Genomic DNA, 57671 nt, shown 5'->3' with positions numbered 1-57671 from the left:
GGATCTGATCGTCCGCCGCCTCCGGGCCGTACGCGTCGAACCGCACCGGATCGGCCAGGCGGATCTTCCACTTGGTGGGCGCCGGAACGAGGCCCAGCGGCCCGAGCGCGGGGAAGGTCGGCGTGATGGGCAGGTACGGGATGCCGAGCGCGCGTGTGAGGTGCTCGACCCGATAGAACAGCGGGTTCGTCTCCTCGGCCCCCACGATGGCGCACGGGACGAGCGGCGTGCGCGTGCGCAGGCAGAGCCGGATGAAGCCGCCGCGACCGAACCGCTGGAGCTGGTACCGGTCCTTGTAGAGCTTCCCGCTGCCCTTGACGCCCTCCGGGAAGACCGCGATGAGCCGCTCGCCCGCGAGCAGCCGCTCCGCGTTCTCCTGGCAGGCCCGCACGGCCCCGAGCCGGTTCATGATCGTGCCGGCGAACGGCAGGTAGTACACGAAATCGTCGGCCAGCCAGCGGAGCTCCCGCCGTGCCGGGTGCTCCCGCCGCACCGCGGCCCGCAGCATGAGCCCGTCGTAGGGGATGGGCCCGCCCGAATGGTTGGACACCACGAGGCACCGCCCCTCGGCGGGGATACGCTCGATGCCTTCGATATCTATCCTGAAATAAACCCTGTGCAGGAAGTCGAAGAGCGACCTGTACCGGGCCTCGTACTTGGGATCGAAGCCGAACTCGTCGACCTCCTCCGAGCGGCGGCGCAGGCCGGCGCGGCCCCACTGCCGCAGGTAGAAGTCGGTCGACAGGACGTCGCGCGCCGTCCCGGGCTCGGACAGCGGCGGCTCGCTGGCGAAGCCGGCCGACGCGGCGGGCGCTCCGCCCAGGCGCGGGCTCCGCTCGGTCTCGGGCACGCCTCCCACCGCGCCGCTCGCGTCGGGCGATGGCCCCCCGGCGAGCATCCGCTTGAGCCGCGCCTCGAGCTCCCTGATCTGGCGCTGGAGCTCCTCGGCCGTCACCGGCACGACCGGGGCGTGCACCTCGGACGACTGCGTCTTCCGCGCGTCCGAGGGCTCCGTCGGGCCGATCGGCGCCAGGTACCGGGCCTCGTCGTCCTCGACGTCGACGCTCGGCACGACCTGCCTGGGCCCCGTCCGATCGGGGCGCCCGCGCGTCGACGGCGGCGATCCATTCCCTGCCCCTGCTTCCTCGAGCTCTCGATCGTGCTCCGTGCCCATCGCTCACCCCCCGAACCGCATCACGCGGGCGTCTCTTGCAGCAGGCGCACGTCCCGCAGCCGCTGCGCGCTCGTGTAATCGAGCAACGCCTCGCGCGTCGTGTAGACCGGCCGGAACCCCATCACCTGCGCCGCCTTCTCGCCGTCCGCCACGCAGAGATAGCGCAGGTACCGCAGGAAGCTGGGCGGGGCGATCGCCGCGTGCGCAGCCCAGAGCGCCGAGGCGAGCGGCCCGGCGGCGCTGTGCAGCACCGGGACCGCCGTCCGGCCCGCGAGGCGCACGATCGTGGAGAGCGGCAGCACGCCGTCGCCCACGATGTTGAAGGTCCCGGGGAAATCGCTGTCGATGGCCAGCTTGAAGGCGGCGATCGCGTCGACCTCGTGGATGAACTGCCACAGCGGATCGAAGCCGAGCATCGTCATGACCAGGCGCCGCGCCAGGAACCGGGTGACGTAGTTCTGGACGGTCGGGCCCAGGATCGGCGCGGTCCGCAAGATGGTGACGGTCGTGCCCTTGGTCTTCGCGCCGAAGGCGTTGAGCTCCCGCTCGGCGGCCATCTTGTCCGCGAAGAAGCGCTCGTCCGGATCCGCCCGGAGCGGGTGCTTCTCCGTGAGGAAATTGGGGTTGGTCGGGTGCGCGCCGTAGAGGATCGTCTGGCTCCAGAGGATCAGCTTGCGCAGGCTCGCCTGGCGCGCCCCGTGGAGCAGGTGCATCGTGCCGACCGACTCGAGCTCGTGGGCCCAGGCGGTCGCCGGGGTGGGCGACGACAGGAAGCAGAGGTGGACGAGCGTGTCCACCTGCTCGGCCGCAAGCACCTCGGCGACGCGCTCCTCGGACGCGGGCTCCGTCAGGTCGACCGTGTGCATGCGCAGCTTGGAGCCGCCCGTGTCCGGCCGCTTGATGTCGATGGCCACCACGCGCGCGATGCGCGGGTCCTCCTCGAGGATCCCGATCAGGTTGCGCCCGAGGAAGGACGCGGCGCCGGTGAGCGCGATGACCCGGCCCCTCGGGCCGGACGACGCGCGCCGGCTGGTCGGCGACGCCTCCGCCGCTGCGGACGCCGGGGGCTCGCTCGCGCCGGCCGTGGCCGTGCCCGCGGCGGAGCCAGGCGCGGCGTGATCTGCGCCGGCGGCGGAGCTCCGCTCGGCGGCGTCGTGGGCCGCGGCTTCAGGGTGTTCGGAGGTGGGAGCCATGCGCCGGGCGCGACACTACCTGGTCGGCCGGCGCGCGCAAGCGAAGCGCGACCCCGGCCGGGCCTCGCCGCGGCGCTGTCACAACGCCCGGCGCAGGACCGGATACGGCTCGAACGCGTGCACCTCGGCGAATCCGTTCCGCGTGAACGCGGAGACCGGGCCGGTCCACAGCTCCTCGTCGCTCACCGGCTCCTTCGGCCGGCGCGGCAGGGCCTCGAGGGCGCGCGCGCCCCAGGAGGGCGCGAGCTCCACCGCGCCCGCGACGAGCGCGGTCGCGACGCCTCGCCGCCGGTGGCCCGGGTGCACGACGGCGCAGCCGATCAGGAAGACGCCGGCGCGATCGCCCGCGAAGCACGGCAGCCCGCGGTACAGGCGTCGCTCGTACGCCTTCGCCACGGCCGCCGCGGGCGCGACCTTGAGCCACCCGACGACGTGCGGCGCCTCCGGCGCGAGCGCCACGACGCCGCGCGCCTCGTCGCTGCCCGAGGCGAGCGCCTCGGCGAACTCCCGGCGGTTCTCGCCCTGGCCGTCCGAGCACCGCGCGAGCCACTCGTTGTTGGTGCCGCCGAAGTGGTAGTACCGGCAGTAGCAGGGCGTGCCGGCGGCCTCGAAGAGCGCCTCGAGCCCCGGGAGGTGCTCGGGGCCGGCCGCCGCCACGGTGATCGCGGAGCTCATCGGCGCGCTCCGCTCGTCACGCGTTCGACACGCGCGCGCGCAGCCCGCGCACCGGCGAGATCTGCTCCCACGCGTAGGCCGCCTGGCAGAGCCGCGCCTCCTCCAGCGCAGGGCCGATGAGCTGCAGGCCGACAGGCAGCGGAGGCCCGCCGTCCTGCGCCTGCGCTGTCGCGCACGGGACGCTGATCGCGGGTAGCCCGGCCATGCTGGCGGGCAGCGTGTAGACGTCGGCCAGGTACATCGACAGCGGATCGTCCACCCGCTCCCCCAGCCGGAACGCGACCGTCGGCGAGACCGGCGCCGCGATGAGGTCCACCTCGCGGAAGGCCTCGTCGAAATCGCGCCGGATCAGCGTCCTCACCTTCTGCGCGCGCAGGTAATACGCGTCGTAGTAGCCCGCGGACAGCACGTACGTGCCGAGCAGGATCCGGCGCTTCACCTCCCGGCCGAACCCCTCGCCGCGTGTCCGGCCGTAGAGGCCCTGGAGGTCCGCCTTGCCGCCGCGGTCGCCCTCGACGCGCAGCCCGAAGCGCACGCCGTCGAAGCGCGCCAGGTTGGACGACGCCTCCGCCGTCGCGACGATGTAGTAGGCCGCCACGGCGTACCGCGTGTGCGGCAGGCGCACGGGCTTGATCTCGCAGCCGAGGCCGCGCAGTCCCTCGATGGCCTCCCGCACCTTCGCCTCGACCCGCGCGTCGATGCCCTTCGCGAAGTACTCCTCGGGCACCCCGATGCGCAGCCCCGCGACGTCGCGGCCGCACGCGGCCTCGCAGGCGCCCACCGGGGCGTCGAGGCTCGTCGCGTCGCGCGGATCGCGGCCCGAGATCACCTCGAGCAGGCGCGCCGCGCCCTTCACGTCCTGCGCGAACGGCCCGATCTGGTCGAGGCTCGAGGCGAACGCGATAAGGCCATAGCGAGAGACGCGGCCGTACGTCGGCTTGATGCCGACGACGCCGGTGAGGCTCGCCGGCTGGCGGATGGAGCCCCCCGTGTCCGACCCGAGCGAGCCGGGCGTCATCCCCGCCGCCACCGCGACCGCGCTTCCGCCGGACGATCCGCCGGGGATGCGCGACGGGTCCCACGGGTTCTTCACCGGGCCGAAGGCGCTGTTCTCGTTCGACGAGCCCATCGCGAACTCGTCCATGTTGCACTTGCCCGGCAGGATCGCGCCGGCCTCGCGCAGGCGGGCGACGACCGTCGCGTCGAACTGCGGGCGGAACCCGCGCGCCGGGTCGGGCGTCTTGGACGCGCCGTCCCCGCCCGCCGCCGCCCGTGTGAGGATCTTCGAGCCGGCGGTCGTCGGGGCGCCCTCGGTGCAGAGCGCGTCCTTGAGGCCGATCGGCACGCCGGCGAGCGGGCCGAGCGCCTCGCCCCGCGCGCGCCGCGCGTCGAGCGCGCGCGCCGCCGCGACGGCCTGCTCCCCCTGCACGGTGAGGAAGGCGCCCAGCGCGCCGTCGCGCTGCTCGATGCGCGAGAGCGCGGCCCTGGCCACCTCCTCGGCGCTCACCTCGCCGCGCTGCACGAGCGCCGCGAGCTCCGGGATGGATCGATCGAGGATCGCTGTGTCCATCGGCGTCACCCCTCGTCCACGAACGCCGGAACGGCGAACCCGTCGTCCTCGACCCGCGGCGCCTCCCGCAGGGCCACCTCGCGCGGCAGGCTCGGCGCCTCCTCGTCGGCGCGGAGCGGCAGCCGCTCGATCTGCACGTGCGCCGTCGGCGGCACCGCCGAGACGTCGAGCTCCTCGAGCTGCCGGACGTAGCTGAGGATGTTGCCGAGATCACCGGTGAGGCGCTCGATTTCCTCGGCGGAGAGGTCGAGGTGGGCGAGGCGCGCTATCGTCAGCGCCTCGTCGCGGCGGAGAGGGGGCGAGTCAGCGTTCGACATGGGCGCGCCCGATGTAGCACCGCCGGTTCGGCGGACGCTAGCGCCGCGCGCCCCCGAACCTGGCCGCGGTACAAAAACGATGATAACGGCTGCCGCGCGCGCGTCCGGTCGTCCTCGACCAATCGGGCAGGAGCCCCGCCCCTCCGCGCGTTGTCCGCGAATGCAGTCCCCGAAAACGCCCTCCCTGCGCCGCCAGCGCATCGGCATCCTCGTCCTCTGCGCGTCCGCGGCCGTAGCGATGTCGCCCGACGTCGGCGGAGGCGCTCGCGACCGCTCGACCGCGCTCGCCGCGGAGCTCGCGGAGCGGGGCATCACCGCAGCGGCCGGCGACGTGGTGTGGGTGGATCCGCCGCGCGGCGGCCTCCGCCCGTTCGGCGCTGACGCGCGCGCGGTCGCGCGCGGCGTGCGCGGCGTGCGCGCCGGCGGCGAGCGCGGGGAGCCCACCGACCTGTACCTCGTCGACGCGAGGCTCTCGCCGGAGGGCGTCCTGCTCGACGTCTCGGCGATCCACAACCTCACCGAGACGAGCGGCGCGGACGAGTCGAAGCCCGTGCTCCGCGGCGAGGCCCTCGCCTACATCTCGCGCCCGCTGATCGAGGCCGCGTCGCCCACGGTGCACGTGCTCGAGCTGGACGGGCAAGAGCTCTCGGGCGGCGCGGACTGGTCCCTCGTCGAGCGGCTCCAGCACGCCGTCACGAGCTGGCAGGCGACAGGCCGGCTGCGCGGGATCGGCCGGCGGACCTTCGCGATCGACCTCGCCCGGAGCGAGGAGAACGGCGCCGAGGAGCCGCGCCCCGAGGAGCCGGGCGCCGAAGAGCCGCGCGCGGAGGAGCCGCGGAGCCGCCGCGGCCCGGACGCGGGCGACGTCGCCGTCGCGCTGGAGGACGACAGCGCGGTCGTCGTCCGCGCGGGCGGCCGCGAGGCCCGTCTGCCGGTGCGCGGCGTGGACGACGCGGCGCTGCCCGCGTGGATCCGCGCCGAGGCGTCCGAGGTCGCGCGGCCGGGGAACCTCGTCACCTGGGCGGTCGACCGCGTGCGCCTCGTGATCGGCGACGCCGCGATGCAGACGGTCAAGGCCGTGGCGTTCACGGCGCTGGATTTCGTCCTCCGCAACAAGGAGGCGGTGACGGGCGACACCGGCGCGGAGGACATCGCCGCGGACCTCGGCCAGAGCGAGCTGGATCCGCCCGTCCGCCAGATCCCGATCGATCCCGAGATCGGCTGGCCGCCGGCGCCGCTCGAACCCTGGGTGACGCCGCCGCTGCCGGGCGAGGGGCAGTGGAACCCCCAGGGGGGCGACGCCTTCGTGCGCCAGCTCGACGGGCTCCCGCCGGCGTTCATGACCACGTTCCTCCGGACGGACCGCTCGCGCAAGGCGACGCGCGTCTACATCGCGCTCTGGGACCCGCGCCAGGTGGAGCTCCACATGATGGCGGGCACGGTGGAGCCCAAGGGCGCGACGGGCGAGGCCGGGCCGGGGCTCATCCCGCGCACGCCCGAGGTCATGAAGCGCGTGGTCGCCGCGTCGAACGCCGGCTTCCAGGCGATGCACGGCGAGTTCGGCATGATGGCCGACGGGGTGATGTACCTGCCGCCGAAGCCCTACGCCGCGACGGTGGCCGTCCGGCGCGACGGCAGCACCGTCTTCGGGAGCTGGTCGGAGGACGAGAACGTCCCCGAATGGATGCTGTCGTTCCGCCAGAACATGACGGTCATGGTCGAGGACGAGAAGTGGAATCCCTTCGGCCGGACGTGGTGGGGAGGCACGCCGCCCGGGTGGGCCGACAAGACGCACACGGTCAGGACCGGCATCTGCCTGACCCGGGAGCGCTTCGTCGCCTATTTCTATGGCGCCGACGTGAGCCCGGAGGCCCTGGCCCAGGCGATGATCCAGGCCCGCTGCTCCTACGGGATCGCGCTCGACATGAACGCGGGCCACAGCGGGCTCGAGTTCTATCGTGTGGCGCCGAGCGGCGAGCTGCCGCCGCTGGGGCGCCCGCTCCAGGGGGAATGGGAGACCGAGGGCGATGTCTCGGGGCTCTCGGGCTACCGGTTCCGCGGCCGCCGGCTCATCCGCGGCATGGGCCTGATGAACTTCCCCCGCTATATCCGGCGGGAGGCGCGCGATTTCTTCTACATGACGCTGCGGCACCTGTTGCCGGGGCCGCCCTTGGCACCCCGCGCGGCGCCGGCCGAGGCGGGGGAGGGCGCCTGGCGCACCCAGGGGCTCCCGCAGCACGGCTTCCCCTATGCGCTCGCGATCACCGAGATCCGCCCCGATCCCGCGCGGCCCGATGTCCGGCTGCGGGTGCTCAAGGTGGACCCGCGGACCGTCACGGCCGCGCCGCTGGGCGAGCCCGGGGCGTCCCCGCCGGCCGGGGCGGGAGCGACCGTGGCGGTCTTCAGCGACGGCGCCGCGACGCCCGGCGCGGGGCAGGGCGAGGGGTCGAGCATCTGGCACTCGGCCGGGTCCTTCTCCGCCTCGCCGGCCTCCCCGGTGCGCGGCGCGGTCCGGATCGCGACGGGGGCGCTCGGCAGCGCGAGGGCCGTGGCCGCGCTGGGCGTCAACGACGAGGATGGGATGCTGATCTACGTCGAGCGGGCCGCGACCGGGCCGTCCAGCGCCCCGGACGCCGCGCTGGCGCCGGACGCATCGGCGCCGCCTCCGGCGCCCGCCGACCCGCGCGACGCCAAGCTGCTCCAGGATTTCCTGGCGGGGCTCGGCTGCTCCTCGCGGCTCTACCTGCCCCGGCCGCTCTCGGTGGCCCTCGGCGGCGATACCGATCTCTCCGGCGCCGCCGTCCATCCGCCGTCAGGCCCGCGCGCCGTCCGGCTCACGCGCGCCGAGGCGCCTGGCGCTGGCCGGATGTTCGAATCCACACCGATCGTTCCGCACAGCGTCTGGTACCCGCTGCAGCAGAAGCGCGTTCGGTACTTCAAAAAGCCGAAGAAAGAGGAAACGGCAGGCGGCGATCACTGAGCGTGACGGCGCCTTGGCCCTTCCCTGACGTGCAGTAGGCGCTTGTGCGCTGGCGGCCCGACGGACTAATACACGTCGGCCGGTGCATCGATTGCGATCCTTCGGAGCTTGCGACATCTCGGCGCGGATCTGCGTGGGCTCGCCGGGCGGGGGCGCGCGCGCGATGTGCGGGTGGTGGATCGCGCGCAGCGTCGCATTGCGGAGCGCAGCGGACGTCGCGCGCGCCGCGGACGTCGCGCGCCGCATCGCCGGCGGTGGAGCGCTGGATCCGCGCGAGATCGCGGCGCGCGCGGCGCCTCGCTGCCGCCGAGATCCTCCCGATGGCGCTCGCGAAGTCACCGGACCAGCGGTACGCTGCAGCGGATCAGGGGATTCTAGCGCGCTCCGAGCTCGCCCGCGACGAGCGCTTGTACATCGAGCTCACGCTCGTCGCGCGGAGCATGCGCGATCGTTTCCGTTTTCGTTTCCGTTTCCGGGACGCCGCGGTGAACGGCGCCGCATATCCTGAGGAGTTCTCGAACATGGCGGACAACAAGGGCGGCAGCGATCTGGACGTATTCGAGGGGCTCGCGAAGAAGAAGTCGCCCGCGACGAGCACCGCCCTCGTACCTCCCTCGCCGCCTGCGCGGTCGCGCACCCTCGTCGGCGCGGCGGTGCCGCCGCCGCCGAACCATGCGGCGACGCTCCCCAGCGGCGTGCCGTCTCCGCTTCCGCCGCCCGTGACGCAGAAGGGGGCCGGCCCGTCGTCGCTCCCGCCGCCCGTGCCGTCGAAGGGGACGAGCCCGGGGTCGCTTCCGCCGCCCGTGCCGTTGAAGGGGACCGGTCCGGTGTCGCTCCCGCCGCCGTCGCTCCCGCCGCCGTCGCTCCCGCCGCCGTCGCTCCCGCCGCCGGCCGTGACGCAGAAGGGGACCGGTCTGGCGTCGCTTCCGCCGCCCCTGTCGGCGAAGGGGACGAGCCCGGGGTCGCTCCCGCCGCCGATGCCTCCTTCGGTCAAGCCGGGCTCCCTGCCGCCCGTGGTGCCGCCTCGGTCGCGCCAGCCGTCCCTGCCCGCGATCAGCGCCCCGGCCCTGCCGTCGAAGAGCCCGCTGCCGCCGGCGCCGGTCAGCGGGGCCTCGGGCTCGCTGCCTCCGGTGGTCCCTCCGCCGGTGCGCCTGCCGTCGGTGAAGCCGCCGCTGAAGGCGGGTGACGACGCGAAGCCTCGCTCGGCCAAGGGCACCGCGGTCGACATGAACTGGGACGACGACGAGGAGTCGACCCACGTCTACGACAAGCAGGGGAACGACTACAATCCAGGGCGCTCGAGCGCGCTGCCGGCGGCGGGCTCGCCGGCGATCCCGAAGGTGGCCGCGGCGCTGGTCGCGAGCTCTGGCGGCGCGGCGTCGGCCTCGCGGGTGCGCACCCCCGTCCCGGCGCCGCCGCCGATCCCGAGCGCCCCGCCCGCGCCGGCGATGCCGCCGGACCTCGGGCTCCGCGCGCTGTCGCGCAAGGACGAGCCGACGGAGATCCGCCCGCGCCACGTGGTGCAGCAGGGCGCCGGCAAGGTGGGCGTGCTCCTCGGCGGGCTCGCGCTGGTCGCCGTGCTCATCCTGGCGGTGGTCATGCTGGTGCCGAAGAAGGGCGCGCTCACGATCGACCTGAAGACCCCGGGCGGCGGCGCCGTCGACCGGGCCGAGATCTTCCTCGACGGCCAGAAGCGCTGCGACACCGTGCCTTGCGTCGTGCGCGATCTCGAGCCCGGCTCCAAGGTGGTCAAGATCCTCGCCCCCGACTTCCCGCCGCGCGACGCCGTCGAGATCGTCGAGGGCGGCAAGGACAAGGTCGTCGTGATCACGCTCGACGCGGCCGGCGCCGAGCGGTCTTCCACCAGCGCGTCGACCACGACCGGCGTGAAGGCGTCGGGCGCGCCCGGCGTGAAGGTCTTCATCGACGGCGAGGAGAAGGGCGCGCTCCCCGTCGAGGTCAGCGTGCCGCCGGGGGAGCACAAGATCCGCTTCGACGGCGGCGAGCGCTTCGAGCCTCTGGAGCAGACGGTGGACGTCGGCCAGGGCCAGATGAAGGACCTCGGCGCGGTCGCGCTCAAGGTGCTGAAGGGGCAGGTGACGCTGGAGCTCGCCACGTCGGGCGCCTCGGTCAAGCTGGTGAGCGCCAAGGGCACGGAGAAAAAGCTTCCCGATTCGGCCTGGAAGAAGCCGCCGGTCAAGGTGGATGTCACCGCGTCCGAGCGCTGGAAGATCGTGGCGACGAAGAAGGGGTACCAGGACTTCTCTCAGGCGATCTCGTTCGAGGACGGGCAGGCCGAGAAGACGATCCGGATCGCGCTCGACGAGGCGCGCAAGTCCGAGCCGGCCGCCGCCGCGCCAGCACCTGCGCCCGCGCCTGCTCCGGGGCCGGCCGCACCTAGGTCGGAGCCCGTGGCCGCCGCGCCGAAGGCGGAAGCGCCGGCGGAAGCGCCGGAGCCCGCGGCCGCTGCTGGCGGTGCGACGCTGAACATCAACTCGATCCCGGTCTCGAAGGTGGTCCTCGACGGGCGGCCGCTGGGGAGCACGCCCAAGGTGGGCGTCAGCGTCCCTGCGGGGTCGCACACGGTGATGTTCATCCATCCGGATCTCGGGAAGAAGTCGGTCACCGTCACGGTGAAGGCAGGCGAGACCAAGACCGCGGCCGTCAAGTTCGAATGAACACCTAGCCGCCAGGGATGCCTGGCGCGCGCCGCTTCAGCGCCCGAGGCAGCTCACCGCTCGCCCTCGACCCGCTCCGCCCAGGCGCGCCAGGTGGTCGCGCAGCGCGGCTCGTCCGCGTGCGCGCCGCCGGCGCAGTACGCCGGGTCGCGCGGGGGGCCCAGCACGAGGATCGCGGTGTTGCTGACGAACGGCAGATCGCGCCGCCAGAGATCGCGGAACCCGTCGAGGCGCCGGCGGTACTTCTCTGCGTCGCGTGCGTCGAGGAGCTTGTCGAGCTGCGCGCGGATCTTCTGCTTGAGCTCCTCGTCGTCGGTGACGGCGAGCGTGCGCTGGAGGAACCGGATCTGCGCCTCTCGCTCGCCGGCGCGCCCCAGGATGCCCGCGCCGCCGAGCGCCTGCCAGCTGATGTTCGCGTCGCCGCCGCCGAGCTCCGCGGCGCGCGCGAGCATCCGGGCCCCATCGAGGCGCCACTGCGCCTTCTCCTCGGGATCGGTCAGGTACGTGGCCGGCGCGATGAAGGCGACGAACTGGCCGAGCGCGAGCCAGATCTCGCCGTCGTGGGGGCGGTTCTGGACTCCGCGCTCCATGATCTCACGCGCCTTGATGATTTCGTGACGCGGCGTCTCGCTCATCTGGAACGTGATGAGCGCGTCCGCGAACAGGTAGGGGTCGCGGAAGGTCGGATCGAGCGCGTTGATGGCGTCGAGCAGCAGGGTGAGGTTCTCGAACCGGCGCCGCTCCATGGTGTGCAGGCCCTGCGAGACGAGCACGTGCGACCAGAGCAGATCGGCCAGCGCGGCGCGGTAGCCGAGCGACAGGCGGACCACCTCGTCCGTCGGCGGCAGCACGTACACGTCGGAGGTCTCGGCGACCCGCTGCTCCAGGTCCGCGGCCGGCGCGCGCACGCTCCCGATGGCGACGGCGGCGGCGGCGGAGAGCGCGACGGCGACGAGCGCCTCGCGCGCGCCTGCGAGGCGGCCGAGGAGCGAGCGGGCTGCCGGAGGAGGCTCCGCCCCGGGCGAGGGAGGGTCCCCCATCATTCCACCTCGCGGTCCACGAACATGCCCGGCAGCACGCGGGCCGGCTCCCCGGGGATCCGCTCGCCGCGCACCTCGAACGTGGACAGCACGCCGTCGCCGTCGAGGTCGCCGTGCGCGGTCGCGGTGAAGCGCATGGCCTTCGACGCGTCGAGCTCGCTCGTGAACTGGAAGGAGAACGCGTGGGGCCCCTCGAAGCGGAAATCGAGCGACCGCCAGGTGAGGTGCTCCCACGACTCCGGCGGATCGACCGCGCGCACGCCGCGCGGCACCTGCGCCGGGGTCAGCGGGGCGGCCGGCGGGAAGCTGATCTCCTGCGGGCGCGACTCGGCGTAGGCGACCGCGCTCGTCACCAGCCGGTCGAGCCCCTCGATGGGCTCGCTCAGCTTGGACGCGCTGAGGTTTCGGAAGAACGCGGGAACGGCGACGGCGAGGACGCTGCCGCCGACCGCGAAGGCCGCGCTGAGCTCCAGCGCGCTCCAGGAGCGCCAGGTCATGGGCTCCTCTCTACCTCACCCCTCCACGATCGAACAAGCGCGAGGGAGGCACGGTTCGCATCAGTCGGAGTCGATGTTCGTGTAGATCGCGGTGCTGGTCGCGATCTCGCCGTCGCGCACCTCCCCGGTGCGGGCGATCGTGTACCTCTGCCCGTCGCCCTTCAGGTCCCCGACCGCGCCCACCTCGAAGCCGTCCGGTCCGGGGATGGGAGCGCCAAGCAGGCCCTGGCTGACGTAGCTTCCGCCGACCTGGTACGAGTACTGGAAGTAGATGGGCTGGCTGATCGAGAAGCCGAGGCACTGCCAGCCCGCGAGCGTCGAGCCCGAGTTGAAGTCGACGCCCGGCGCATCGTCCGGCTGGTACTTCTTCCCCTCGACGGACGCGAAGAGGAGCGGGACCGGCGTCGCCGAGGTGCAGAGGAGGTGCGTGTTCGCCGAGGCGACGCCCGTGGCCGCCAGGATCTGCGAGACGTCGCGCTCGCGCTCGTACTGGGCGATCGCGGTGCGGGTGATGGCGCCGACGACCTGCTTCGCTTCAGCCGTCTTCGCCGTGACGAGGTAGCTGCGCACGCCGAAGATCGCCAACGCGGCGAGCACGCCGGCGATCGCGACAACGATCATGACCTCGATGAGGGTGAAGGCTCGTCCACGGACCGCTGTCGTGCTCGACATAACACGCCCTCACCGCTCGGAGACGACGCCGATGGACCGGGGCTGCCCGGCTCATGTGAGCCGAGCAGCCGGGAGGTCTCATTCGAACTCGTTGTTGACGAAGACCTGCGTGGCCAGCGCCAGCTCGCCGTTGGTGATGGTGCCGCCGCGGGCGAAGCCGCTGAACGCCGTGCCGTCGCCGTCGATGTCGCCGATGGCGCTCGCCTCGAAGCCGAGCAACCCGGCGCCCACCGCGGGCGCGCCTGTGAGGGCGGCGTGGGTGTTGTTCGCACCCCGGAGATAGTGGTACTGATAGTAGATCGGCTGCGATATCGTGAACTTGAGGCACGGCCAGCCCTGGACCGCGCTGCCCAGGTTGAAGTCAGTTCCCGCGGCCGAGTTCGGCTGGTACTTCGTGCCCGTTGGGATGGTCCCCGGGACCGCGCCCGCCGAGTCGCAGAGCTCGTGGCTTGCGGCCGTCGAGGTAGCGCCGCCGCCCAAGATGGCCGCGGCGGCGTTCTCCCGCTCGTAGGCGGCGGCGGCGCCGCGGGTGATCGCGCCCACCGTGTTCTTGGCCTCCGAGGTCTTCGCGGTCGCGAGGTACCGGCGCACGCCGTAGATCGCCAGCGCGGCGAGGACGCCGATGATGGCAACGACGATCATGAGCTCGACGAGCGTGAAGCCTCTCCTGTCATATCGCTTGATTGCACGCATGAGTGTCGATCCTCCGTGATGCTTTCTTTAATTGGATGCTTTGCCGAGACTGACCATGATGTCGCCTGGTGCGGGCTCGGCCGGCCCGCAGCGCGAAAACCTCTCCCACGGACAGGCGCTCTCCGCGCCGCGCCGAGGTGAACCTTCCTCTACTCCGCGTCGTTCTCCCAGTAGATCTCGGCCATCGTGGATGCCGTCAGGAGCAATGCCAGCGTTCCATCCCCGTCCCGATCGCCGGCCGCCTGGACGACATACCAGGGCCCGTTGGGCAGATAGTTCGCATTCGCCAGCGGGTTCCCGGGGATTCCCGCCCAGGTGAAGCCCGCGTTCGGCGTCACCGTGAAGGCGTTGCCGACACCGGCCTTCGTCGCGTACCCGAAGCGGACCGCGCCGTCCGTCGAAACGTTGAGCAGACGCCAGTTGGCTTGGCCGTCACCCGCGCCGCCCCACCCGCGCTTCCGATCGTTGAGAGTCCCCGCAGGATACCATGATTCGAGCGTGGTCGAGACGTCGAGATACACGAGCATCTCGGCCTTGTACGACTCCTGCGCACCGCGGATGCCTTGAATGACCGCCTTCGGCTCGGCGATGCCCGCCGCGTTCATGTACCTGCGGTAGCCCACGAGGGCGATCGCCGCGAGGACACCCACCATCGCGACGACGACGAGGAGCTCGACGAGCGTGAACGCTCGGCTCGCTGCGCTTCGCTGTCGCCGCCTGCTCCGCATGCGCCCTGACGCTCCAGCAGGTGACGTGCCAAGGAGAGCGCGGCGCGGCGTCGTCTTCGGGTTGCGCGAGAAGCTCATGAGTTGCCTCGGTTTTCCTTGAGGTGACGAGGGCAGGGGGCCGGAGGTGTGGGGTTGTGTTCTTTTGCGGCGGTGACGAAAACCGTCACTGCAGGGCGCCCGGCGGTGACGATTCTCGTCGGGATCCTCCCTCCGGGTCGTCGTCGCCCTCCCCATCGGCGGCAAGGGCGTGCTTGGCGAGGCGGTAGCGCAGCGACCGGAACGAGACGCCCAGCAGCTTCGCGGCCGCCTTGCGGACGCCGCCGGTGCGCTCGAGCGCCTGGAGGATGAGCCGGCGCTCGAGCTCGCCGATCACCTCGTCGAGCGCGCACCCCTCGGGCGGGAGCTGCGCGAGCAGCGGCGCCGGGCTCGCGCTGAGGCCGGCGACGGCGCTCGGGAGGTCGCCGAGGCCGATCGTGGGCCCTCCGGCGAGCGCCACCGCGCGCTCCATCATGTTCTCGAGCTCGCGCACGTTGCCCGGGAAGCCGTAGGCGTCGAGCGCGCGCACCGCGTCCGTCGTCAGGCCGCGGACGTCCTTGCCGAGCTCGGCGGCGAAGCGGCGCAGGAAGCGCTCGGCGAGCCGCGAGATGTCCCCGGGGCGCTCGCGCAGCGGCGGCAGCTCGATGCGGATGACGTTCAGCCGATAATAGAGATCCTGCCGGAACCGGCCCTGGCGGACCTCGGCCTCCACGTCCCGGTTGGTCGCGGCCAGGACCCGGACGTCCACCGAGATCTCCGCGGCGGCGCCGACCGGGCGGACCTTTCGCTCCTGGAGAACGCGGAGGAGCTTCACCTGAAGCGCGGCCGGCAGCTCCCCGATCTCGTCGAGGAGCAGCGTCCCGCCGTCCGCCTCCCGGAACAGGCCCATCGAGCGCGCGCCGGCGCCCGTGAACGAGCCCTTCTCGTGGCCGAACAGCTCGCTCTCCATGAGCGCCTCCGGGAGCGCCCCGCAGTTGACGACCATGAACGGCCTGGCCGCGCGATCGCTCTGGTCGTGGATCGCGCGGGCGACCCGCTCCTTGCCGGTCCCGCTCTCACCCGTGAGCAGCACGGTGGTGCGCGTCGGCGCGATCTTGGCGATCAGCTCGGCGATCCGCTGCATCGCGGCGCTCGTGCCGAGCGGCTCGCGCGACGGGAGATCGAGCCGCTCGAGCTGCGCGCGCAGGCGCTGGTTCTCCGCGACGATCGAGCTCTTCTCGAGCGCCTTCGCCGCGAGCGCGGTGAGCTCAGCGGGCGAGAACGGCTTGGTCACGAAGTCGTACGCGCCGTGGCGCATCGCGTCGAGCGCGCTCTCCACCGTGGAGTGCGCGGTCATCACGATCACCTCGGTCGCGTTGCTCCGCGCCTTCGCGGCCGTGAGCACCTCGATCCCCGAGCCGTCGGGCATCACGAGGTCGGTGAGGACGAGCGGGAACGGCTGCGGGTTCTGGCGGATGGCCTCGATGGCGGCGCGCGCTCCGGGCGCGACGACGACCTCGTAGCCCTTGCGGTGGAAGGCAATGTGGAGCACCTGGCGGAGGCCCGGCTCGTCATCGACGACCAGCACCCGGGTGGCGCTCTGCGGGATGCTCGGCGGGATCGACGCCATCACGCCAACACCCTATCACGATGCTCCGCTCACGCGTCGAGAGCGGCCATCGGGCGCGGCGCGCCGCGTCGTCGTCACGTCACCGTGTCGTCACGTCACTGCGTCGTCACTATCCCACTTCGGCGCATTGGGCTTCGTCGCGCACTCAGGGGCAGGCGTCGTTCACGACGCCGAGCGGTGTGCGCTCCTCGACGACAAACGATTGCGCCTCGCTCTCCTCGCCTCCGTTGCCCTCCAGCTCCTGCCACACGAGCAGGGTGTCGCAGAGCTGGGCCTCGATCTCGAGGAGGTAACGGCCGTTCCCGTCGGTGTCGTCCTCGATCACGCCCCGCTGCGTCCGCTCGTTGAAGAGGCTGACGCGCGCGCCAGGGCTGCAGTTGCCCGCGATCTGCCACACCCCCTCGCGATCCGCGGCGGGCCGCATCGTGTCGGCTGGCTCGGGCGGGGGGAGCGGCAGCGTCGGGCTCAGGCACGCCGCACCGGCGAGCAGCGAGATCGCGAGGGCGACGGCGAGGTGAAGCGCAGCGCGGCGGAGCATCGGCACGGCACGGCGTCATAGCACACCGTGTGCCGCGCCCCCTCCGCCGCGGAGCGCGCTGATGCAGCGGGATTTTCAGCGATTGCGCCGCGACCCGATCGCCGGACCGTCAATTCTGTTGGCGCTCGCGTCCATCGGTTTGCAGCACGCGCAGGGCGACGCGCCGCTTCGCCGTGACGGCGCCGAGATCCGCGGCCGGGGGGAGCCCGGCGCCGCGCCCGCTCTCCTCGTCGTCGAGCAGCTCGCCGACGAGATCGTAGTCGCTCGCCTGCGTGATCCGGACGCGGCACATCTCGCCGGGGCGGACCTCACCGCCGGAGAGGTAGACCTGTCCGTCGATCTCGGGCGCCTGACCGGCGTGGCGGCCCATGAGCACGTACTCGTGCTCGTCGCTCGTCCCCTCGACGAGCACCTCGAGCTCGCGGCCGATCATGGCGGCGCTCTTCTTGTGCGCGATGCGGCGCTGCAGCGTCATGAGGCGGCGGTAGCGGCTCGCGGCCGTGCGCGCGGGGACCTTGCCCTCGAGCTCGTAGCTGCGGCTCGCCTCCTCGTCGGAGTAGCGGAACACGCCGACGCGCTCGAACTCGGCCCAGCGCACGAAGTCGCAGAGCTCCTCGAACTCGGCGTCGGTCTCGCCGGGGTGGCCGACGATGAACGCGGTGCGGAACGTGAGGTCGGGGACGCGCTCGCGCAGCGTGGAGACGACCCGGCGGAGGCGATCGCCGCCGTGGCCGCGCCGCATCCGCCGCAGCATCGCGTCGGCGGCGTGCTGGAGCGGCATGTCGACGTAGGGCACGACCCGCGGGTGGCCGGCGAGCAGCTCGACGAGGTCGTCGGTCATCGTCTCGGGGTACAGGTAGAACAGCCGCACCCAGCGCACGCCGGGCACGTCGGCGACCCGCTCGACGAGCTGCGCGAGCGTCGCGCGCGCGCCGTCCTCGGCGCGGCCCGCCGCGTCGCGGCCGTAGGCGATCGTGTCCTGCGAGATGAGGTTGATCTCGCGGACGCCCGCCGCCGCGAGCTGCTCCACCTCGCGCACCACGTCCGGGATGGGCCGAGAGCGCTGCGCGCCGCGCAGATCCGGGATCACGCAGAACGAGCAGGTGCGGTTGCAGCCCTCGGCGATCTTGACGTAAGCGCTGCCGCCGGGGGTCGAGAGGGTGCGCGGATCGCCGGCCTGGATCAGCCACTCGGCGGGGTTGCCGACGAGCATCCGCTCCGCGTCGCCCGCGAGCACCCGGCCGAGCTTGAGCATGTCGCTCGACCCGAGGAAGTGATCGACCTCGGGCATCTCGCGGGCGAGCTCCTCGGGGTGGCGCTGCGACAGGCAGCCGGCCACGACCAGGCGCTTGCAGCTGCCGTGCTCCTTGTGCTGCGCCATCTCGAAGATGGCGTCGATCGACTCCTTCTTCGCGTCGCCGATGAAGCCGCATGTGTTGACGACGATCACCTCGGCCTCGGCGGCGTCGTCGACGTGCGCGTAGCCGGCCGCGCGGGCGACGCCGAGCATCACCTCGGAGTCGACGCGGTTCTTGGGGCACCCGAGGCTGACGAAATGGACCTTGCGCGAGCTCATGTCGCCGCTCCCTCGCCGTCGACGAAGACGACCCGCCCCGAGGCGAGCGTCATCTTGACGCGGCCCGTGAGCTGCCGGCCGAGGAACGGCGTGTTCTTGCTCTTGGAGCGGAGGCGCGCCGGGTCGAGCACGAAGCTCAGGTTCGGATCGACGAGGCAGAGCTCGGCGCGGGCGCCGGCCTTGATCGTGGGCGCCTCGAGCCGCGCGATGCGGGCGGGGGCGCGGGTGAGGGCGTCGACGAGCCGCCCGAGGGGGAGGGCGCCCTGCCGGACGAGGTCGAGCAGGACCGGGACGACGAGCTCGAGGCCGATGAGGCCGGGCGACGCCTCGGCGAACTCGCAGTCCTTCTCGAGCGTGGAGTGGGGCGCGTGGTCGGTCGCGACCGCGTCGATGGTGCCGTCCGCGAGCGCCTCGCGGAGCGCGTCGACGTCCGCTTGCTCACGAAGGGGCGGGTTGACCTTGCACGCCGTGTCGTAGCCGAGCACGGCGGCGTCGGTGAGCGTCAGGTGGTGCGGCGTCACCTCGGCGGTCACGGCGATGCCGCGGGCCTTCGCCTCGCGGAGGATGCGGACCGCCCCGAGCGACGAGATATGCGCGACGTGGTAGCGCGCGCCGGTGGCCTCGGCGAGCAGCACGTCGCGCGCGACGATGATGTCCTCGGCCACGCGCGGCCAGCCCCGGAGACCGAGCCGCGTCGAGATCGCCCCCTCGTGCATCTGCGCCCCGTCGGTGAGCGCGTGGTCCTCGGCGTGCTGGATGATCGTGAGATCGAAGGTCTTCGCGTACTCGAGCGCGCGGCGCATGACGGAGCTCGACGTCACGCAGCGGCCGTCGTCGGAGACCGCCACGGCGCCGGCGTCCTTGAGATCGGCCATCTCGGTGAGCTCCGTGCCCTTCTGGCCCATCGTGATCGCGCCGATGGGGTGGAGCGCGGGCCCCCCGATCGCGCGGGCTCGCGCGATCATGGCCTCGGTGATGGAGCGGGTGTCGTTGACGGGCCGCGTGTTCGGCATCGCGCACACGTGGGCGAAGCCGCCGGCCGCCGCGGCGGCCAGCCCGGAGGCGATGTCTTCCTTGTACTCCTGCCCGGGCTCGCGGAGGTGGGCGTGGAGATCGACGAACGCGGGGAGGAGCAGGAGCCCATCGCCCTGGATGATCTCGGCCCGGTCGGCGCGGCGCAGCTCGTCGGTCGCTGCGCCGCGTCCCGCCCGGGTGATGACGCCGTCTTCCACGACGACGTCGATCACGTCGTCGAGCTGTTGGGTCGGGTCGACGGCGCGCACGCCGACGAAGAGAAGGAGGGGAGGAGGTGAGCCGATGGCCGCCATGGGAGCGCGCTCCCCTAGCACAGGCGCTCCTCGCCGTGCACCGGTGCAGCGTCAGCGGGGCAACCAACCCGGCAAGGAGGCCGCGCGCCGGGGTCAGCTGGCAGCTGAAGGCAACCAGGAGACCCGGGCGAGGCGAAGGACGGGAACGCGACGGGCACAACGGAGGTGATGGAGATTACGGAGATGATGGAGGTGACGGATGCAACAGGCGTAACGGACGCAACGGACGGAACAGTCGACGGAAGAAAAACGCTCGGGGCGTGACACAGCGCTTGACGGAACGCGAGGGGGTGAGGTAGTGATGCCGTCCCCGCTCGCGAAGCTGGCGGAATTGGCAGACGCGCTGGATTCAGGTTCCAGTGGGGTAACTCCCGTGGAGGTTCAAGTCCTCTGCTTCGCACCAAGCGCTCTTCTTATCCTGCTTCTCTAGCCACGACTCTTGCCAAAGTCGTGGCTCTGTCCCTGCTCGCCGTCTCCAGCAGTTCCTGTGATCGCCGCTCCTCCCCCTCGGCGGGAGGAGCCGCGAGTGCAGCCCCTGGTCCGAGCGCCTCGGGCGCGGTCCTCGCGGCCGCCGCTGCGTCGAGCGCACCGACCGAGCCCGCCGTGGCCACTGCGCCGGCCGAGCCCGAGCTGCCGCGTGGGACCGGCGTCCAGGAGTTCGTGCCCATCGGCTCCCTCGAAGGGTGCAAGGCGAAGTCGGGTGATATCGCGACCTACATCCTGCGCGAGGGGATGGGGATCGCCGGTCGCGCCGACGGCTCGTTCGGGGCCGTGTGGCTCGTGGACCTCAAGGGAGGGGACGCGCAGATCGCGTTCGCCGGCTTCGATAGCGAGGCCCGGCAGGTCGCTCGCGCGAGGGCGATCTCGAGCACGCGAGACGCAGGGCTCCGGATCTTCTCCTCGGGAGACGAATGGGCGGTCACGTGGTTCGACGCGGAGGGGCTCGCGTACGCGCGGCCCCGCTGGGAGACGAACCCGCCGGTCGAGATCCAGCGCGTCGGCGCGATCGGGAGGGAGGTCAGCGACCATGTCGCCCTCGCGCCCGCTCCAGGTGGCGCCCTGGTAGCAGCGGCGCCCTTCGGACCGGACCGCCAGCGCCTGGGGGTGTTCCAGTTCGCGCCGGTGGACCCTGCGCAGCCGCAGCTCAAGGCGGTCGGGGTCACGCGAAGCGCCAAGAAGCCGCGCTGGCCGACGGTCGCTGCCGACGCGTCCGGTGGCTACCTCGTCGCCTGGCAGGACGAGGAGGACGGGAGCATCCGGGCCTCGCGGTTCGACGCCGCGGGCAGGGAAGGGAATGCCCACGTCGTTGCGAAGCGACAGGGCGGCGACCGACCGGCTGGCGCCGCTCAGGAGACACCGGACAGGGATCAGCGGCTCGGCCTTGTGGCCACGGGCAGCGCCGGAGCGCTGCTGGTCTGGAGCGAGGGAGCCACCTTGATCGCCCGCGCGCTGGACCCCGAGGCGCGGCCGCGCGGGGCGCCCTGGGTCGTTGGCAAGGGCAAGTGGCGCGCGCTCGCGCCGAGCGGCGACGGGGCCCTCGTGGCGTGGGTCGGCCACGATGGCAAGGTGGAGGGGCAAGCCCTCCTCGTGAAGCTGGCCGCCGACGGAGCGCCCTCTGCTCGAGGGATCCGGGTGTCGGATGGGGTGTTTCCCGTAAAGGATTCTCCCAGCGTGGCGCTCGCCGGTGAGCGGGTGGGCGTCGCATGGACGGAGCCCATGAGCACCGGTGTGAGCACGAAGCGCGCAGTCTTGCGTGTGCTCGAGCGCACCTGCATCCCCTGAGCGCTCACGCCACGAGAGGGCCCGTGCGGCGGGCGTAACACGGCCTCCGGCGCTAGGATGAAGAGCGTGAGCCACGCATTCGGCCCGACTCAGCCACCGCCGAACCGCGATGCGAACGAGCCGCCTGCAGCGCTCAGGGACGTGCAGATGGGCGCCCTGCCCTGCGAAAGCGAGCCGCCTGCCGGAGTGCCGCCCTGCGACACGGTCGCGGCCCGCGGGCGCGTCGCGCTCGCGCCGGCAGCAGCGCAGCCGAGCCGCGCGCGCGCGGCGCGGCTGATCATCCAGGATCCCTACCTCACGCCGCCGCCTCCGCCGGAGCGACGGCAGCTCTCGACGCTGGCCGTGAGCTCGCTCGTCGCGGCGCTGTTCGGGCCGCTCGGGGCGATCGCCGCGATCGCCTTCGGCTGGGCGGCTCGCCGCGAGATCGAGCAGGCCCCGGCCGTGCGCAGGGGGTACGCGCTCGCCAGCGTCGGGCTCGCGCTCGGCGTCCTGCTCACGCTCTGCTGGAGCTCCGCGATCGGCTTCGGCGTGTGGATGTGGAGCACCCATCACAGCGGAGAGACGGCCTCCGCCCTCCCGGAGGGGGAGGCCTCGCCGGAGCCGGCGAGCACGGCGTCGCCGTCGATGCCGCTGCCGGAGGCGCCTCCTCCGGCGGTGCAGCCGAGCGGCAGCGTCCCTCAGCACACGACCCACCGGCGCATCGGCGGGGTCTCCATCGTCGATATCGGCGTCGACGTGTCCGTGCTCAGCGAGGAGCTCGCCAAGCAGCGCGCGGAGGCATACGCCCAGGGCGAGAAGGTCCTCGTGATGACGACGAGCGATCCCTGCGAGCCGTGCCGCGGGGTCGACCGCTCGCTCGGCGATCCGCTGATGCAGACGGCCCTCCGGAGCGTGCGGCTCGTGCGCGTGGACATCGATCTCTTCAAGGAAGATCTCGATCAGATCAAGGTGCCGCGGCGGCTGTATCCGGGCTTCTTCCTGCTCTCGCCGGATCTTTCCCCGCAGGACGGGATCAACGGCGGCGAGTGGGACGACGACATCGCGCGCAACATCGCGCCCGTGCTGGGGGCGTTCGTGCGGGGCCAGTACACGACCCGCCGGCAGCCGTGGAACCCGCTGCCCGGCTCGGGCATGCGCCTCTGAGCCGGGTCGCGCGCGGCGACGAGCCCCTCGCGCGCCGGACAGGGTAAGCTCGGGCTGTGAAGCGCTTCGGCCAGCTCGCCCTCTTCGCCCTCTGCGTCGCGTTCAGCGTCTCGGCGGTCTACAACGTCGTCTCCGACAACGCCGACGTCGAACGGAGGGCGGCGCTCGTCGCGTGCGGCGAGGACGGCGCCGCGAGCGCGCCGGAGCCGCGCCGCGCGAGCGAGGGCTGCAGAGCCCAGATGACGCGGCTGGAACGGACGCCGTTCGGCCAGACCTTCGAGTTCACCACGGCGAAGCGCACCGTGGACGTCAGGTGCGAGCGGGCGCTCGTGTTCGCCGGCGAGTACAGCTGCAAGCTCAGGTGATCGCCGCGGCGGCGGCCTTCACCCCGCCCGCCGCAAGACGCCGTTATCCGCGCGGAAGTTACGCTATGGTGGGCGGCCGTGACGAGCCACACAGCGCGCTTGCTTCGCTCGATCGGCTTCGAGGCCGGGCGCATCGTCGTGTGCTTCGCCTCCGCGGTCGTCGCCGCCGCGGCGGTCGCCCACAGCGCGCCGTCGGCGCTGGCGGCGCAGGTGCCCCCGCCGGAGCCGCTCCGCGCGCCTGTGGTCGCGCCCGCCGCCCCGCCCGCGCAGCCGCCGCAGGGCGGCGGGCCGAGCCCTCCCGCCCCGCCGCCGCTCTCGCGAGACGAGGAGGAGAAGCGGCTCCGCATCGAGCGAGCGACGGCGCTGCACGACGAGGCGCAGCGGCGCTACCAGCACGGCGAGTACCGCGCGGCCATCGCGAAGCTGGAGGCCGCCGTTGCGCTCGATCCCGAGGGCAAAGAGCTCATCTACAACCTGGCGATGATCCACGAGCGGCTGGGCGAGATCGACGAGGCCGAGCGCTACTACCGCCGCTACCTCGACATGGAGGCGCTCCCGAAGGCGCGTGAGGAGGTGCACGCGGTCCTCAAGCGGCTCAAGGGCGCGAAGCGGGAGCTCGCCAGCGCGAAGCCGCCGCCGTCCGCGCCCGCGAAGGGCGCCTCGGCCTCCACGGCGCTGCCGTATTTGCCGCGCTCGCCGCGCCATCCCGTCGCGGTCGGCAGCGCGATGCCGCGCGCGACCTGGCTCGGCGTCAGCGGGGGCATCGCCGCGGGGTCGCTCGTGGTCGGCGGCGTCTTCGCCGCGCTCGCCTTGGCGCGGGATCCCGGCGCCGGCGAGCGCACCGGGGCCGGCGTCTCCATCGCCGACCTGCAGGCCGACGCGAGCGCCGCCCACCGGTGCGCCGTCGCCGCGGATGTCGCCTTGCTGATCGCCGGGCTCTCCGGGGCAGCGGCGCTCTACCTGTACCTGTCTCCCGGGGCCCCCGCGGCGAGCCCGGCCGCTCGCGGGGCCTCGGCCGTCGGCGCGCGTGCGCTGACGCCGGGGCAGGATCGCCGTCTCCCGCGCGACGCCGGTGCAGGGGCGCAGGGGATCCGCCTGTCGCTGGGCGCCGAGGGAGCCCGGCTCCGGGTGCAGTTCTGATGCGCCCCAGCGCCGCGCGGCGCAGGCTGCTCCGCACGCTCGCCGCGCTCGCCGCGCTCGTGTCGCTCGGCGCCGGGTGCGAGGTCCTCGTCGACGGCACGCTGGGCCCGGTGCGCTGCACGGACGAGGGCGCGCTCGGCCCGCCGGCGTGCCCCGAGGGCGCCGTTTGCAGGGACGGCGCCTGCGCCGAGCAGCAGCTGGAGCGCGCGCTGGGCGCGCGCTGCGCGCGGCACGAGGACTGCGGAGCGCTCGATTTCTGCCTCGATCCCGCGCTGTTCGACGTCGAGGGGCCGCGCGGTTGCTCGCGCGCCTGCTGCAGCTCGAGCGACTGCGATCCTGCCCGGGATGCGGTCTGCTGGATCCCCGACGGCGGAGGGAGCGGCCTCTGTCGCATCGGCCGGGAGGTCGGCCGGCCCGACGTGGGCGCGCGGCTCTCCGGCGCGCCTTGCGCCGCGCCCGGCGACTGCCGATCTGGCATCTGCAACGACGGCGCCTGCGTCGACGCCTGCTGTTCCGACACCAGCTGCGCCACGAACGGGGCGGCGTGCCGGCTCACGACGGGCCTCGTCGCGTCCGGTCCGGCCTGGGCGTGCCAGGCCGCCGCCTTGGGCGATGGAGGCTACTTCGAGCCGTGCGCTCGGGACGAGGACTGCGCGTCCGGGCTTTGCGCGCAGGTTGAAGGGAGCGGCCGCTGCACCATCCCGTGCTGTGGCTCGGAGATGTGCCCGGACACGCCCGGCGAGGTGAGGCAGCGCGTCGGCTGCGCTGAGCTCGCGATCGACGGACGCTCGACCGTCCGCGCGTGCATCACGCTGCTGTCCGGGGACAGCCTCGCGGCCACCGGCGCTCCGTGCTCCACGCCCGAGGACTGTCGGAGTGGTATGTGCATCAAGGATCCTGAACAAACGCAGCGATTCTGTAGCGACGTCTGCTGCAGCGATGCGTCCTGCGGCGACGCCGCGTTCTTCGGCTGCCACCCGCGAGCGACAGGCGAGTCGTGGGCCTTGCGATGCGAGCCCAAGTAACGGACGATCCCCCCCATCGCGGTGGTAGTTCGTGCAGCTGACGGCCAGTTCCCAGCCAGCGCCCCCGGGTCGCCCGGCGAGCCCAGCAGGGCCATGGCGCTGATTTGCCCGCGCTGTCACCACCTCGGGGCCGTCGCGCTGGAGGGGAGGAGCTCGTCAAGCCAGCTTCCGTCTCCCACAGGCGAGCGCGGTTCCCAGGACGGCCAGAGCGCGAGGCTGCCTCGTTGCCCCCACGACGGGCTGGCCCTCGTGAGCCGCGAGGTGCTCGGCGAGGCCGACGGAGATCCGTTCCTGGGGATCACGATCGCGGAGCGGTTCGTGATCGTGGGCAAGCTCGGCGCCGGCTCGATGGGCACGGTGTACCGCGCGCGCCAGGAGGCGATGGGCCGCGACGTGGCCATCAAGATACTGCGGTCGGACAGGGCCTTCGACGCGCAGGCGAAGGCGCGCTTCACCCGCGAAGCGCGCGCGATGAGCCTCCTCCGGTCGCCGCACACGGTCACCGTGTTCGATTTCGGCGAGATCGTGGACGACGCGACGGACGCGGCCTTCGGCCGCGGTCGCTCCGCAGAGCAGAGCTCGCCCGTGGAGGGGACGACGTCGAGCAGCGGCTCCCTCTACCTCGCGATGGAGCTGCTCGAGGGCGAGTCGCTCGGTCAGCGGCTCAAGCGCCTGCGGCGGCTGCGCCTGGGTGACGCCGCCCGCTTCGCGCGGCACGCGCTCCTGTCGCTGGCCGAGGCGCACGACAAGGGGATCATCCACAGGGACCTCAAGCCGGACAACCTGTTCCTTGCGAGGCCCCCCGCGGGCGAGCACGAGGAGATCGGCAAGGTGCTCGATTTCGGCATCGCGAAGGTGATGACCGGGACAGAGCGGCCGGTCGACGCCCTCGAGACCCAGGCAGGCACCGTCTTCGGGACGCCGCGGTACATGTCGCCGGAACAGGCGCAGGGCAGGCCGCTCGACGCGCGGAGCGACCTCTACTCGCTCGGCGTCCTGCTCTACCAGATGCTGGTCGGGAGGCCGCCGTTCATCGACGACGATGCGGTCGTCGTGATGGCGAGGCACATCAAGTCGTCGCCCGTGCCGGCGAGCGAGGCCGCGCCGGACGCCAGGATACCGCCGTCGCTCTCGCATCTCCTGCAGCGCGCCCTGGCCAAGCGGCCCGAGGATCGGCCGCGGAGCGCCCAGGAGTTCATCGCCGAGCTCGATCGTGCGATGGACGAGGCCAGGCCGAGCCTCGACCGCGAGCGCCTCGGCCCGGCTCAGCCCGCCGAGGTCGGCGCCACGAGCGAGCTGCTCGCGGTCGTAGGCGACGGCGAAGGCGCCGCGCAGGCGCCGAGCACGCTGCGTCCCGCGCCACGGAGGCGCACCTCGCGCGTGGCCGTCGGCGCCGGCGCCTTGACCCTGATCGTGATGGCGCTCGCCGTGCGCGAGCTCCGCCGGCCTGCGGACGGCAGCGCGCGCAGCCTTCAGAAAGGGGTAGCGCTGGAAGCGAGGGCACTCGCGAGCGCGATCTCGCGCGCCGACCCGCCGCCCGCCGCTGCGCCGACCGCGCCGGCGCTGCCGCCCGCCGCGCCGACCGCGCCGGCGCTGCCGCCCGCCGCGCCGCCCGCGGGGGCCGCCAGCGCGGCGCCCGCGCCCACGGGCGTACCCTCGGCGTCGACACCGAGGCGAAAGCCAGCGCAGCCGCGCAAGCCGTATGTGAAATTCGACTGATGACGGCACGCGCGCGGGACCGCTGCGCAAGGCCGACGTGGGCCCCCGAAGGCCCGCTCTTCCATGGAGTCCCGTCGCGCGAGAGACAGCGGCGTCCAATCGCGAATGGCGCCGAGAGTCGCTGTACGAGCCGGAGGCTAACGTGTAACTTCGCCGCGCACCGATGGATCCCCGGGAGATGGAAACGCTCGTCCAGCGGCTCGTCACGAATCCGCATGACGGGGAAGCCCTGGCGTATGCTCACCGAGCCGGGGAGCAGGACCCGCGCTCGTACGCCATGCTGCTCGAGCGCGTCGGCAGCTCCACCGCAGATCCATCGTACGCGGCGCACTGGCTGAGCGAGGCCGCGAACGTGTGGTCGACCACCATCGGCGACGCGCACCACGCCGCGCGGACGCTCATGATCGCCATCGACAAGGATCCGACGCAGCGGACCGCGGCGGAGCGGCTGGCGCAGCTCTACCGCGACAAGGGCGATCAGAAGGCGCTCGTCGCGCTCCTGGAGCGGCTCGTCAAGGCGCTCACGCCGCTGCTCTTCGAGCGGCCCGAGGTGCGCGCGCAGGTCTCGACCCTGCACGAGGAGCTCGGCCGGCTGTGGAGCGAGCCGCCGCTCTCGCGGCCGGAGCGCGCCCTCGAGAACTGGCGCCGCCTGGCGGAGCTCGATCCGCACAACGTCTACGCCATCTACGCCGCCCGCGAGATGCTGAAGGCCCAGCAGCAGTACGCCGAGGCGATCCCGTACTTCGCGATGGAGCAGGCGCTCGTCGACGACCCGGATCGGCGGCTCGCCCTGCTGCGCGACGAGGCCGACATCCGGCGCCGCGCCGGCGATCTCGCGGGCTCCACCGTGGCGCTGCGGAACGCGCGCGCGTTCGTGCCGCACGACATGGGGCTCATCCAGGCGCTCGGCGTCGCCATCGTCGACCGCATCGAGGCGGGCGAGCCGGTGCCGCAGCCAGAGCGCGACGAGGCCGCGGAGCTCTTCGTGGCGCTCGCGGAGACGTACGACGGGGAGTACGGCTACTCGTACTCGGTCTACGCCCTCCGCGCGGCGCCCGGGCACGATCGCGCGATGCAGCTCGCCGACCATTACGGGAAGCAGCTGGGCCGCATCGCGGAGCTCCGCCCGCGCTACCTCGCCTACCTCCAGGTCAACCCGAACGGGTTCATGGCCCCCGAGGCGCGCAAGCGGGCGTCCGTGCCGCCCCCCCCGCGGCTGCCGTCGGTGCCGCCGCCGCCCATGGGTGTGGCTGCCGCGCCTGCGCACCGGTCGTCGGTGCCGCCCAGCGCGGGAGCCGTCCTTGCGCATGCGTCCGTGCCACCCTCGGGCGTCCTCTCGTCGCCGGCTGCCGCTGGGCTGGTCGAGCCGGGGGTGGCCGCGTTCGCGCCGGCGTCTTCGTTCGCTCCCGCGCCGGGGTCGACGGCGCCGGACACGCTGGCTTCGCCCGCGGATGCCGCGGCGCCGGCCTCCGGGGGGGCGTACGGCCTGGCCGGCGCCGCGCCGGCGCCTGATGCCCTCGGCGGCTCGGCTCCCTCGGAGGCGCTGCAGCCGCCGAGGGAGGAGCCGGCCGAGCTCCGCAAGCCGCTGACGCTCGCCAAGCTCCGCGAGGTGCTCAAGGGCGAGCCGGCCAACCCGGACGTGCTCGCGCAGGTCGAGGAGCAGCTGCGCCAAAAGCGGATGTTCGTCGAGCTGCGGGACGTCCTGCTCGCGGCGGCGCGCGTCCCCGAGGCGCCCATCGAGCGCAGGAAGGCGCAGCTGCGCGACGTCGCCGGGCTTTGCGAGGCGCAGCTGCGCGACGTCGACTCGGCGGTCCAGGCCTGGAAGCTGCTCTCCGAGCTCGATCCCGGCGACGCGCAGGCGCAGGCCGAGCTAAGGCGGCTGCTCGAGCGGAGCTCGCGGTGGGACGACCTCGCCGCGCTGCTCGAGCACGACGCCGCGGCGACGCCCGACGTCGCGCAGAGGGTCGAGATCGAGAAGGCGCTCGTCGCGCTCCATGAGCAAAAGCGCCGCGACCCCATCGCGGCCGCGGAGGCGTGGGTGCGGATCGCGGGCCTCATGCCTGACGACGGCGCGGCGCTCCTGTCCGCCGTCAAGCTCTTCGAGCGCGGCGAGCGCTTCGATCTCGCTGCGCGGGTCCTCTCCGACGCGACCTCCTGGTTCCAGGGGAAGCTGAACCACGGGCCGCTCCTTCAGAAGCTCGGCGAGCTCCGGATGCGGCTCGATGAGCCGGGCGCCGCCGGCGACGCCTACGGCCAGGCCGCCGAGCTGCTGCGCCAACCGAGGCTGTGGGAGCTCGCGCAGAAGGCCTACGTCGCGGCGGGGCGGCTCGCCGAGGCGGCGAGGGCGCTCTGCGAGCGCGCGCTGCTCGCGGACCGCAAGGCGCGTCCGGCGCTCCTCGTCCAGGCCGCCGAGCTGCTCCTCAGCGCCGGGGACGTCGACGGCGCGCTCGACCGCGTCGAGCGCGCCATCGAGATCGATCCGGCGACCGACGCCGCCCCCGCGATCGAGGATCTCTACCGGCGCGCCCATCGGTGGCCCGAGCTCGTGCGGTTCCTCCTGAGCCGGGCCGAGGTGCTCGGCGACAGGGCGGAGCGCGTCGCGGCGCGGCGGGCCGCGGCGGCCCTGCAGCGCGAGCTCGGCGATCGCGACGGGGAGCGCGCGACGCTCACGCTCCTGCTCGCCGACGGCGATGACGCCGAGGCCATCGAGCGGCTGGCCCAGGACGCAGGCGAGCGTGGCGATCACCAGCAGGGCGCGGAGCTCCTCCGCAAGCTCGGCGATCTGACGGACAGCGAGCCCGGCAAGATCTCGCTCGCCCTGCGCGAGGCGCGCATGCTCGCGGAGGGCCCCGGCGACCTCGAGGCCGCGATCGCGCGCTACGAGGCGGTCGTGGCGACGCTCGATCCGCAGAACCGGATCGCGCTGCAGGGGATCGCCGATCTGGAGGAGCGGCGCGGCAACCCGAGGGGGGTCGCGGGCGCGCTCGAGCGTGAGCTCGTGCTCGTGTACGGCCACGACCAGGTCGACATCGCGCAGCGGCTCGCGGCGCTGTACGAGGGCCCGCTCGACGATCCGCGCGGCGCCGTCCGGGCGCTCGAGATCGTCCACGCCGTCGAGCCGGACGACCTCGACGCGGTCGCCCGGCTCCTGCGGCTCGCCGAGCGGCTGAACGACTGGCCGAAGGTCGCGCGCCTGATGGCGATCCTGATCGAGGTGGAGGGCGACGACGACGAGGCGTCGCAGATGACCCGGCGCCTCGCCGAGATCCTCGACCAGCAGCTGGGCAAGAGCGATGAGGCGCTGGCGCTCCTGGAGCGGCTCGCCGATCAGGGCGACGAGCCGTGCCGAGAGGCGTACGTCGCGCTCGGCGACCGGCACGGGTGGAAGGGGATCGTCGCGACCAAGCTGGTCGCCTGGAACGAGTCGATCGCGCGCGCGGGGCGCGAGGTCGCCCTGCGCGGGGCCTTCGAGCGTTTCGTGGAGGTCGGTCGCCAGAAGGACGCCGCGCGCGTGGCGATGGAGCTCGCGCGCTCCCGCACCGCCGACGCCGGCCTCGCGGAGAAGCTCGAGGCGATCGCGGTGGAGCTCCAGGATCGCGAGGCCCTCACCGTCGCGCACGAGCTCCTCGCGAGGGATCTCTCGGGCGCGGCCCGGGCGGCCGAGCTCGTGCGGCAGGCCGAGGTCCGGGTCTCCGTGGGCGCCGATCCGCTGGAGTCGATCCACCACGGCGAGGGCGCGCTCGCGAGCGTGTCGACCGCCGAGGTCGAGCCGCTGCTCCAGCGGCTCGCGGCGCTGGCCGAGGCCCCGGGCCTCATCATCGATCTCTTCGAGCGCCAGGTCAGCCGGTGCCGCACGCCGGCCGATCGCCTCGCGGCTCTCGTCCGCGCCGCCCAGATCGCCTGCGAGCGTGGCGCCATCGACCGGGCGAGGAGCTTCTTCGAGCTGGCCCTCGGCGGCGGCGTCCAGGAGGAGACGATCGCCACGCTCGAGCAGGTGGCGCGGGACGACGACGAGCGGTCGCGGTCGACGGCGCTGCGCACGGTCCTCGCCGAGGCGCTCGCGGCCGGCGGCCAGGGCTCGCGCGACGGCGGCCGCACCCGGGCGGCGCTCCTGCGGCGCGCGGCCACGATCGCCTACCAGGATCTCGGCGACGTCGACCGCGCCTTCGGCTGGCTGGGCGGCGCCGTGCTCACGCAGGTCGACGACGCTTCGCTCGACGCGCTCGAGGCCCTCGGGCGCGAGGTGGGCGACCTGCCCCGCGTCGGCGCGACGCTGGACCGCGCGCTGGACGAGGTCTTTGACGGCCCGCTCGTGCGCAAGCTCCTGCAGCGTCGCGCCAGGCTGCGGCGCGACGTGCTCGGCGACCGGCAGGGCGCCGCGGCGGATCTGAAGAAGCTTCACGATCTGTCGCCCTCGGATCAGGACGTGGTGAACGACCTGTCGGGTCTCCTGCTGGAGCTCGGCGATCACCGCGGCATGATCCAGCTCTACGAGGACCAGATCCTCCGCGGCCGCGATCCGGCGCAGCGGGCGGAGCTCGCGCGCAAGGTGGCGCGCCTCTGGGAGGAGGAGCTCGGCGAAGCGCGCGAGGCGGCGGACGCCTGGCGCCGCGTCCTCCGCATGAAGGCGGGCGATCCGGACGCGACCGCGGGCCTCGAGCGGGCCAAGACCGGCAAGCTCAAGCGCACCCCGCCGCCTCCTTCGCTGCCGACGCGCGCGCCGGGCCCGCCGCTGACCGAGCCGCCGCTCGCGCCCCGGGCGCCGGCGCTCGAGACGCTCGGCCTCGAGGCCGGCGCGGTGGCGGCGGTGAGCAACGGCTACGCGGGCTTCGAGGCGCACGAGGGCGTCGAGGCGCAGCCGGCCGCGGAGGCGCAGCTGGTTGCGGAGGCGCAGCCGGTTGAGGCGTACCCGGCGGCGGAGGTGTACCCGGCGGCGGAGGTGTACCCGGCGGCGGAGGCGTACCCGGCGGCGGAGGCGTACCCGGCGGCGGAGGCGTACCCGGCGGCGGAGGCGTACCCGGCGGCGGAGGCGTACCCGGCGGCGGAGGCGCTGTCGGCTCCCCAGGCGCAGCCGGCGGACGCCGCCGCCTCGCAAGCGCTGCCGGTCGAGCCGGAGCAGCAGGTCTGGGCCTACGGCGTCGCTGCGCACGCCGACGCGGCCGACGCGGGCAGCGGCGCTGCCGATGTCGATGTGGTTCTGCGCGAGGGGCAGAGGCTCCCTCTGGATAGCGCCACCCAGGTCATCCACGTTGCTCCAGCTGCGTATTCCGATGCGCCAGCCGCTCCCGCGCAGTGGTCGGAGTTCGACGCTCACGCAGGGCCGCGGACGCTCGGCGACGTCGATAACGGCGAGGCCCATCGAGCGCACGATGAGGCGCCCCTCTCGGCCCCTGCGCTGCCCGTCGCGCCCGCCGCCCCCATGGCGCCTGTCGTGCCGCCCTTACCTGGCTCCGACGCGATCGACGTCGACACGGATGCGGAAGACGTGGAGTTGATCGACGACGACCCAGGTGCTCGCTAGCTCTCCCCCGCCGATCCTGCCCCCGGCGCTACGGCCAGGCGATACCGTCGCGGTGATCGCCCCTTCCAGCCCGTTCGAGCACGTCCTCGCGCGGGTCGGCATCGGCTGGCTCGCCCAGCGCTACCGCGTCCTCTTCGACGCGGGCGAGGGGCCTCCGTTCGACGGCGACGGCCGGCGAGGCGGGCCGCCATCGCTGTCGGCGCCCTCCCATCACGGGCTGTTCGCGCGGGCCGGGTACCTGGCCGGCAGCGACGCCCGGCGCAGCGACGAGCTCGCCCGCGCGCTCTCGCACCCCGACGTCAGGGCCATCTTCGCGGCCCGCGGCGGCTACGGCGCGAACCGGTTCGTCCACCGGCTCGACTGGAGCGCCCTCGCAGCGCACCCCCGCTGGATCGTCGGCTTCTCCGACGTCACGGCCCTCCACGTCGAGGCAGCGCGCGCGGGCGTGGCGTCGCTTCATGGCGTCCATGTCACCGCGCTCGGGCGCGGCGACGCCCGCGCCCGCGCCGCGCTGATCCGCGCCCTCGAAGATCCGCTGGGTGAGCGCCGCTTCGATGGCCTCACCACGCTGCGCGCCGGCGTGGCCGAGGGGCCGCTCTTCGGCGGCAACCTGGCCCTGCTCCACGCCTGCGCCGCCGCGGGGCGGCTCCGGGTCCCGGAGGGGTGCATCCTCCTGCTCGAGGACGTCACCGAGCGGCCCTACCGCATCGATCGCATGCTCGCGACGCTGGAGGTCGGCGGCCACCTCGCCCCGGCCGCGGCGGTGGTCCTCGGCGACTTCGATCAGTGCGCGCCAGGCCCCGACGGCATCACGGTGGACGAGGTCCTCCGCGACAGGCTGCTCCCGCTGGGCATCCCCGTCGTCGCCGGGCTGCCGATTGGCCACGGCCATCGCAACGAGCCCGCCATCCTCGGCGGCCACGCGCGCGTCCTCGCTCACGGCCCCGACGCCGCGGTCACGCTGGCGGGCGCCTGAGCGGTCACGCGATCACCAGAAGACGCTCTTCCGCTCCTTCAGGCCGCGGTTCAGCATCGACTGGATCCGACCCTTCACGAGCGCCACCTTCTCCTGGATCACCGCGTCGTCGTCGTCGGGGTCGCCGTGGAACGTCATCGGCTCGCCGAAGTAGATCCGGTATCGGGTCGGCAGCGGCAGCTGGCCGCCGGGGAGCAGGAGCTGTGGGATGATCGGGAACGTCGGCATGCCGAGCGCCTTCGAGACCGACTCGAGGTTGCCGAGCGAGATGTACTGTTCCTCGCCCCCGATGACAGCGATGGGCACGATCGGCGTGTCGGTCTCGAGCGCGAGCCGCATGAACCCGAGCCCGAAGTCGAGCAGCTGATAGCGGCTGGAGAACCCCTTCGAGATCCCCTTCGTCCCCTCCGGGAACACCAGGATCGCCGCGCCCATGTCGAGCAGCCGGCGCGCGTTCTCGGGGACGCCGACCACCTGGCCCACGCGCGAGAAGAAGGTCGCCACGAACGGCAGCGTCTGCGTCCACTTCTCGACCATGCTCCGCATCACGCGCGGCGGCTCCGCGTCCAGGAACAGCGAGGCCGCGATGAGCATGCCGTCGAACGGGAGCTGGCCCGAGTGGTTCGCGATGAGGAGCACACGGCCGGCCGGGACACGCTCGATGCCGAACACCTCGGTCCGGAAATAGAAGCGATGAAAGAACGCGGCGACCCCGACCGCGTACTTCGCCCACTCCCGGTCGAGCCCGAACGGGTCGACCCCGTCCGCCGCGTGAGGCAGCGCGACCCGGCGCAGACGGTCCTCGAAATCCTGACCGAGCAGCCGGATTGTCGCGTCGTCGATCGTGCCGCGCAGGCTGTCGACCCCGACGCGCGCGAGCGGCAGCGCGCTGTGCGTGACGAAGTGGCTCAGCCTGGCGAGCGTCGTTCTGCTGGCCATGGGCGGCGGACGATAGCAAAACTCGCGTGGGCCTGCACCGGCACGAAGGGCTTGACCATCGGCCTCCTCGAAGCGACCGTCGCTCCGATGAGCGAACGAATGCTCGGTCGAGGCCGCCGTCCCGCCGCGGACACCGATCCGTCCCTCCGGTCTATCCTCATCACCGGCATCTGTGGTCGCCTCGGGCGGCGCCTGGCGCGGCGCCTCCACCGCGAGCGGCGCGTGATCGGCGTCGACCGGCGCAGCTTCGAGGGGCGCCCCAAGGACATCGAGCATCACCAGATCGACATCCGCCGCAAGAAGACCCAGGACATCTTCCGCCAGGAGCAGCTCGCCGCGGTGGTCCACCTCGGGGTCATGCACGATCCGCGGGTGAGCCAGATGGAGCACCACAGCTGGAACCTCGCTGGGTTCCAGCGGCTGCTCGAGTTCGTCGCGCAGTACGACGTGCCCAAGCTCATCGTGCTGTCGAGCGCGAACGCCTACGGGCCGCGCCCCGACAACCCGCAGTTCATCACCGAGGACGCCCCGCTGCTCGGCGGCGCGTCGTTCAGCGAGATCCGCGACCTCATCGAGGTCGACATGCTGGCGCAATCGTTCTTCTGGAAGCACCCCCAGACCGAGACGGTCATCCTCAGGCCGGTCCACATCCTCGGCTCCGTGCGGAACGCGCCGTCGAACTACCTCCGGCTCAACGTGATCCCGACCCTCCTCGGCTTCGATCCGATGGTGCAGGTCATTCACCAGGACGACGTGGTCTCCGCGATCCTCGCGGCGCTCCGCCCCGGCGTGCGCGGGATCTTCAACCTCGCCGGGCCCGCGCCGCTGCCGCTCTCGCGCGTCATCGAGATGACCGGCCGGACGCGCGCGGCGATCCCCCACTTCGTCATGCAGACGATCATCCCGCGGCTCTGGCGGTTCAGGGCGACCTCGTTCCCGGCCCCCGAGCTCGATCACATCCGCTACGTGTGCATGGTCGACGATCGGCGGGCGCGCGACATCCTCGGCTACACGCACGAGCACGACATCCAGGAGACCGTGCAGGCGGTCGACGACATCACCTGAAAGGCGTCATGAAGCGAGCGACCCGGATCGAGCGGCTCGTCGACTACTACGAGGACTTCGCGCCCGACTACGTCTCCACCTGGAAAGACATCCAGCACTACGAGAAGCCCGTGCGCGCGTTCCTGCGCGAGGTGGTCGCCGACGGCGCCCGCGTGCTCGACGCGGGCTGTGGCCCGGGCCACCTCACGCGCGATCTCCCGCCGTCCGTCGAGGTCGTGGGCTTCGACATCGCCGAGGGGATGCTCGAGATCGCGCGCGAGAAGCGGCCCCACGGCGCCTATCACCGGCACGACTACCATCTCCCGATCCCCCGCTCCTGGGGGCGGTTCGACGTCGCCCTCGCGCTCGGCACCCTCGAGTTCTGCGACGATCTCTCGCTCGTGCTCAAGAACCTGGCCGGCGCGATGCGCCCCGGCGGCCGCCTGCTGGTGAGCATCGTCGAGCGGAGGCCGAACGTCCGGCTCCACGAGCGCCACGCGCGCCCGCTCTCCGACGCCGAGCTGACCGGCGTGAAGATGTATCTTTACACCTTCGCCGAGCAGACGGATGCCATCCTGGGTTCTGGCCTGCTCCCGCGCAGCTACCGGCTCCACCCCGGCTGGCGACACACCGAGTACGACGTCGACGTGCTCTACGCGCTCTGGGACCTCGAGGTCTCACGCGGCGGCCGGTGATCACCCTGGACAGCGCGGCGAGCCTTTCCGCGCCGCGCTGTCCAGGGTATCTCGTGGAGAGTCGTGGAGAGGAGAGCCACGGTTCGATGGAAGTGAAGCTCGGCGGCACCTTCCTGACCTGCGCGATGGGGCCGCTGCACCACGCCGGCGCGTGCATGCAGGCGAGCCGGGTGCCGGAGGGGCTCCGCGAGCTGGCGCCGGAGGGGCTCCTCGGAGGCTTCCAGCGCGGCGTCGATCAAGCCGCGAAGCTCGCGGGCGTGCGCCGGGAGGACGTCGAGCGCCTCCTCCCGATGGCCGACGTGCGCGAGGCCATCGAGCGGCTCGGCGACAGCCAGTCCGAGGCGCTCCTCGCCTGGGATGTCTACGCCGGGCGCATCGGCGGGCTGCTCGAGGGCGTCGCCGAGGTGACCGATCACGGTCGGGCCCCCGACGCCGGCATGTGGCTCGAGCGGCTGGCGAACAAGGTCCGGCGCGATCGCCCCTTCGCGGAGCCGCTCCAGGTGCTCGCCGAGGACATCGCGCAATGGCAGGTGATGATCGGCCGCTGCCGCAAGCTGCTCGACGAGAGCGGCGGCGGCGCGCTCGCCAAGGCGTATCGCCGGCGGAGGCTCCGCAGGATCGCGTCGATCGTGGTGTCGGCGCTCGTGATCGTCGCGGCGCTGTCGGTGATCGTGCGGCTCCGCGCCGCCCGCGCGCGCGTCGATGCGGTCCTGGGGCGCCCGGAGGTGTGCGCGGTCCGCGACATCGCGGAGGACGATCTCGGCCGCGCGGCGAGCGAGCAGCAGCGGCGCGTGGCCGCGCGGCTCGAGCAGTGCGCCGCGGTGGAGGCCCGAGAGGCGCGCGAGCGTGAGGAGCGGCTGCGCGCCGAGGAGAGGGCCCGCGAGGAGCAACGGCTGCGCGCGGAGCGCGACGAGAAGTGCGCCGCGCTCGCCGTGCGGTTCAAGGCGGGGGCGTTCTCGGACGACGACGGCAAGATCGCCGGCGTGGAGAAGGATCTGCTCCGGCGGATCGCGGGGCGGAGGCTCCTCGCCACCGACGTCGGACCGGCCGGTCCCGCGCTGCCGTGCGAGGGCGCGCGCGGCGGCGACGAGCTGCGCGCCGCCTTCGCGGACGCCCTGGTCGCGTCGGTCTGGACGTGGGCGCCGGCCGCCGATCCCGGCCCGAAGCTCGGCGATTTGCTCGTGGCGCGGCGCGCGGAGCTGCCCCCCCGCGCCCAGACGATGCTCGCGGTCCGGACCGGATACGAGTCCAAGCGGGCCATCGTATCGGGCGATCCGGCGGCGCTCGAGCGGGCGTCGCGCCTGTGCGCGCTCACGGCGAAGCTCGAGATCGCGAGCGGGGCCGGCTGCGCGGCGCTGGCGAGGCTGGCCGTCAAACCCGCGCCGTGAGCCGGCGGTCCGAGGGATCGCGACGTGAGCTGCGCTGACCTCGGGGCCGCCGGTCGAGCGCGTCGTCGCGGACGCTCATCACCTCTCGCTCAACCATCGACCATCGCCGGCGCTGCGCGGGGAACAGGGGCTCTTCGAGCCCGCCGCCTTCGGACGACCAGGGATGCGTCTGGGCGATGACGTTTTACGGGAGGTGAGGGGAGAGGGGCCGGAGGAGCGCGGGCGGGACGATGGGCGCCCCGCCCGCCAGGTTGCCTATTTCAGGGCGGGGATGGAGTCCGCGTCGAGCACGCACAGGCCCGCGCCGGCGTCGCACTTCACCTTGAGCTCCGGGGAGATGCGAGGATTCACGCAGAGGGCATCATCGCCCTTGTCGGTGGGGATCGGAGCGCCCCCGGGCTCGGGATTCGGGGCGTAGACCCGACAATCGATGGCGGGCCAAACTCCGACGACCTTGTACGTCGCCGAGCAGCTCTCCTCCGAGTAGGTGACTTCTGCCTCGAATTGATTGCCGAGGTTGGCGGCTGTCACGTACACGCGCATGTTGCGCCACTCGAGCTTGTGCGATCCCGGCGCCACCGGCGGTGCGCCGCCTTCCCCACCGCCGCCCTCGCCCGCACCGCCGTCGCCGGCACCACCGGCTCCGCCAGCGCCGCCTTCCCCGGCGCCACCGGCACCGCCTTCCCCGGCGCCACCGGCACCGCCAGCGCCGCCTTCCCCGGCGCCACCGGCACCGCCTTCCCCGGTGCCACCGGCACCGCCAGCGCCGCCTTCCCCGGCGCCACCGGCACCGCCGGCGCCGCCCTCGCCGCCGGCGCCGCCCTTGCCGCCGGCGCCGCCTTCCCCGGCGCCGCCCTCGCCGCCGGGCAGCAACACCACCTCGGCGGGATCGAACGTCGGCACCGTGCAGATCTCGTTGTCATCCGGTTCGCGCGCCGCGAAGGCACCGATCGCGAACGGGTTCAGATCCGGATTCGGGTCGATCGCGGCGCCGCCGCGGTACCAAGTGCCGAATTCCAGGGTCTGGATCGCGACGAGCTTCTCGCTGTCGGGGAGCTTGTCGCCATTCTCGTCCGGATTGTACACCTGCATCCCGACCAGCTCGACAGTCCCGTCCTTCCGAGCACACGGGCCCTCGGCATCCCCGTCGATCCGGGTGAACTTCGTTGCGAACGCGGACCCGAGGGCGCCGCCGACCGTGCACTCGGGCTTGGGCTGCGAGCAGCCCGGAGACATCGCCGCGAGCGGTGAGAGCGCCGCGAGCCCTGCCATCCAAACAAGCCATCGCTTCTTCATCGCTTGCATCCTTTCCCGCGCGCGACGCGCCTAGAACGTCACCCGCGCGCCGAACCGGAACTGCCGCGGTGTCTGGAACTGCGTCGGCTCACCGTAGTTCGGGTTCACGGCCTTGGGATCGAGCGGCTCGCCGGTGTTGTGGTCCTTCACGCATGTCGGGCCGCTGCTCGGATTCAGATCTTCCTTCGTTCCACCGACGCAGGGGTCGACGTACGCGGTCGTGTAGCGCTGGTCCACCTGGACGGTCTCCTGGAAGTTGAAGATGTTGAAGACATCCATGGTGACGGTGAGCTCGCTGTCCTTCGCGAGCTTGACCGAATAGCCGATGTGACCGTCGATGTTGTGGATCCAGGGGAGGCGGCCGCCCTCGCCTCGAGGCAGGATGAACGTCTCGTCGGAGCCATACAGGTAGTGCGCTCCCCAGTAGTCGATGGGGGCGCCTGAGCGGGACCTGTACGTGAGGCCGAGGTCGAGGACCATGCCCTTCGGGAGCTCGATCGCCTTCGCGCCGTAGACCTTGATCTCGTGCGTGTTGTCGCCGGGCAGGGCCCCATCGCGGTTGACGAGGAGCGACGCCAGATCGAACTCCGTGTTCATGTTCGGATCGAGCTGGTCGGTCTCAGGCTTGAAGAGGCCCGGGTAGTTGCCTCGCAGGTACGACAGCGTATAGCTCACCTGGGCGAGCCACAGGTCGGAGAAGATCTTGTTGAAATACAGGGTCAGCGCGTCGTAATCGCGCCTCGCCTCCGTGAAGTCCTTGGCGATCCCCTTCCCGGGGTTGCCGATGAAGTAGGTGTTCGCCTCGTCCCGGCTCATGTCCTCGATGACGTTGTTCATCCAGCGCTTCGTGTACAGCGCGCCGACACGCCCGTTCGGGATGACCTCGTACTCGCCGCCGATCACGATCTCGTCGGACGACTGCGGCTCGAGATCCGGATCCACCGGGGCCTTGCCGCCGCCGAACGTGAACCAGTTCTTGTTCGGATCATGGTTCAAGACCCCTGGAGCGCCGAAGGCCTCGTCGATCGGGACCCGGCTGTCGTCGTTCCGGCACTGCCCTTCGCCATAACCCGTCGCGTCCTCGGGGTTCCCAGGGTTACAGCCGCTGGCGCCGCCCCGGTGGTAGGAGCGGGTGTACCGCTCGTCGCCGAACGTGCGATCCATGATGTCGAGGGGGACGCTCTCGTAATACCGCGCGTAGTTCGCGAACACCTTCGACCGACCCTCCTGCGTGATGTCGTAGACGACGCCCACGCGCGGAGACCACTGGTTCGCGAGCGCCAGCCCGAGCTTGCCGTCGCTCGCGTACAGGTACTGCGCGTCGTAGCGCACGCCGATGTTCAACGTCACCCGATCGAGGATGCTCCAGCTGTCCTGCGCGAAGGCGCCGATCGTCGCGCCGAGCGACGACACCGTGAGCTTGTCCTGGATCACATAGTCCCTGGCGCCGGGGCCGGTCGCCAGGCCGTCCGGGCCGGTCAGGAAGCCGAGCTGTCGCTCGTCGTGGGACATGTTCCCGTCCCCCTCCTCCACGTAGGTGGTGCCGCCCGCGTACGCCTTGATGTGCTTGTACGTCGTGATCTCGCCGTCGATGCCGGCCTTGACCACGTGGTGCCCGAGCCCCTCGAAGATGCTCGTCACCATCGCCTTCAGCTGGAAGCGGTTGAGCGAGGCGTCGTCGATGAAGTCGGGGCCGCCTTGCCAGTACTGGCGCACCGCGCAGGGCACCGCGGCGACCTCGCCGGTCTCCGTTTCCAGCGGCTCGCACATGGCCCGGGCTTCGGGGGAGAGCGTCTCGAAATCGTAGATCGAGTACGGGTTCGGGGAGTACCGCTGCCAGACCATGAGGGGCACGCCCGCCAGGCCCTCGTGCGTCCCGAGCTCCGAGCCGTCCGGGGGCAGCCGCGCGCTCCGCTGGCCGTGCCAGCCGAGCGTCGCGTCGAGGAGCAGGGTCTTGTTCTTGAACGCAGACGACCACTTCAACGCGACGTCGGTGGACGACGCCACGTACTCGTGCGCCATCGCGCCATACTCGCCGATGATGTTGGAGAGCTCGGTCACGCCCTGCTGCGGGTCGAACCCGAAGGTGCCGTTGCCGCCCGAGGTGGAGGGCGAGCCGTAGACGGAGAGCGCCACGCTGTGGTCCGGATCGATCTGGTAGGTCAGCTTCCCGAGGTACTGCAGCGTCTGCTCCTCGGCGCGGTAGAAGCGCTGCGTTCCCGGCAGCCGGTCGACGACGTTGAGCCCGGTCTTGGGATCCGTCACCGGCTCGAACGTGGTGGGGTCGTAGCGCGTGGCGAACAGGTTGCGCTCCATCGAGTTGCTCTTGAACGCGAGATCGGCGCCCGCGTAGAACCAGAGCTTGTCCTTCAGGATGGGGCCGCCGACCTCGAACCCGTAGTCGCGGATGGACGACAGGGCCGCGTCCGTCTGGATGGTCTCGCCCTGGCGACGGACCGCCTTGGGCGCGCCCTCGAGGATGCCGGGCGTGATGTTGAAGAAGACCGAGCCCTGGAACGCGTTGCCGCCGCTCTTCGTGACGACATCGAGGACGCCCCCGGTCGCGCGGCCGAACTCGGGCATGTACCCGCCGGCCACCACGTTGACCTCCTTGATGAACTCCATGGTGAGCGGCGTGCCGACGATCCCGTAGGCCGGGTCGTTCACCGACAGGCCGTCGATCACGTACTGGTTCTCGGGGGAGGAGGTGCCGGCGATGGACGTGCCGAACTCGTCGGCCTGCGCCCCGGGCGTGGTCGCGGCGACCGACTCGAAGGAGCGGGTCGTGGCGCCCTTCCCCGTGGGGGGCGAGACGGCGATGCGCCGGGTGAAGTCCTGGGTGATGCTCTGGCTCACGCTGCTCGAGCCGACGTCGACCGTCGGCGCGCGGCCGACGACGACGATCTCCGCCGCCTTGAGCGCCTCCGGGAGCAGCTCGACGTTGACGCGGATGGTCGTCGCGGCGCGGACCGCGATCCCGCCGCGCGCGTACGGCTTGAACGCGTCCTTTTCGAAGCGCAGTGTGTAGTCGCCCGGCGGCAGGTTCGGGATACGGTACTGGCCAGTGCCGTCCGTGACGACCAGCTGCTCCCCTTGCAGCGCTGGCGATGTCGCCGTCACGACCACATCGGCGGCCGGCGCCCTGTTCGACGCGTCGACTACCCGCCCGAGGAGCACGCCGCTGCCCGTCTGCGCGAACGCAGGGTACGCGGTCAACAAAGTCATCGCGAGCAGCAGCAACGCCGCCCACGGCCCCAACGGCGCACGTGAGCGCCCTCCGTGTTCCAGCCTCTTTTCGAGAAACTTCACGGAATTCCCTCCAGAAGTGTATGCCCCTCGAGTCCTTCCTCACCCTAGACAGGAATCGCGCCAGACAATAGACTTTTTTGTAGGACTCGCTCGCTTGTGCACTCCGGGTAGGCGCCGCACGCTTCCATACGTCGCGGCTTCTCTACCTCGATCGGCTCGAGTCCTAGGAGTTACGACCCCTCATGTTCGACTCGGTACTCGGTCGCGCTACCGCCACCCAGGGGCGGCTAGGGACGGGGACAGCGCTCTCCATTGTCGCCCACGTGGCGGTCGCGGGGGCCATCCTCTGGCAGGCCACGCGCCCTCGAACCGAGAAGCCGAAGGACGTCGAGGTCACATTTTTCGCCCCGCCGCCGCCGCCGCCTCCTCCTCCTCCGCCACCGCCGCCTCCGGGCGGCGGCGCGAAGCGCCCGCCGAAGGTGGAGCGCATCGAGCAGCCGAAGCCCGTCAAGACGCCTGGCACCATCTACGACATGCCGGAGAAGCCCAAGGCCAAGGCGCCAGAGCCAAAGCCGGAGCCGGAGCCGGTCAAGGAGGATGCGCCGGAGCAGCCGGGCGGTGTCGAGGGGGGAGTCCAGGGCGGCGTTCGGGGGGGCACCGTCGGCGGCGAGGTCGGCGGGCAGATGGGCGGTCAGCTGGGCGGCAAAGTCGGCGGCCAGGTGGGCAGCACGGCGCCGCCGCAGAACGTGGTGCTGGCGTTCGGCCCTGGAATGGAGCGTCCGAAAGAGGTCTCAGGTTGCAAGCCCAGCTTCACGCGCGAAGCGCTCGCCGCCAGGGTCGAAGGCCTCGCGCTTGTCAAGTGCGTCATCACTCCTACGGGCAAGCTCACCAGCTGCAGGATCGCCAAAGGCCTGCCGCACATGAATGAGGCGATCCTGAACACGCTGACGACGACCTGCCGGTATACGCCCGTGATCTACCAGGGACGCCCCGTCTCCGTCGACTACACCATTCCCATCAGGCTGAAGATGCCATGAAGGCGTTCAGACGGGACGGGTATTGTTGAGAGGGCGGAGCACGTAGTAGAGAAGGGTGCGTGGTAGGTCCGCGCTGTCGTACTGTCGAGTCCGCTCCAGCGTCCAGAGTCGCTGTTTCAGCATAGTCAAAACCATCACGCCACATGGGGCGCCAGGAGGCGCGAGACGATGCAATTCACGTTGATCGAGCTGTGGGGCCACATGGGGCTCTTCGCGAAGCTGATTGTCTTCGCGCTGGCCATCATGTCCGTTGCGTCGCTGATCGTCCTGGGCGAGCGCATCGTCGTGTCGTTCCTGTCGCGCGCCGCCTCCCGCGCGTTCGCGGCGCGGGTGGGACCCATGCTCGCCCGGGGCGAGCTCGAGGGCGCCTGGACCGCCGCCAGGCCGGGCGGCGAGCTCGGCTATCTCGGGCGCGTCATCGGCGCCGGGCTCGCCGCTTATGCCTCGAGCACGCCCTCGCGGCTGCCGGCGCAGGGGCACGAGCGCGACGGCGTGTTCGAGTCGGTCTCGCGGGCGCTCGAGCGGCAGGCGCAGCGCGAGGTGCTCAGCCTGAAGCGAGGTTATGGACTGCTCGCCACGGTCGGATCCACGGCGCCGTTCGTCGGGCTGCTCGGGACGGTCATGGGCATCGTGACGGCGTTCCAGCAGATGGCGGCCGCTGGCTCCGGCGGCCTCGGCACCGTCTCGGCGGGTATCGCGGAGGCGCTCATCACGACCGCCTTCGGGCTGATCGTCGCGATCCCGGCCGTCATGGGCTACAACTATCTCCAGGGCTGGATCGAAGCCCGGGCGATCGACATCTCGGAGTCGTCGAACGAGCTCCTCGACGTCGTGGCGAAGCGGCTCGACGGGCGCCTCGCGCCGGCCGCCGAAGAGGCCGCTTGACAGGGGACCCGCGCGACACCCCGCGCGCCTCTCCGCGGAGCGCGGCGCCCGGCGCCTCGCGCCCGCGGCGCGGCGAGCGGTGACGCGCCCAGCAGGAAAGCGAGCGTTCCAATGGGCATGGGTGTCGGCCCGCAGAGGGGCCCCAAGAGCGAGATCAACGTCACGCCGCTCGTCGACGTCGTCCTCGTCCTGCTCATCATCTTCATGGTGGTCACGCCGATGCTCCAGCGCGGCAAGGACGTGAAGCTGCCGCAGGCCGCGAAGGTGGACGAGGAGAAGAAGGAGGTGGACCCGCTGATCCTCTCCGTGACGCTGGAGAAGACGGTGTGGGTCGAGAACGACAGATACGATGACGCCGGGCTGGCCGAGCGGCTCTCGCGCGAGTTCGCGGCGCAGCCGGGGCGCAAGGTGCTGGTCAAGGGGGACCAGCGCCTCTCGTTCGGCGACGTCCGCAGGGTGATGGAGACGGCGCGCAAGTCGGGCGCGAAGAGCGTCTCGCTGGCGGTCGAGGAGCTCAAGGGGAGATAGCGGCGATGAGCGCGAAGAGGAAGTTCGTCATCAAGCCGGCGGTGCCCCTGAACTCCGACATCAACGTGACGCCGCTCGTCGACGTCGTGCTGGTGCTGCTCATCATCTTCATGGTCGTGACGCCGCTGCTCGAGAAGGACATCGGCGTGCGCGTGCCGGACACCGAGCAGGTCAAGCAGGACACCCCCCCGCCGCCCGACCAGCTCGTCGTCCGGGTGAGCGCGCAAGGTGAGCTGCGGGTGAACGACGAGCGGGTCGAGCGCGCCGAGCTCGTGGGCACGCTCCGGCCGCTGATCGAGCGCTACAGCAGGCCTCAGGACAGGATCGTCTTCGTCGTCGCCGACGACGGCGCCGTCTACGGCACCGTCGTGGAGGTGCTCGACGGCGCGAAGGCCGCCGGCGCCCAGACGCTCGGCATGATGACCGAGCTCCCCGAAGCGCCGCCGCCCTGACAGCGGCGCGCTCTCTCGCCGCCTTGAGGTCGGGCGGCCAGGCGCGACGCGGCGCTTGCGTCGCGCGCGGTCGCGACCTAAACCGCCCACCTCGAAAGCGAGGTCGTCGATGTTGCGGTCCGAATGGGTGAGCAAGCGCGCCGGGAGCCCGAACCAGAGCCAGATGCACTTCGCGAGGAAGGGCGTCGTCACGGAGGAGATGGAGTACGTCGCCCGCCGTGAGAAGCTCGCGCCCGAGCTCATCCGCAGCGAGGTTGCGCGCGGCCGGATGATCATCCCCGCGAACAAGAACCACCTGAACCTCGAGCCGATGTGCATCGGCATCGCGTCGCTCTGCAAGGTGAACGCGAACATCGGCAACAGCCAGACCACGAGCGACGTGAGCGGCGAGCTCGAGAAGCTGCGCTACGCCATCAAGTACGGCGCAGACACCGTGATGGACCTGTCGACCGGGGGCGACATCGACGGCATCCGCCGCGCGATCATCGCGGACTCCCCTGTGCCGATCGGGACGGTGCCGATCTATCAGGCGCTCGAGGCGTGCAAGGGCACCGCCAAGATGACGGCCGCGGACCTCATCGACATGCTCGAGCACCAGGCGAAGCAGGGGGTCGATTACTTCACGATCCACGCGGGCGTGCTGCTCGAGCACCTGCCGCTCGTGAAGGGCCGGATCACCGGCATCGTCTCGCGCGGCGGCTCGATCATGGCGCAGTGGATGATCGAGCACCACAAGCAGAACCCGTTCTACACCCACTGGGACAAGGTGCTCGAGGTCTGCGCCAAGTACGACGTCACGATCTCGGCGGGCGACGGCCTCCGCCCCGGCTGCCTCCACGACGCCAGCGACGCGGCCCAGTTCGCCGAGCTGAAGACGCTCGGCGAGCTCACGAAGCGCGCCTGGGAGAAGGACGTGCAGGTGATGATCGAGGGCCCCGGGCACGTGCCGTTCGATCAGATCGCGATGAACGTGCAGAAGGAGATGGAGCTCTGTCACGAGGCGCCGTTCTACGTGCTCGGCCCGCTCGTCACCGACTTCGCGCCTGGCTATGACCACATCACGAGCTGCATCGGCGCCACGATGGCCGGCTTCGCGGGCGCCGCGATGCTCTGCTACGTGACGCCGAAGGAGCACCTCGGCCTGCCGAACCCCGAGGACGTCAAGCAGGGCCTCATCGCCTACAAGATCGCGGCCCACGCCGCGGACGTGGCGCGGAAGCGCCCGGGCGCGCGGGATCGCGACGACGCGCTGAGCCGCGCCCGCTACGCCTTCGACTGGAAGCAGCAGTTCGCGCTCTCGCTCGATCCGGAGACGGCCCAGGCGATGCACGACGAGACGCTCCCTCAGGAGTACTTCAAGACCTCGGAGTTCTGCTCGATGTGCGGGCCGAAGTTCTGCTCGATGCACATCAACCGGGTGGTCGACGAGTACAACGCGCGGCAAGAGCCCGAGAACGCGCCCACGAAGCGGTCGCTCTCGATCCTCGATCAGCCGTGAGGCAGGGGAGGGGCCGCGAGGGCGTCCGCCGCGCGCGGCGGAGGGCGCTTGTCGCGGCGCGCCTCGCGTTCGTCGCGCTCGTCCTGCTCGCGCCCCTCGGCTGTCGCCGCGAGCAGGGGAGCGCCCCTCGCGCCGCGGTGTCGCCCGCCTCGGCCGCTGCCTCGCCCTCCCTGGCGCCGCGCCCGCCGAGCCCTCGCCTCACCGATCCGCGCTGGCGCCTCGCCGCGGGGGACGACCCGCTGGACTGCGCCCGGCTGGCCGAGGCCGAGGGCGGCTCCGGCCTCCTCGCCGCGCTCGACGACGGCGGCGACATCGCGCTCACGGCCCTGCGCGCGCTGCCGTACGCCGATGACGCCGACCTGGCGCTCGGGCCGCTCGCCGAGCGCGCCCGCGCGGCGTCCGGGCCGTCGCTCCCGCCGCTGCTCGAGGCGCTCCTCGGGATCGCCGGGCGGCCGCCGCGCCCGCGCGAGCCGCTCGACCCGGACGGGGCGCGCGGCGCGGCCGCGGCCCTGGTCGAGCTGGCGGGCCGGCGCGACCTCCCCTCGGACCAGCGCGCGCTCGCCATCTCGGCGGCGCGCGCGCTCGCCGAGCGGGGGCTCGTCGATCCTCTCCGTATTCCGGCAGATCTGGATCCCGAGGGCTCCGTCGCGGGCGCCGCGGGAGGCCCGGCGGCGCCGCGGCCCTGACGTCCCGCGCGGCGGCGCGGGCGCGCGGCCGTCCCGCGCGGCCGCGCCGTTCCAGATGGGCTTTCGGTTCGTGCAGCCGCGCTTTGGGCCGGTCGGGTTCCAATTTGGTACCTTGCCCCCCGTGACGACGCCGTACACCTCCGAGGCCTTCCTCCATCAGCTCCTCGGCAAGGCGCTTGCCGCCCACGCCAGCGACATCCACCTCAAGGTCGGTCAGCCGCCGGGCGCGCGGGTGCGCGGCGACATGGTCTACTTCCGCGTCGACAGGATCCGGCCCGAGGACAGCGAGGCCGCCGCGCGGGTGCTGCTCGCCGGGCGCCCTTCGCGCGAGCTGCTCGCCACGCTCCAGGAGCTCGACGCCGCGTACGTCGTCCCGGGCCTCGGCCGGTTTCGCGTGAACATCTATCGCCAGCGCGGCTCGCTCGCGATCATCCTGCGGAGCATCCCGCTCAAGATCCCGACGTTCGAGGAGCTGGGCGTGCCCTCGGCGGTCCGGGCGATGGTGGAGCACGATCACGGCCTCGTCCTCGTCGCGGGCACGGCCGGCAGCGGCAAGAGCACGACCCTCGCCGCGTTCGTCGGGCACATCAACGCGACCGTGCCGCGCCACATCGTGACCCTGGAGGATCCGATCGAGCACGTGCACGAGGACAACCGCTCCAGCGTGAGCCAGCGCGAGATCGGCGTCGACACGGCGGACTTCCCGACCGCGCTGCGCTCCGCGCTGCGGCAGGACCCGGACGTCGTGCTCATCAGCGCGCTCCGCGACGGCGAGTCGCTGGATCTCGCGCTCCACGCCGCGGAGACCGGGCACCTCGTGCTCGCGGCGGTCAGCTCGGCGGACGTCACGCGCGCGCTCGGGCGGCTGATCGCGCTCGGCAAGAGCCCGAGCGAGGTGCGCGACCGGCTGGCCGACTGTCTCCAGGGCATCGTCGCGCAGCGCCTGCTCCCTCGCCGCGACGGCGCGGGGGAGGTCCTCGCCGCCGAGGTGCTCGTCGGGACGGCCGCGGTGCGCGAGGCGATCCGCCGGCCGGAGGGGAGCCCGTCGCTGCGCGAGCTGATGGAGAAGGGGGTCACGCCGTACGGCATGCAGACCTTCGACGCGCACCTCAGGCAGCTCGTCGCCCAGGGGGCGATCGCCAAGGAGACGGCGAAGGCGGTGACGGCGCTCTAGAGGCGGCAATCGGGTCAAGACCGCCAGAACAGAGCAGAATTTCGAACCGTCGAGGACGCCGAGGACGCCAGGAGCTCCCTTCCCAATCGCGCCTTGCTTGCGGCGGCGCCTCAAGCCCGGCTATGAGCGAGCCCATGCTCGAAGGGATCGAACGAGAAGCGGCGGAGCACAGGAATGGATGCAGCGGCCCGGCCGGGCACGCCCCGTCGGCGGGCGCGCCCCGCCACGACTGGACCGTCCAGCAGGCGGTCGCCCTGCACGACCTCCCGCTCTTCGAGCTGATCGACCGCGCCCGCGCGGTCCACCGCGCGTTCCACGGCGAGCACGAGGTCCAGCTCTGCACCCTGCTCAGCGTCAAGACGGGCGGCTGCCCCGAGGACTGCGCCTACTGCCCGCAGTCGAGCCACTACGAGACCGAGGTCGGGCCGGAGCGCATGCTCGACGTCGGCGCGGTCCTCGCCGCCGCGGAGCGCGCCCGCGACGGCGGCTCGACGCGGTTCTGCATGGGCGCCGCGTGGCGCGAGGTGAAGGACGGCCCCGCCTTCGAGCGCGTCCTCGACATGGTGCGCGGCGTGAAAGCCCTCGGCCTCGAGGCGTGCTGCACGCTCGGCATGCTCACCGACGACCAGGCGCGCCGCCTGAAGGAGGCCGGCCTCGACGCCTACAACCACAACCTCGACACCTCGCGGAAGGCCTACAAATCCATCATCTCGACGCGCACGTACGACGAGCGGCTCGTCACCCTGCGCAACGTCCGGCGGGCGGGCATCACCGTCTGCTCGGGCGGCATCATCGGCATGGGCGAGTCGATCGCCGACCGCTGCGAGATGCTCGTCGAGCTCGCGCGCCTCGACCCCCACCCGGAGAGCGTGCCGATCAACGCCCTCGTGCGCTCGCCGGGGACGCCCCTCGAGAGCCTCCCCCCGGTCGATCCGATCGAGTTCGTCCGGATGATCGCGGTCGCGCGGGTCATGATGCCGCGCGCGATGGTGCGCCTGTCCGCGGGGCGGACGGAGCTCTCGCGCGAGACGCAGCTGCTCTGCATGTACGCGGGGGCGAACTCGATCTTCTACGGAGACAGGCTGCTCACAACGCCGAACCCCGGCCAGGACGAGGACCGCGCCCTCATCGAGAAGGCGGGGCTTCAGCCGATGGCGCCCGCCGCGGCGCGCGCTGCCCGTTAGCCGGACCTCCCGCCGCGGCCCCCTCCGGCTGCGGGAGCTCCCCTCCGCGCGGCGCGACGTGCAGCGTGTGCGTCGGGTACGCGAGCCTCGACCCGGCCATATCGATGATCTGCAGGAAGGTGATCAGCATCGCCTGCCGGACGTCCCGGAACTCCGCGAAGTCGCTCGTCTGGAACCAGGCCATCACCTCGACGTCGAGCGACGAGGGGCCGACGCCGATGAAGCGCACAACGACGTCCTCGGTCCAGATCTTCGGGTGCTCCCGCAGCGCGCGCTCGCACTCTTCCACGATGGCGCGGAGCTGCTCGGGCGACGTGTCGCGATCGAGCCCCAGCACGCAGGCGAGGCGGATCCTGTCGCGCGCCGTGAACGACTCGATCTGGAGATCGGCCAGCTTGCCGTTCGGGATCGTGACGACGGTCCGATCGAGCGTGCGGATCCGCGTCGAGCGGAGCCCGATGCTCTCGACCGTCCCGAGGAGCGCGTCCACCTTCACGAAGTCGCCGACCTGGAACGGCCGGTCGATGCCGATCGCGACCGAGCCGAAGAGGTTCTCCACCGTCTTCTGCGCGGCGAGGGCCAGCGCGACGCCGCCGATGCCGAGGCCGGCGATGAGGCTCGCCACCGGGTAGCCGAGCTCCGAGAGCACGGCGATCACGCCGATGATCACGATCGAGACCTTCGCGATCCGCCCCATGAGCGGCACGAGCGAGCGCGCCGCGGGGTTGTCGCGCGTCGCGGGGGCGGCGAGCAGGCGGCCGCCGACGGCGTCGATCGTGCGCAGGGCGAACCAGAACACGGCGACGAAGACGCCGGCGCGCAGCACCTTGTCGAGGAACTCCTCGGCCGGCAGGTAGAGCCCGAGCCACGGGAGCGCGGCCGTGATCACGAGGAGCGCCGCCGCGAACGTGAACGGACCGCGCGCCCCCCCGAGGAGCACGTCGTCGAGCGTGGACTCCGTCCGCGCGATGACGCGGCGGAGCAGGGCGCGGACGAGGTAGCTCAGCACCGCGCCGACGAGCCAGCCGGCCAGCGCGAGGACCGGCAGCGCGAGCCACTGCCACCAGAGCAGCTCGCGCGGGCCGGGGCGCAGGAGCGCCGGCGGCAGGTGATCGCGGAGCCAGCGATCTTCGAGCCGCGCGTACCACTCGTCGACGCGCTCCACCGTGGCGCGCGAGAAGATCCAGCGCACGCCGTCGGGCGTCGTGCGCCGCACGAGGCGCACCGGCTGGGATCCCGTCCGCGTCGGGATCTTGCCGAGCTGCTCCACGCCGGCCCCGAGGTTGTCCTGCGTGTCCCCCTGCGGCTGCGGCGAGAGCGTCTCCACTTCCAGCCAGAGGTGCCGATCGAGCACCGCCTTGAGCTTCTGCGCGAGCGCCGCGCCGTTCGCCCTCGGCGGCACGTCCAGGTAGCGCGCGGCCTCGGCGTAGTCGCCCGCGCGGCACAGCTCGACGAAGCTGCGCATGGAGGCTCGAGGCGAGTCGGGCGCGACCGGGGTCGCCTCCGGCTCCGGGCCGACCTCGGCGTTCGCCGCGGGCGGCGGCGACGGCGGGGGCGGCGGAGCGGACAGCTCTCCGGCGCTCGCTCCCAGAAGGGCGCACCCGAACACGAGCGCGAAGGCGAGCGGGGCGCGGAGCCACATCGCCGGCGGCCAGAGGCGGAGCCGCCTCGGCGCCTTGGGGTGATCGGTCGAGGGCATGGGCCCTGCTATTCCATCGCCCGGCGGCTCTGTCGACCGGGCGGCGCGCGCGCCACGTGCGCTCGCTCGCAGCGGGCTCCACGTGTCGGAGATCCCGCAGGGGATCGCGGACGCGCGGAACCGACATGCGGAACCGACACGCGGAACCGACACGCGGGACCAACACGCGGGACCAACACGCGGAGCCGACGCGCGGCGCTACCTCGCGGCGGCAGGCGGCTCGCCCGGCTGCGCCGCGGCCACGAGCGCCGCGAGCGCGCGGCCGTAACGCGCGAGCCGTGCCGCGCCGAGCCCCGGGATGCGCGCGATCGCGGCGGCGATCGCCTCGTCTCCGGCGTGGCCCTCCGCCAGCGCGATCTCCGCGACATCCTGCGCGCAGTGACCGGGCAGCACGACCTGCTCGTCCACCTTCCGCGCCTTCGCCTCGGCCCTGCGCCACGCCGCGATCCGGGTCTCCACCGCGCGCCGCGCGGCGAGCTCCTTCCTGGGCGGGCGGGCTTGCTGGAAGAGGGCGCGCTCGTCCTCGGGCACGTCGCCGTCGCTGCGCCCCTGCTCGATGGCGCGGAGCCACGCCGCGACGCACGCGGCCGCCCGGCCCGCCGCGGCCCCGCGGATGGCGCGCACGTCGTCTGCGCTGGCAGGCCTCCGCTGCGCGAGCTCGAGCAGCACGTCGCTGGCGACGATCTTGAAAGAGGGCACGTCGGTCCCCTCGGCGGCGGCCTCGCGCGCCGCCACGAGCCGCCGCAGGATCGCCCGGCCCTGCGGATCGAGCGCCTGGGCCCCCTTGATGCGCGCGTAGGCGGGCCGCGGATCGCGCGGCGGCCCGAGGGCGGTCGCGAGCTTGTAGGTGCACTCCTCCTCGATCTCCTCGTCGATCCCGAGGGCGCGGCTGCGCTCCGCGAGCCGCGCGCGGAGCGGGAGCAGGTGGCGCACGTCGTCGGCCAGGTAGCGCAGCTCGGCGTCCTCGATCGGCCTGCGCCCCCAGTCGTGCTGCTGGAGCTGCTTGTCGACCTTCACGTCGAGCTCCGACAGGAGCAGCGCGGCGAGCCCCGTCGCCGCGCACCCCAGCATGCGCGCGGCGACCGAGGTGTCGTGCGCGCCAGCGAGCGGCGCGCCCGCCTCGGCGAGCATGCGCGCGTCGAAGGTGAGGTCGTGCAGCACCTTGGGCGGGCCCGCGGCCCCGAGGAGCCGCGCGAGCGGCGCGACAGGCACGCGGAGCGCGTCGACGACCCCGACCGCGATGTCGTCCCCCTCGCGGAAGGCGAGCTGGACGGTGCAGAGCCGCGCCCGGTACGCGAACAGCCCGTTGGCCTCCACGTCGACCGCGAGCGCGTCGGCGCGGGCGGCGCGCTCGACCAGACGGGCGAGCTCGCCTTCGCGCTCGACCAGGACGGGAGGGCTCTGGCTCAGCAGGCCTCCTCCCGGCCCGCCCACGCGGCCGCGCCGCGCCGCGCCCGCGCGGCCACGCCGACCAGCGCGAGCGCGGCGAGGACGAGCCCTCCGCCGCGCCCGCGCTGGCCAGCGGTGCCGCGCGGGGCCGCGGCGCAGCCGTCCGACTCCTTCACCTCGGGCTGATCCGCGGCGCACAGGGCAGAGAAGCCGTGGCGCGGCGTGGGGTCGCAGCCCTCGATCGGCTCCCCGGGCGGGTACACCGCGCAGATCCCGTCGTGGTCGTCCGGGGAGAGGTCGCGGAGCGAAGAGGTCCCCGGCCGGTAGTCGGCGAACATGGTCGCGTCGCGCTCGATCGAGTGCGAGAGCCCGAGGAAATGGCCGGCCTCGTGGGTGGCGATGCTCAGGAGGTCGAACGAGACGCTGTCGTCTCCCTGGGAGAGCGCCACGTCGAACGAGTTGACCTCCATGTCCGCGTCGTAGATCTCGCCGGTCTTGAGGTGGTAGGTGACGGTCGTGAGCGCGAGGGTGTTCCCGCCGCCGACGTATGGCCACCCGTCGTCCCGGAACGTGATGATGTTCGCGTTCGCCTTGCGCTTGTTGTACTCGTGCGCGTCGCACGCGACCGGGCCCAGGTAGGTGACCTCCATGCGCGGGGTCTGCCCGTCGCCGCACTCGGCCTCTGTCCACGCGGCGAACGCCTGCTCGAAGATCGCCTCCGCCTCCTGGAGCGACACCTGGGCGGAGGCGTCCTCCTGGAGGGAGTAGCTCACGCACGGCGAAGGCCAGGCGAGCGGGGTGCCGCAGTCGTTGCCCTGCGGCGGCGTGCAGACCGCCGCGGTCTCCGCCTTCCCCGACGCCGTCTTCTCCGGCGGACAGACGCTCGTGCGGCAGAAGGCCAGGGCGTCCCCGGGGTAGGCGAGCGCCGCGGCGACGAGCGCGCTGCAGGCTGCGGCGATGGCGTGGGCGCGCGCGGGGCGGCGCGCGCCAGCGGGGCGCGGCGCGAGGTCACTTCTGCGCATGCTTCGCCTTCCATGCCTGGTTCACCGCGTCGATCGCCGTGTCGAGCGCCGCGCCGATGAGCTGCTCGCGGGCCGAGATCGCGGGGCCCGGCCGCGGCAGGACGGTCCCGCTGTCGGGGCTCGCGGCCAGCCGCCGCACGGCGATGCGCCTCGCGCCGGCCCCGCCTGCGACCCTCGGCTTCTCCTCGCCGTCGACGACGGGGTAGTGGCCCTGGGCCATCCCGGAGACGACCAGGGCCGAGCCCACCTTGGAGACGAAGACCATCGCCTGCGCGCCGACCGCGATCTGCGCGTCGCCCGACACGTGCTGTCCGACGTCCCCGACCACGCCCCCGAGCGTCCTGACCCAGACCTCGCCGTCGGGCTGTCCGGCCACGGTCCGGTCGATCGACAGGCGGGTATAGGTGACGATCCTCCTGGCCCCGCCGAGCTCTTCCCACTGGCTGCGCTGCTCGATCGCGGTCGCGACCACGACGTACGAGGCCGCGGCGACGAGCTCGTCCAGCGAGAGCTGAATGGCCACGGCCGCCTGCGCCGCGCGCGGACCGGACAGGATCGCGCCGGGGCTCGCCGCGGCGCGATCCTGGCTGGCCCGCGCGCGGCTGTCCGCTGTCGGGAGGGGCGTGAGCGTGAGCGCTGGGGGCAACGCGACGAGGAGGGCTATGCCAAAAGCTCGGGGAGACATTGGCGCAAAGATACCATGCTGCCGAGCGAGGCGCGCCGGAAGCGCCGGGTTTCGTCGACGCGCTGGACCCTGTGTCCCGGTCCGACTAGCAGATCGTCTGGGTCGAGACCCGAGGAGCCTGCGATGACGAGCGACGCGTTGACGATCGGCAGATACACGTTCACTTCCCGCCTCTTCGTGGGGACGGGCAAGTACAAGGACCTGGATGAGACCCGTCGCGCGCTCGAAGCGTCCGGCGCGGAGGTCGTCACGGTGGCCCTCCGCCGCGTCAATTTGAAGGAGCGGGGCGAGGGGTCGATGATGTCGCTGCTCCAGCAGGGACGCGTCACGATCCTGCCGAACACGGCCGGTTGCGCCACCGTCGAGGACGCGGTCCGCACCTGCCGGCTCGCGCGCGAGCTCGGTCTGTCCGATCTCGTGAAGCTCGAAGTCATCGGCGACGAACGGACGCTGTTCCCGGACAACGAGGCGACGCTCGAGGCGGCGCGGATCCTGGTGAAGGAGGGCTTCACGGTGCTGCCCTACTGCATGGATGATCCGATCGTCTGTCGTAAGCTGGAAGACATCGGGTGCGCGGCCGTGATGCCCCTGGCGGCACCGATCGGCAGCGGGCTCGGCATCCGCAACCCGTACAACCTGATGATCATCCGAGAGACAGCGAAGGTGCCGGTGATCGTGGACGCGGGAGTCGGGACAGCGAGCGATGCCGCGGTGGCGATGGAGCTCGGGTGTGATGGGGTATTGATGAACACGGCCATCGCGGGCGCGCGGGACCCGATCTTGATGGCGCAGGCGATGAAGGACGCGGTGAGGGCCGGTCGGATGGCGTATCTCGCGGGGCGGATGCCGAAGAAGCTCTATGCGACGGCGTCATCGCCGGAGCAGGGCAAGATCGCCGCGCTGTAGCGCGGCGCTGCGGGTGTGGCCCCGCACCTCGATCTCCGCGCGCTCGCGTTCCCGGCGTATTCCACCGATGCGGAGGCGCTCGCGGGCGCGATGAGGGATGATGAACGAGCAACTCCGACGTCCAGCACGGCGCTGCTGCGACGCCGCCAAGTCAAGCGAACAGCATCCGCATGTCATGATACGCTCACCTACCTGAGCCAAAATGACACGGAACGCTCATCGCACGGTCGACACGCTGTCGTGGCGCGTCACGGCGCTCCGACGACGACCGCGGCGACCTGACGGTCCGCTCAGGAGAATATGAGCAAGCCCAACGTCTGCATGGTCGTGAACAACCTCGAGGTCGGCGGGCTCGAGAAGGTGGTGCTGAGCCTCCTCGATCGCCTCGGCGATCACGGCTTCGACCTCTCGCTGATCTGCCTCGACGGCGAGGGACGGCTGTTCTCGGAGGTCAAGCTCCCCCGCTCGAAGTGCCTCGTGATCACGAAGGACCTCCGGCCGGTGCTGCCGGGCCTCAAGAGCGATCCAGAGGCGCTGCTCTGGATCCGGCGCTTCTTTCACCAGCGCTCGGTCGATATCGTCCACGTCCACAACCGTGCTCCGCTCATCTTCGCTGGCTTCGCGGCGCGCCTGCTCCGGAATCGGCCGCTGGTCGTCTACTCGGAGCACAACCAGATCAACCGGGCGAAGGGCTTCGATCGGCGCAAGTTCGGCTACTACGCCTACCTGGCCGACGAGATGGTCGCCGTGTCGCACGACCTCAGGCGCATCCTTGTCGACGACGTGAAGGTCCGCGCGCCGGTCCGTGTCATCCACAACGGCATCGACGGGACGCGCTTCGCCCGCGCCCGCGAGGGCGGCGCGGGCGCGCGCATCCGCGCGGAGCTCGGCATCGGCGAGCGGGAGTTCGTGTTCGGGTGCGCCGTGGTGCACATCGAGCAGAAGGGGCTCCGTTACCTCCTCGAGGCGGCGCCCGAGGTGCTGCGGCGCGCGCCGGAGGCGCGCTTCGTCATCGCCGGCGACGGCCCGCTCCGGCCGGAGCTGGAGCAGCGAGCCAGGGACGCGGGGCTCGGCGACCGGGTGATCTTCCCCGGGTATCGCTCGGACGTGCCGGAGCTCGTCTCCGCGTTCGACGCCTACGTGCTCCCGTCGCTCTGGGAGGGGCTGCCGCTCGCGCTGCTCGAGGCGCTCGCGCTCGGCAAGCCGATCGTGGCGAGCCGCGTCGGCGGCGTCCCCGAGATCGTCGAGCACGGCGTCGACGGGTTCCTCGTCCCGTCGAAGGACCCTGGCGCGCTGGTCGAGCACCTCTCGCGGGTCGCCCGCGACGGGGAGCTCCGCGAGCGAGCGCGCGCGCGCGGCCCCGCGAAGTTCACCGAGCAGTTCAGCCTGGAAGCGATGGTCGACGCGCACGTGCGCCTGTTCGACGAGCTCATCGCCAGGCGGCGCGGGGGCGACGCCCCGTCCCGGGCGCGCGCGTGGTCGACCCCCGCGGGGGCCTCCGGGCCGGCCGCTGGACGGGACGACGGCAACGGACGGGTTGGTCAGCGGGTCGGTCTGGACGTGTAACGACATACGATACCAGGTGAGACCGAATCGAACCTGACCAGGGCGAATACGATGCTGAGCGAGGCAAAATGGGACATCGAACGATGCTGAGCGAGGCAAAATGGGGCGCTGAGCTAGGCTGAGCGAGATGGGCGAGACTGAGCGTAGATTGGCGGGATTGACGAGACTGAGCGAGACTGGCTAGACCGAATACGAGACCGAGCGCGAACGACGTCCTCTTTCGAGGCGCTCGCCGACTCGGCTCGCTCGAGAGGAGGAGCCCTTGCGGCGGATGCGCGTTTTGCTGATCACGAAGATCTTTCCGAACGCGGTTCACCCGGACGAGGCGCCGTACAATCGGCGGCAGTTCGCCGCGCTGTCGCGCTACTGCGACGTCCGGGTGCTCGCGACGATCCCGTGGTTCCCCGGGATAGAGCGCCTCTCGAAGTGGCCTATCGGCGCCAGTGCGCCGCGCGAGGAGGTCATCGATGGGCTGCCGGTCAGGCACCCGCGGTACCTGTACGTGCCGAGGATCGCGCCTGCCCTGAACGGCCCGCTGTATGCGGCGTCGATGCTCCCGGAGCTCATCGGGCGCGGTCCGTTGCCCGACGTCATCGTCGGGGCTTTCGCCTACCCGGACGGCTTTGCCGCGGTCTGCCTGGGGCGATTGCTCGGGGTGCCGGCCGTGATCAAGACGCACGGCTCGGACATCGACGTGATCCCGCGCGACCGGCGGATGCGGAGGCCGCTCGGCTGGGGGCTCACGCGCGCCGCCCGGGTGGTCACGGTCAGCCGCAAGCTCGCGGACGGGGTCGCTGCGCTCGGCGTGCCGCGCGATCGCATCGACATCGTCATGAACGGCGTCGACGTGAAGACGTTCCAGCCTCGCAACCGCGCCGAGGCGCGCGCCGCGCTCGGCAAGTCGCCGAGCTCGCGGCTGATCGTCTTCGTCGGCCACCTGAGCCGCGACAAGGGCGTGCTCGATCTGATCGAGGCGTTCGAGCGGCTCGCGCCGGTCCACCCGGACATCGAGCTGGCGCTCGTGGGCAGCGGCGCCGAGGAGCAGGCGTGCAGGGCCGCCGCCGCCCGTCTGGGCGGCCGGCTGACGGTGACCGGCTACTTGCCGCACGATCAGGTGTCGCTGTGGCTCGGCGCGTGCGACGCCCTCGCGCTCCCGAGCAAGCACGAGGGGACGCCCAACGTCCTGCTCGAGGCGCTCGCCTCGGGGCGCCGCGTGGTCGCGACGAGCGTGGGGGGCATCCCCGACGTCCTGCGCAGCGCCGAGCTCGGCGAGCTCATCCCGCCGGGGAACCGGGACGTGCTGATGGAGGCGCTGCTCCGCGCCGCCCGGGCCGACTACGACCCGGCGCGGATCGCGGAGCTCGCCGGCAGGCG

The 57671-nt window shown here is 72.3% G+C and carries 45 protein-coding genes and 1 tRNA gene (2 of these 46 only partly in view); 25 read left to right on the top strand and 21 right to left on the bottom strand.

Annotation, left to right across the window (positions count from 1 at the left end; translation table 11 throughout):
- The 5 genes from WMF12_RS22700 to gatC all read right to left on the bottom strand — a co-directional run.
- Window positions 1–1174 carry the 5' portion of a lysophospholipid acyltransferase family protein gene (locus WMF12_RS22700; protein ID WP_437873601.1) on the bottom strand. The gene continues 92 nt to the left of window position 1, outside the view, so 1174 of the gene's 1266 nt are visible here — the first part of the coding sequence; its start codon is at window positions 1172–1174; its stop codon lies off the left edge, out of view.
- Window positions 1175–1194: 20 nt separating this feature from the next.
- On the bottom strand, window positions 1195–2367 hold the full coding sequence (locus tag WMF12_RS22695; protein ID WP_437873600.1) for an NAD-dependent epimerase/dehydratase family protein: 1173 nt from the start codon (window positions 2365–2367) through the stop codon (window positions 1195–1197).
- A 78-nt stretch (window positions 2368–2445) separates the two neighbouring features.
- Window positions 2446–3042, bottom strand: coding sequence for a GNAT family N-acetyltransferase (locus WMF12_RS22690; protein WP_437747702.1), 597 nt, complete (start codon window positions 3040–3042; stop codon window positions 2446–2448).
- Between the two features lie 16 nt (window positions 3043–3058).
- Window positions 3059–4612 (bottom strand): Asp-tRNA(Asn)/Glu-tRNA(Gln) amidotransferase subunit GatA, encoded by a 1554-nt coding sequence (gene gatA / locus WMF12_RS22685; protein ID WP_437873599.1) that lies wholly within the window; start codon window positions 4610–4612, stop codon window positions 3059–3061.
- Between the two features lie 5 nt (window positions 4613–4617).
- A complete protein-coding gene (gene gatC, locus WMF12_RS22680; RefSeq protein WP_012236913.1) occupies window positions 4618–4929 on the bottom strand; it encodes an Asp-tRNA(Asn)/Glu-tRNA(Gln) amidotransferase subunit GatC in 312 nt (103 codons plus the stop codon).
- Window positions 4930–5089: 160 nt separating this feature from the next.
- On the opposite strand from gatC, the gene WMF12_RS22675 reads away from it, so the two are divergent.
- A complete protein-coding gene (locus WMF12_RS22675) occupies window positions 5090–7909 on the top strand; it encodes a hypothetical protein (RefSeq protein WP_437873598.1) in 2820 nt (939 codons plus the stop codon).
- A 320-nt stretch (window positions 7910–8229) separates the two neighbouring features.
- Complete coding sequence (locus WMF12_RS22670) at window positions 8230–10587, top strand: PEGA domain-containing protein (protein ID WP_437873597.1); 2358 nt, start codon at window positions 8230–8232, stop codon at window positions 10585–10587.
- A gap of 53 nt (window positions 10588–10640) precedes the next feature.
- Here the strand turns inward: WMF12_RS22670 and WMF12_RS22665 are convergent, their stop codons facing one another.
- The 9 genes from WMF12_RS22665 to WMF12_RS22625 all read right to left on the bottom strand — a co-directional run bounded on the left by WMF12_RS22665 (window position 10641) and on the right by WMF12_RS22625 (window position 19304).
- Window positions 10641–11627, bottom strand: coding sequence for a hypothetical protein (locus WMF12_RS22665; RefSeq protein ID WP_437873596.1), 987 nt, complete (start codon window positions 11625–11627; stop codon window positions 10641–10643).
- Window positions 11627–12124, bottom strand: coding sequence for a hypothetical protein (locus WMF12_RS22660; RefSeq protein ID WP_437873595.1), 498 nt, complete (start codon window positions 12122–12124; stop codon window positions 11627–11629). Before WMF12_RS22660 ends, WMF12_RS22665 begins: the two co-directional genes overlap by 1 nt.
- A 60-nt stretch (window positions 12125–12184) precedes the next feature.
- Window positions 12185–12796: a type IV pilin protein gene (locus WMF12_RS22655; RefSeq protein WP_437873594.1), complete on the bottom strand. Its 612-nt coding sequence runs from the start codon at window positions 12794–12796 to the stop codon at window positions 12185–12187.
- A 78-nt stretch (window positions 12797–12874) separates the two neighbouring features.
- Entirely contained in the window at window positions 12875–13489 is a 615-nt protein-coding gene (locus WMF12_RS22650; RefSeq protein ID WP_437873593.1) for a type IV pilin protein, read from the bottom strand.
- 149 nt (window positions 13490–13638) lie between these two features.
- Window positions 13639–14217: a type IV pilin protein gene (locus WMF12_RS22645; RefSeq protein WP_437747694.1), complete on the bottom strand. Its 579-nt coding sequence runs from the start codon at window positions 14215–14217 to the stop codon at window positions 13639–13641.
- A 163-nt stretch (window positions 14218–14380) separates the two neighbouring features.
- Window positions 14381–15862, bottom strand: coding sequence for a sigma-54-dependent transcriptional regulator (locus tag WMF12_RS22640; RefSeq protein WP_437873592.1), 1482 nt, complete (start codon window positions 15860–15862; stop codon window positions 14381–14383).
- Between the two features lie 145 nt (window positions 15863–16007).
- A complete protein-coding gene (locus tag WMF12_RS22635) occupies window positions 16008–16400 on the bottom strand; it encodes a hypothetical protein (protein ID WP_437873885.1) in 393 nt (130 codons plus the stop codon).
- A gap of 109 nt (window positions 16401–16509) precedes the next feature.
- The gene (rimO, locus tag WMF12_RS22630) at window positions 16510–17976 is read right to left on the bottom strand and encodes a 30S ribosomal protein S12 methylthiotransferase RimO (RefSeq protein WP_437873591.1); all 1467 of its coding nucleotides are present in this window, start codon (window positions 17974–17976) and stop codon (window positions 16510–16512) included.
- On the bottom strand, window positions 17973–19304 hold the full coding sequence (locus tag WMF12_RS22625) for a dihydroorotase (protein WP_437873590.1): 1332 nt from the start codon (window positions 19302–19304) through the stop codon (window positions 17973–17975). Before WMF12_RS22625 ends, rimO begins: the two co-directional genes overlap by 4 nt.
- Window positions 19305–19620: 316 nt before the next feature.
- On the opposite strand from WMF12_RS22625, the gene WMF12_RS22620 reads away from it, so the two are divergent.
- The 9 genes from WMF12_RS22620 (at window position 19621) to WMF12_RS22580 (ending at window position 32975) form a co-directional block, all read left to right on the top strand.
- A tRNA-Leu gene (locus WMF12_RS22620) sits at window positions 19621–19707 on the top strand.
- 200 nt (window positions 19708–19907) lie between these two features.
- Window positions 19908–21086 (top strand): hypothetical protein, encoded by a 1179-nt coding sequence (locus tag WMF12_RS22615; RefSeq protein ID WP_437873589.1) that lies wholly within the window; start codon window positions 19908–19910, stop codon window positions 21084–21086.
- Window positions 21087–21152: 66 nt separating this feature from the next.
- Entirely contained in the window at window positions 21153–22229 is a 1077-nt protein-coding gene (locus WMF12_RS22610) for a DUF4190 domain-containing protein (RefSeq protein WP_437873588.1), read from the top strand.
- 56 nt (window positions 22230–22285) lie between these two features.
- Window positions 22286–22594 carry a hypothetical protein gene (locus WMF12_RS22605; RefSeq protein WP_437747689.1) on the top strand — a complete coding sequence of 103 codons (309 nt, stop codon included), beginning with the start codon at window positions 22286–22288 and terminating at the stop codon, window positions 22592–22594.
- Window positions 22595–22672: 78 nt separating this feature from the next.
- Window positions 22673–23734 carry a tetratricopeptide repeat protein gene (locus tag WMF12_RS22600; protein WP_437873587.1) on the top strand — a complete coding sequence of 354 codons (1062 nt, stop codon included), beginning with the start codon at window positions 22673–22675 and terminating at the stop codon, window positions 23732–23734.
- A complete protein-coding gene (locus WMF12_RS22595) occupies window positions 23734–24759 on the top strand; it encodes a hypothetical protein (protein ID WP_437873586.1) in 1026 nt (341 codons plus the stop codon). Before WMF12_RS22600 ends, WMF12_RS22595 begins: the two co-directional genes overlap by 1 nt.
- 249 nt (window positions 24760–25008) lie before the next feature.
- Window positions 25009–26478 (top strand): serine/threonine-protein kinase, encoded by a 1470-nt coding sequence (locus WMF12_RS22590; RefSeq protein WP_437873585.1) that lies wholly within the window; start codon window positions 25009–25011, stop codon window positions 26476–26478.
- 178 nt (window positions 26479–26656) lie between these two features.
- Window positions 26657–31999 carry a hypothetical protein gene (locus tag WMF12_RS22585; protein WP_437873584.1) on the top strand — a complete coding sequence of 1781 codons (5343 nt, stop codon included), beginning with the start codon at window positions 26657–26659 and terminating at the stop codon, window positions 31997–31999.
- A gap of 52 nt (window positions 32000–32051) precedes the next feature.
- Window positions 32052–32975 carry a S66 peptidase family protein gene (locus WMF12_RS22580; RefSeq protein ID WP_437873583.1) on the top strand — a complete coding sequence of 308 codons (924 nt, stop codon included), beginning with the start codon at window positions 32052–32054 and terminating at the stop codon, window positions 32973–32975.
- A 12-nt stretch (window positions 32976–32987) separates the two neighbouring features.
- On the opposite strand, the gene WMF12_RS22575 is transcribed toward WMF12_RS22580, so the two are convergent.
- Window positions 32988–33914: a lysophospholipid acyltransferase family protein gene (locus WMF12_RS22575; RefSeq protein WP_012236893.1), complete on the bottom strand. Its 927-nt coding sequence runs from the start codon at window positions 33912–33914 to the stop codon at window positions 32988–32990.
- Window positions 33915–34013: 99 nt separating this feature from the next.
- Here WMF12_RS22575 and WMF12_RS22570 point away from each other — a divergent pair, with 99 nt between their 5' ends.
- The 3 genes from WMF12_RS22570 (at window position 34014) to WMF12_RS22560 (ending at window position 37041) form a co-directional block, all read left to right on the top strand.
- Window positions 34014–34979, top strand: coding sequence for an NAD-dependent epimerase/dehydratase family protein (locus WMF12_RS22570; RefSeq protein ID WP_437873884.1), 966 nt, complete (start codon window positions 34014–34016; stop codon window positions 34977–34979).
- Window positions 34980–34987: 8 nt separating this feature from the next.
- Window positions 34988–35653 carry a class I SAM-dependent DNA methyltransferase gene (locus WMF12_RS22565; protein WP_437747682.1) on the top strand — a complete coding sequence of 222 codons (666 nt, stop codon included), beginning with the start codon at window positions 34988–34990 and terminating at the stop codon, window positions 35651–35653.
- Between the two features lie 86 nt (window positions 35654–35739).
- Complete coding sequence (locus WMF12_RS22560) at window positions 35740–37041, top strand: hypothetical protein (RefSeq protein ID WP_437873582.1); 1302 nt, start codon at window positions 35740–35742, stop codon at window positions 37039–37041.
- Window positions 37042–37296: 255 nt separating this feature from the next.
- Here WMF12_RS22560 and WMF12_RS22555 read toward each other — a convergent pair whose 3' ends face one another.
- Together WMF12_RS22555 and WMF12_RS22550 are read right to left on the bottom strand one after the other, a co-directional pair.
- Complete coding sequence (locus tag WMF12_RS22555; protein ID WP_437873581.1) at window positions 37297–38337, bottom strand: hypothetical protein; 1041 nt, start codon at window positions 38335–38337, stop codon at window positions 37297–37299.
- 30 nt (window positions 38338–38367) lie between these two features.
- A complete protein-coding gene (locus tag WMF12_RS22550) occupies window positions 38368–41562 on the bottom strand; it encodes a TonB-dependent receptor (protein ID WP_437873580.1) in 3195 nt (1064 codons plus the stop codon).
- A 266-nt stretch (window positions 41563–41828) separates the two neighbouring features.
- Between WMF12_RS22550 and WMF12_RS22545 the strand changes: the two genes are divergently transcribed.
- From WMF12_RS22545 to bioB, 8 genes are all read left to right on the top strand, one after another.
- Window positions 41829–42623 carry an energy transducer TonB gene (locus WMF12_RS22545; RefSeq protein ID WP_437873579.1) on the top strand — a complete coding sequence of 265 codons (795 nt, stop codon included), beginning with the start codon at window positions 41829–41831 and terminating at the stop codon, window positions 42621–42623.
- 168 nt (window positions 42624–42791) lie between these two features.
- Window positions 42792–43508 (top strand): MotA/TolQ/ExbB proton channel family protein, encoded by a 717-nt coding sequence (locus WMF12_RS22540; protein WP_437747677.1) that lies wholly within the window; start codon window positions 42792–42794, stop codon window positions 43506–43508.
- Between the two features lie 111 nt (window positions 43509–43619).
- A complete protein-coding gene (locus WMF12_RS22535) occupies window positions 43620–44036 on the top strand; it encodes an ExbD/TolR family protein (protein WP_437554962.1) in 417 nt (138 codons plus the stop codon).
- Between the two features lie 5 nt (window positions 44037–44041).
- On the top strand, window positions 44042–44488 hold the full coding sequence (locus WMF12_RS22530) for an ExbD/TolR family protein (protein ID WP_437873578.1): 447 nt from the start codon (window positions 44042–44044) through the stop codon (window positions 44486–44488).
- 112 nt (window positions 44489–44600) lie between these two features.
- Window positions 44601–45986, top strand: a complete 1386-nt coding sequence (gene thiC, locus WMF12_RS22525) for a phosphomethylpyrimidine synthase ThiC (RefSeq protein WP_437301596.1) — start codon at window positions 44601–44603, stop codon at window positions 45984–45986.
- A complete protein-coding gene (locus WMF12_RS22520; RefSeq protein ID WP_437873577.1) occupies window positions 45983–46672 on the top strand; it encodes a thiamine biosynthesis protein in 690 nt (229 codons plus the stop codon). Before thiC ends, WMF12_RS22520 begins: the two co-directional genes overlap by 4 nt.
- Before the next feature lie 121 nt (window positions 46673–46793).
- Complete coding sequence (locus WMF12_RS22515; RefSeq protein ID WP_437747672.1) at window positions 46794–47846, top strand: type IV pilus twitching motility protein PilT; 1053 nt, start codon at window positions 46794–46796, stop codon at window positions 47844–47846.
- A 134-nt stretch (window positions 47847–47980) separates the two neighbouring features.
- Window positions 47981–49030 (top strand): biotin synthase BioB, encoded by a 1050-nt coding sequence (gene bioB, locus WMF12_RS22510; protein ID WP_437747671.1) that lies wholly within the window; start codon window positions 47981–47983, stop codon window positions 49028–49030.
- On the opposite strand, the gene WMF12_RS22505 is transcribed toward bioB, so the two are convergent.
- The 4 genes from WMF12_RS22505 to WMF12_RS22490 form a co-directional block, all read right to left on the bottom strand.
- The gene (locus WMF12_RS22505) at window positions 48972–50729 is read right to left on the bottom strand and encodes a mechanosensitive ion channel family protein (protein WP_437873576.1); all 1758 of its coding nucleotides are present in this window, start codon (window positions 50727–50729) and stop codon (window positions 48972–48974) included. The two genes, bioB and WMF12_RS22505, sit on opposite strands and share 59 nt — an antisense overlap.
- Window positions 50730–50927: 198 nt before the next feature.
- Window positions 50928–52163 carry an HRDC domain-containing protein gene (locus WMF12_RS22500; RefSeq protein ID WP_437873575.1) on the bottom strand — a complete coding sequence of 412 codons (1236 nt, stop codon included), beginning with the start codon at window positions 52161–52163 and terminating at the stop codon, window positions 50928–50930.
- Entirely contained in the window at window positions 52136–53140 is a 1005-nt protein-coding gene (locus WMF12_RS22495; protein WP_437873574.1) for a matrixin family metalloprotease, read from the bottom strand. Before WMF12_RS22495 ends, WMF12_RS22500 begins: the two co-directional genes overlap by 28 nt.
- Window positions 53127–53825 carry a hypothetical protein gene (locus tag WMF12_RS22490; protein ID WP_437873573.1) on the bottom strand — a complete coding sequence of 233 codons (699 nt, stop codon included), beginning with the start codon at window positions 53823–53825 and terminating at the stop codon, window positions 53127–53129. Before WMF12_RS22490 ends, WMF12_RS22495 begins: the two co-directional genes overlap by 14 nt.
- Before the next feature lie 123 nt (window positions 53826–53948).
- On the opposite strand from WMF12_RS22490, the gene WMF12_RS22485 reads away from it, so the two are divergent.
- The 3 genes from WMF12_RS22485 to WMF12_RS22475 form a co-directional block, all read left to right on the top strand.
- Window positions 53949–54731 carry a thiazole synthase gene (locus WMF12_RS22485; protein ID WP_437747667.1) on the top strand — a complete coding sequence of 261 codons (783 nt, stop codon included), beginning with the start codon at window positions 53949–53951 and terminating at the stop codon, window positions 54729–54731.
- A gap of 300 nt (window positions 54732–55031) precedes the next feature.
- Window positions 55032–56297: a glycosyltransferase gene (locus WMF12_RS22480; protein ID WP_437873572.1), complete on the top strand. Its 1266-nt coding sequence runs from the start codon at window positions 55032–55034 to the stop codon at window positions 56295–56297.
- A gap of 271 nt (window positions 56298–56568) precedes the next feature.
- Window positions 56569–57671, top strand: partial view of a glycosyltransferase family 4 protein gene (locus WMF12_RS22475; protein ID WP_437873571.1) — the 5' portion only. The gene runs 169 nt beyond the window's last position; the window shows 1103 of its 1272 coding nt (coding positions 1–1103); the start codon lies at window positions 56569–56571; its stop codon lies off the right edge, out of view.

It is taken from the genome of Sorangium sp. So ce363 (genome assembly GCF_051520435.1).
GTDB classification, from domain to species: domain Bacteria; phylum Myxococcota_A; class Polyangia; order Polyangiales; family Polyangiaceae; genus Sorangium; species Sorangium cellulosum_B.
The sequence above is the reverse complement of the archived record's forward strand: the minus strand, read 5'-3'. Positions and strand labels throughout refer to the sequence as shown.

Bases quoted from the DNA above. Each gene is read 5' to 3' on its own strand.
- gatC (WP_012236913.1), bottom strand. From the start codon at position 4,929: ATGTCGAACGCTGACTCGCCCCCTCTCCGCCGCGACGAGGCGCTGACG.
- WMF12_RS22665 (WP_437873596.1), bottom strand. From the start codon at position 11,627: ATGGGGGACCCTCCCTCGCCCGGGGCGGAGCCTCCTCCGGCAGCCCGC.
- WMF12_RS22565 (WP_437747682.1), top strand. From the start codon at position 34,988: ATGAAGCGAGCGACCCGGATCGAGCGGCTCGTCGACTACTACGAGGAC.
- WMF12_RS22490 (WP_437873573.1), bottom strand. From the start codon at position 53,825: ATGTCTCCCCGAGCTTTTGGCATAGCCCTCCTCGTCGCGTTGCCCCCA.
- WMF12_RS22545 (WP_437873579.1), top strand. From the start codon at position 41,829: ATGTTCGACTCGGTACTCGGTCGCGCTACCGCCACCCAGGGGCGGCTA.
- WMF12_RS22660 (WP_437873595.1), bottom strand. From the start codon at position 12,124: ATGACCTGGCGCTCCTGGAGCGCGCTGGAGCTCAGCGCGGCCTTCGCG.
- WMF12_RS22585 (WP_437873584.1), top strand. From the start codon at position 26,657: ATGGAAACGCTCGTCCAGCGGCTCGTCACGAATCCGCATGACGGGGAA.
- WMF12_RS22650 (WP_437873593.1), bottom strand. From the start codon at position 13,489: ATGCGTGCAATCAAGCGATATGACAGGAGAGGCTTCACGCTCGTCGAG.
- WMF12_RS22645 (WP_437747694.1), bottom strand. From the start codon at position 14,217: ATGCGGAGCAGGCGGCGACAGCGAAGCGCAGCGAGCCGAGCGTTCACG.
- WMF12_RS22535 (WP_437554962.1), top strand. From the start codon at position 43,620: ATGGGCATGGGTGTCGGCCCGCAGAGGGGCCCCAAGAGCGAGATCAAC.
- WMF12_RS22625 (WP_437873590.1), bottom strand. From the start codon at position 19,304: ATGGCGGCCATCGGCTCACCTCCTCCCCTCCTTCTCTTCGTCGGCGTG.
- WMF12_RS22575 (WP_012236893.1), bottom strand. From the start codon at position 33,914: ATGGCCAGCAGAACGACGCTCGCCAGGCTGAGCCACTTCGTCACGCAC.
- WMF12_RS22530 (WP_437873578.1), top strand. From the start codon at position 44,042: ATGAGCGCGAAGAGGAAGTTCGTCATCAAGCCGGCGGTGCCCCTGAAC.
- gatA (WP_437873599.1), bottom strand. From the start codon at position 4,612: ATGGACACAGCGATCCTCGATCGATCCATCCCGGAGCTCGCGGCGCTC.
- WMF12_RS22640 (WP_437873592.1), bottom strand. From the start codon at position 15,862: ATGGCGTCGATCCCGCCGAGCATCCCGCAGAGCGCCACCCGGGTGCTG.
- WMF12_RS22690 (WP_437747702.1), bottom strand. From the start codon at position 3,042: ATGAGCTCCGCGATCACCGTGGCGGCGGCCGGCCCCGAGCACCTCCCG.
- rimO (WP_437873591.1), bottom strand. From the start codon at position 17,976: ATGAGCTCGCGCAAGGTCCATTTCGTCAGCCTCGGGTGCCCCAAGAAC.
- WMF12_RS22560 (WP_437873582.1), top strand. From the start codon at position 35,740: ATGGAAGTGAAGCTCGGCGGCACCTTCCTGACCTGCGCGATGGGGCCG.
- WMF12_RS22550 (WP_437873580.1), bottom strand. From the start codon at position 41,562: ATGACTTTGTTGACCGCGTACCCTGCGTTCGCGCAGACGGGCAGCGGC.
- WMF12_RS22655 (WP_437873594.1), bottom strand. From the start codon at position 12,796: ATGTCGAGCACGACAGCGGTCCGTGGACGAGCCTTCACCCTCATCGAG.
- WMF12_RS22695 (WP_437873600.1), bottom strand. From the start codon at position 2,367: ATGGCTCCCACCTCCGAACACCCTGAAGCCGCGGCCCACGACGCCGCC.
- WMF12_RS22555 (WP_437873581.1), bottom strand. From the start codon at position 38,337: ATGAAGAAGCGATGGCTTGTTTGGATGGCAGGGCTCGCGGCGCTCTCA.
- WMF12_RS22485 (WP_437747667.1), top strand. From the start codon at position 53,949: ATGACGAGCGACGCGTTGACGATCGGCAGATACACGTTCACTTCCCGC.
- WMF12_RS22670 (WP_437873597.1), top strand. From the start codon at position 8,230: ATGGCGCTCGCGAAGTCACCGGACCAGCGGTACGCTGCAGCGGATCAG.
- WMF12_RS22595 (WP_437873586.1), top strand. From the start codon at position 23,734: ATGCGCCCCAGCGCCGCGCGGCGCAGGCTGCTCCGCACGCTCGCCGCG.
- WMF12_RS22570 (WP_437873884.1), top strand. From the start codon at position 34,014: ATGCTCGGTCGAGGCCGCCGTCCCGCCGCGGACACCGATCCGTCCCTC.
- WMF12_RS22540 (WP_437747677.1), top strand. From the start codon at position 42,792: ATGCAATTCACGTTGATCGAGCTGTGGGGCCACATGGGGCTCTTCGCG.
- WMF12_RS22675 (WP_437873598.1), top strand. From the start codon at position 5,090: ATGCAGTCCCCGAAAACGCCCTCCCTGCGCCGCCAGCGCATCGGCATC.
- WMF12_RS22505 (WP_437873576.1), bottom strand. From the start codon at position 50,729: ATGCCCTCGACCGATCACCCCAAGGCGCCGAGGCGGCTCCGCCTCTGG.
- WMF12_RS22480 (WP_437873572.1), top strand. From the start codon at position 55,032: ATGAGCAAGCCCAACGTCTGCATGGTCGTGAACAACCTCGAGGTCGGC.
- bioB (WP_437747671.1), top strand. From the start codon at position 47,981: ATGCTCGAAGGGATCGAACGAGAAGCGGCGGAGCACAGGAATGGATGC.
- WMF12_RS22495 (WP_437873574.1), bottom strand. From the start codon at position 53,140: ATGCGCAGAAGTGACCTCGCGCCGCGCCCCGCTGGCGCGCGCCGCCCC.
- WMF12_RS22635 (WP_437873885.1), bottom strand. From the start codon at position 16,400: ATGCTCCGCCGCGCTGCGCTTCACCTCGCCGTCGCCCTCGCGATCTCG.